Raw genomic sequence first — 57,006 nt, 5'->3', positions numbered from 1 at the left:
TCACCCACCCGAACCATCTGGCAACGCTCGCTGCGGTCTACGGCATGCAGCCGGCTCCGGTCGAGCGCTGCCGGGTCCTGGAGCTCGGCTGCGGCGTTGGCGGCAATCTGTTGCCGATGGCTTTTCAATATCCGGACAGCGAGTTCATCGGTATCGACCTGAGCGGCGTTACGATCGAACGCGGACAGCGGAACATCGCCGCATTGGGCTTGAGCAACGTCAGGCTTCTGCATTGCGACATCATGGATGTCGACGCTGCCTTCGGACAGTTCGACTACATCATCGCCCATGGCGTGTATTCATGGGTACCACCGATCGTGCGCGAGAAGATGATGTCCATCTTCAAACGGAATTTGGCGCCACAGGGGCTCTGCTACGTCAGTTATAACGCGCACCCGTTCTCGCATCTTCGCGACATGGTCCGCGACATGATGCGCTACCACACCCGGCGCATCACCGGGATGAAGGAGAAAGTGGGACAAGCTCGCGCCATCGTGAAATTTCTCAGCGAAGGATCGAAGTCCAGCTCGGTGCACGGTACAGTCATGCGCGACCAGTGCAACCGCGTGCTCAAGGCTCCGGACGAGTTGCTTTTTCACGACGATCTCGATTCTGGCGCGACGGCGTTCCTGCTGCACGAAGTCGTCGAAGACGCCGGCCGACATGGGCTGCAATATCTGAGCGACGCCGATTTCTCACGACGCTATCTTGCCGGTTACACCGAAGAGGTCCGCGCCACGCTGCAGCGCTTTCCCGAAAGCGAGTTCATGGCGCGCGATCAGTATCAGGACTTCATCGACGGCAACGGGTTTCGGCGTACGTTGCTCTGCCACGAAGGCATCTCCCTTGACCGCAAGGTCGATCTCGACTTCATCACCGCCTTCTATCTGCTGAGCACCACCAGCCCACGTCGCCCCGACGCCTGCCTGACCGACGATTCCGAGATGGAATTTGAAAATCAGGACGGCAGCCGAATCACCGTGACCAATCCGCTCCTGAAGGCCGCACATCTTTGTCTCGGCCGGGCCTGGCCGCGCGCACTCTCGTTCACTGAACTGCTCGATGGCGCCCGGACGCTGCTGGAAGGCCGGCAAACAGCCGATGACCAACGGATATTGACGGAAGCGCTCTATATCCTGGCCTGCAGCGGCGAGGTCTCCTTTCTGAAATCACGGCCGTTTCTCGTGAAAGAAGTCACGGATTGTCCGCAGGCGAGTCTCCTCGCCCGCAGACAGGCGCAGAGCGGCCCGCTGGTCACCAATCTGCTTCACCAAACCGTGCAGTTGGAGGACGACAGGACGCGCCACTTTCTGCAACTGCTCGACGGCTCCCGGACGATCGAGCAAATCACAGCCGAAATGACTGAAACCTTCGGACCGACCATCCAGGTCAAGCAATTGGATGATGCCGGGCAGCCCGCCGAGCCGTTGCTGCTGTCAACCCGACAAAGCGTTGACCGTTCGCTGGCGACGGTCGGCAAACTGGGTTTGCTGGTGGCCTGAGGACGGGCGGCAAGGAGCCGGCCCGTCATTTTGTGGAGCGGACGCCCCACGTCCCATCAGCCGTCGTGGGTGTATTGTTGGCCGAGCAGCCACCCGGTGAGAATGCCGCCGGGTCCGCTGGCATAGACCGCGCTAAGGCCGACACCGGCGCGCAGCATCTGCCATTCATGCTCGCCGACCCAGGGAATGCCGGGATCACCCTTTTGATATTGCGACAGCAACGTTCGGGCGACTTCCGCGGCATTGGCGTAGATCGGGCCGTTCGCCCAGCGGGGTCGCGGCAGGCCCGTCATGCGGCAGTAGAGCGCGGTACAGACATAGGCGGACGCCTCCTCCGCATTGCCGTCAAGGCCAGTACGCAGCAGATCGTAAGCCGCATGCAAGGCCTCGTGGACGATATAGGCTTCGTCCATTCGCCCCGTCGCCGACACGACCTCCAGCGTATTCGCCGCGACGACCGTACCGTCCGCCCGGGTCCGCGCGACGTCGTTATATTGTGCCGCAACATTTGCCGCGAGGTCCGTCGGAACTCTGACGCTGACCTGTCCCAACCGGATCGCGCGAGCGACGTGATGGAACGTTTGCGGTGCAATCGTCACGTGGCTGCCACGGATCGGAAACCGGAAGCGAATGCGTGCGACCGCCGGGCCATTGAGTACGTCTAGCACCCTGCTCCGAAGTGACATCGGATCGTCCTTGCTGTTGACACTGCTCCACGAATGGTGGTCGGCGTTTCCGGTTGGGAGGTTCAGTTGAACCCGGCCCCGGCCGGATCAGACAAATCGGGGACTGGCTTTCACTCGGAGGGCAGCCCCGTGACGACCACCGACCCGACCACGACCGACACTTACCGCAAGATCGCGGCGCGGCTGACCATGCTCCGGCCGCAGATCGATCTGTCGAAATATTTCGCGGGGCCGAATCCCAATGTCCGCCTCTATGACGAGAAGGCCTATATCCGACGCCAATTGGAGAAGTATGGCGTCGCGGCCGCGACGAGCACGCTCGACGGCGTCACGTTCCTGCCCAAGGACTGGGAAGACCTGATCAAGACGCTGCGCATTGCCAAGACGTCGGACGGATTCGACGCCTTCGCCGAAGGCAAAAGCCCGGAGAAGCCGTCGCATTGGGCCCTCGATCTGTCGATGGCAGCCACAATCGGCAAGGGATTCCGGGAGATCTGGCGCCCAAAGCTATCCGACCGGCCGCTCTCGACGCGAGACCTTCCGGGCCGGCACGGCTTCGGGCTCGGGCGCGGCCGAGGGCAATGGAGCGACGACTATAGCGCGCAGTTCGGCAAGGACCCGCAGCCGCAGGACATCACGTCGCTGCATTTCGCGGTAGCGCCGGACCGGGTCAATGTTCACATCGACGAGACCGGCTTCGTGTTTGAGGGCGCAGACGGCGCCCTCACGGTCGGACCGAATTTCGGCCACCACGCCGTCAATGAACTGTTCTGGAAGAGCAATCCTCACCTGCCGCGCTGGGCGATCGATCACATCGACCTGATCCTGCCGAACAGCGCCAACGATTTTTCGCGATTTGGCGTTTCGGTCGACCTGTATCAACGCAAGGACTTGCGCGTCACCGTCACCGGCTCCTGCGGCATTTTCGGAGGATTCGAGTGCTCGGGAACGTTAAGCGTCAGTGGAACGCATGATCTGCTTGGCTCCAAGCCGAAAGGCGCGCGCTGACGATCGCATGTCTGCGATCGAGGGTGCGGCAGAGCCGCTTGAACCGGCGCTTCAGCAGACGCGACTGAGGGATAGGCTCGCCGACGCAAAATGCGTCCTACAGTTTATGCCAATGGTGTTGTTGCAATGGCGCCCTTAAAGCCCCCCGTCTGGCTCGATACCAATATTCTTATAGACATACAGAACGGGCAAAGAGCTGCGGCGAGCACCGCCGAGAAAGCGCTCAGCCGACGCTTCGAGAATGAAATTCTCAATCTGGCCAAGGACGGTCACGAGGTTCTGATCTCACCGCGGGTCAAGTTTGAATTTCTAAAGGGAGCGCGTGCTCAGTCCGGCGAAAAATTGCTCACTGACTTGCGGATCGTCGAAGACAAAATGATGACCCAGGTGCCCCGCGCGCAAGTTTGGAAGTGGGGCAATGAGGGTTTGAATCACGGGCTTTCCGCGTTCGATTCCGATGTTGTTGCCCAGGTCAGGGCAGGCGGAGTGGCTCGCGGCATCAAGAATCCGGTGTTGCTGACCAGGGACAGCGGAGGAACGCTCATTGCGATGCGCAGGAGAGGCGTTCAAGCGCTCGACTTCCGGGCACCGGAGGTGAGACTGAAGGTCCCGCGGAACACACCGACCCCGCCAGAGGTCCCGCCGCCGCCGGCAGGCTCCGTCGCTGGCGAACGATTTTGGAGCGCGGCCAAGGCCGGCTTCAAGGCGGGTTTAAAGGAGGCTTTCAAGGCCGAGAACATCGCTGCGATGATCCCCGATCTGGTCCTTATGGTGGCTGACAAGGTCGCGGCCCGAGAGGCACTCAAGAACATTCAAGTCAAGTTCATCAAGGAGGGGTTCGCAAAGGGCGTTGCAGCGGGCGTCATGGGTTGGTCCGAGGAGGAAGTTGCATCAAATCTGATGAACCGCATCACCGCGTTCAGAGTTCAAGGTCTGGAAGACCCTGCTGGCATCCTGACGCGCGCGACCATTCTGCAAGTGGCCGAAGCGTACGAAAACTATGCGGTGGTGATTGGATTTCAGTTCAGCTCTGCCAAGGACCTGAAATGGAAGCGCGAGATGGTCGCCAAGGGCTCCAAGATTCTGCATCAGTATGGATATTATTTCGGAACCGATCCGCAGGCGCTATTTGAGTACGAGTTCATCGACAAGCTAGCGTGGACGCTTCAGCCGACCACCAATGCGATAGTTGAACCCGCAATCCGCCACTGAAAACGATCATATTGCTGGTGATTGCTCATGCCGCAATTGAAAGACAAAGTCGGTCGGTTTGCCGCGACGGGTCGCAGCTGCCAGAACTGGAAGCAAGACCAGGAGCTGGTCATCTCGCTCCTCAACAAGATCGCCATTTCCGACGGAGGAGCCGAGACCACGCTCAAACCGCAAATGGTCGTGACGGGTCACGCCAGCGACAGCCTCTACAACTCGATCCTGTATTTCCAGCAGAAGAACTTCCCGGGCACGCCGGACGGCTATATCCGGCCCGGCGGGCCAACATTCACTCGGCTGGTCGACCTCGCGACAAAGGCAGCCGCCAAGCCTCCTCCTCCCAAGGGTCAATGGGACGGGATCGCGACGCCATCCGTCGATGCCGCACTTCGCAAGGGTCTGCTCGACGATTCCAGGCTGGACTACGCGGAAGTCGTCGACATCATCAGGGCGACCGTCACGGACGGCATGGTCACCGCATTCGAGCTGGACGACCTGACCACCATTGCAAACACCTCCAGAACGCTTTCTCCGACTTCGAAGAAACTCATCACGCTCTTCGTCGGCGACGAAAAGAAGAAGTGGCTCGGGGTTGGACCGTACGACCTCAACTCGGATCAAAAGAAGCTTGCCGCGGAGATGGTCTGCGATTTCCTCAAGAACACGAGGACCACGTTCTTTCCGAAGCTCGACCCGCACCGCGTCGGGATAGGTATTCTCAGGCGAATTGCGAAGCCGAGCCTCATAGATCAGGATCAAGCGAGCATGTGCGGTCCGTCCGCGCTGATGTTCAGCTACGCATCCGACAAGCCGGGGCAATATGCGCGGTTCGCCATCGATCTGTATCAGAAGGGGCAGGCAAACCTCGGCCGCCTGCTGATCAAGCCGGGAAAGGACGTGAAAAACTACACGCCGCCCTACTCGCTGGACCACGTCGATTGGCTGACTTGCGCCTCCATTCGCGACTCCGAAAATTGGTTCCTCGATTTTGACGACACCGGCAGAGTAAGCGACGTCGCGGGGATCACCTTGCCGAGCGAAATGGAGCAATGGTTCCGCAAGGCCGGATACCAGGACGTGCGCGAGGAGACCAATCTGAAATTCAGCAAAGGCATCGACAGCGTCAACGAAGCCAACGCCCTGCTCGCCAGTGGATACCGCGTATGCCTGTTCATAAGCGCCAACATGATCGAATATGACGACCAGTCGGACGAAGGCTCGGTGTTGACGCGGCACTGGGTCGTCTTGCGTGACAGGATACAAGTGTCGAATGGAAACGTGACGACAACGATCTTCACATGGGGCAAGGGAGATTACGCGATCCCGCATCCGGGCAAGGGTGGCGCTCAGAAGCCTCTCTCGATTGGGGACTTCCTTATGAATTATTACGGGTACATTGCTGCCAAAGCGTGAGCGGAGAACGAGCGCTCTCACCACGCGTTGAGGTCGGTGACGAGTTGCTTGTCCAGGGACAGGCTTTCCATGCCGCTGGAAAGCAAGATGCCGCTTCGATTATGGTGCCCATTGCCGGGAATGTTCCGCTTGTGGTGCAGGAAGTGACCGACCTCGTGCGCCATGACGCCAATGAACGCCTCGCCATAGTCGAACACGGGTGGATTGCCCTGATCGACAACCACGAAGACCTGCTCGTCGGGCAGATATTCTCCAGCCGCCTCGTTATCCATTGCGTCATAGTCGCCGACGAGAAAACACGTGAGATCGGCGCCGCGTACCTTGAACGGGACGATCTCCTTGCGGAAAACATCCCGCGAGATTTTTGGCCCCAGGGCTTTCCGGACCGTCATCCAAGTCGCCTCTGCCGGGGTGAAGAAGATATTTGCCTGAGCCCCGAACGTCCAGTTCAGCTTGGTGAGGAACCAGGGCACGTCGTCCGGCGTCCATTTCGTGGCGTTGATCAGATTGCCGGATTGATCGAGGTACTTGAGGAATTTGAACGCGATCGTGAAATCCTTGCGCGGCAGAATGGCGACATCCAACTTGATGCTTGTGCTGCCGCGTACGGCTTTAAGCTCGGGAATGCCTTTATCCTTGGGCGAGACCTTGAGGCCGCGCGCAGGGCCGTCCGGCCGTGCAGTGGCATACAGCGCTGTACGCAGACGCAGCAACTGGTCGTCGCGCTCCTGGCCTTTTTGCTCCCTGAAGCGGGTCTTGATGTATTCCTGAGCGACACGTTCGACGTCATCGAGCCGCACATCCTCGACCAGTAATCGATTGCGATCATACGACAGGCCAACGTCCTTGCTGTCGCGGAGACAGACCAGGTTGAAGCCTTCCCGAGGAACGATCATGAAATTTTGCGCAGCGTACACACCCGAATTCTGCAGGAACTGAACGAAGCTCGGCATGGCTCCCCCCCCCCTCCTAATCCACGGACGGGATCTCGCACGGTCCATCGCGCCGGGCATATCCATCCGGGATCATCTTGTCCGGTTGAGCGAGCAAGATAGCGGAAATTGGCCTTGCGAGGCAGTTGATTTCGCTTGGTGTCGTGGAGCAGCAAGGGCGAATGCCGACTCAAGCCGAGCGCATTCGGCCTCGCGATCGCTCAGGGGAAAACGCACAATCACGTCCTGACGCGCGAGCTGGCCCCACAGCGCGTCCGACGACCATTTCTGCGGCTCGGGTCCGCGCGGACCGTCGACCCAGATGAAATACCATTCCGCCATGGACGCGACCAAAGCTCCCTTGCCGGAACATTGGTCCTTCGCCGGCCAATCCGCAACGCCTGATTTCGCGCCCGGCGCGGCTGGTGCGGCTATTCGTACGGCGTGCCGTCCTTGTGCAGGAAGCGGCCGTCGGAGCTCGGGCTCATCATGTCGATGTCGGAGCAGGTGATGACGTCGCCGCGCGAGCGCGAGCCGACCTCGAGATGGGTTGCCGTCATCTGCGATCTGTTGATCAGATGATGCCCGTTGCCGGAGTTTTTTTTGGAAACGCCGCGCAATCGCCGGCGCGCAGCACCGTCTCGCCGCCGTCTTCCACCAGCACCACTTCGCCCGCGAGCACATAGACGAACTCGTCCTCGTCCGAATGCCAGTGGCGCTGGCTCGACCAGTTGCCGGGCGGCAGCCGCATCAGGTTGACGCCGAAGTCGGCGAGCCCGCCGGCATCGCCGAGACGCTGCCGCACCCGCTCGGCGCACGGCGCGGCGAACTCCGCCGGATAGCCGGTCTCCTTGCGTTCCGGCACTTTTGTCAGATCGATCCTGGGCATGGCATTTCCTCGGACGATGGCAGCAAGCGAATGCGCGACCATAAGCGTGGATCTGCGCCTATCGCAATGGCCCGCCCCGTCTCGCAAAGCTCATGGCCACCACCCAGCGACGCGGATCACGCGCCCGGACTACCCGGACCTTAGCAGCGTCGCCGGATCCAAACGCGCAGCCCGTTCGGCGGGCAGAAGACCGAAGACAATACCGACGAGACTGGAGCAGGCGATCGCGATCAACGCCATCTGTCCATTGAACTCGACAGGCCAGCCTAGAGCGGAGGGGATCACGCGTGCGCAGAGGTAACCGACAACGAGTCCCAACAGTCCGCCGATGGTACACAGGAGTACCCCTTCCAGCAAAAACTGTGCGCGGATGTCTTGTGGGCGGGCGCCGAACGCCAACCGGATTCCAATCTCGTTGATCCGTTCTGTGACCGATACGAGCATGATGTTCATCACGCCAATGCCGCCGACCAGCAGGGAGATTCCCGAAAGCGTGGACACCAGCAAGGTGAACTGGCGATAGGCCCGGTCGCTCGTCTGGGCGATCTGGATGAGGTTCTGGATGCGAAAATCGTTAGCCTTGCGCCCCACGATCTTGTGGCGCAGCCGCAGGACTTGCGCAATTGCCGCCTCCGCGGCTTGCATCGATTGAGCGGACTCCGTCTTCACGAGAATGCTATGCACGGCATCCGGGTTAGCCTGGCTGCGTCCAATCGTGAAGATTTTCGCGGACGACAACGGAATGAACATGACGTCGTCCTGGTCCCGACCGGTGAAGTCCTGGCCTTTCTCGGCGAGCACTCCGATCACGAGATAGGACGAACGATCAATACGGACGAAACGGCCAAGCGGGTCGCTGCCCTTGAACAGTTCACGGGCTAAAGTGCGGCCGAGAATTGCAACTTTTGCGGCCGATACAACGTGATCGTCGCTAAGCAGTTGGCCCTCCGCGAGCCTCCACCCCCGCGCTTCAAAAAAATTCGGCGTCACACCGGCTACGAGGGTCGACCAGTTCATGTCCCCTGATATTGTCGTCTTTTGCTCACCGACGAACGGTGCCGCAACGACAATATCGGGCACCTCGCGAGCGATCGCCAGCGCATCAGCCGTTGTGAGCGAGAGAATGGTGCCGGCCTGATGCCGGACGCCCTGCGCGAGTTGCGCACCGGGCTGCACAAGCATCAGATTTGAGCCAAGCGAATTTATCTGCTTCGAGATTTCAGCACGCGCGCCTTCCGCCACCGCAACGACGACCACGACGGCGGCAATGCCGATGACAATGCCGGTCACAGCGAGAATGGAGCGCAATATGTGCGCACGTACCGACCGAAACGCCAGAGCAACATAGCCGAACGATCGCATCGAAATCCCATGTGGATCGAGGCTCATGACGTGACGTGGCGTTCCGGTTCGCCGACGACCGCGCCGTCCCGTAACCTGATGATGCGCCGCGCGCACGCTGCGACCTCGGGGTCGTGCGTCACCAGCACTACCGTGAGTGCGGTGCGCTGCAACTGGCAGAGCAGCGCGAGAATGGCGTCACGCGTGCTCGTGTCCAGCGCGCCTGTCGGTTCATCCGCCAGCAGAAGGTCCGGGCCGTTGACGATGGCTCGTGCGATTGCAACGCGCTGCTGCTCTCCCCCCGACAGTTTTGAGGGCACGTGGTGCATCCGAAGGCCGAGCCCGACCCTTTCGAGCACGGCGCGCGCACGCGCCAGCGGATTGCGCAGCGGCTCGGTCCGGTAGAAGAGCGGCAGCGCGACATTCTCGAGCGCGGTGAGGCGCGGCAACAGGTTGAAGTTTTGAAAGACAATTCCAACGCGTCGATTGCGCAGCTCGCTCAGGCGGATCTTCGACTGCGCAAACACATTCTCGCCGTGGAGAAGGTAACGCCCGCGCGACGGCTGGTCGAGGCAGCCCAGGATCGAAAGCAAGGTCGACTTGCCCGATCCCGATGGACCCACGACGGCGACGAATTCTCCGCGATCGATCTCCAGACAGACGTCCGAAAGCGCCTGAACGGCTTGGTTGCCGAGCCGATGTTGCTTGTGGATATGATCGAGGATGACGAGCGGACTCATGCGCTAACCGCCGGGCGGCTCCACTAAGGTTTGCTCCGATAACCGATGGCGACCCGTTCGCCGATCTTTATATCTGGCGACAGAATCTGGGTCAGGGAATCGCCGCTGGCGCCCAGTGAAACGGCAGTGGACTTCAAAGCGCCCGATTTCATGCGAACCCAGATCACCCCTGTTCCGGGAGTGGGGTGGCTTGCGCCTTCCTGCCTTGGCCGAAAACTCAGCGCAGCATTGGGAACGACTATCGCGTCTTGCTGCTCCTGCACCACGATGCGGACGTCTGCAGTCATGCCGGGAAGCAACAAGCCTTCGGGATTGGGCGCTGAAATCATCACGGTGTAGGTCACCACGTTTTGCACCATCCGTGCCGCCTTTCGGGTCTCAAGCACGCGCCCTTCGAACGTGCGCCCGGGATACGAATCGACGCCGAATCGAGCGCGCTGCCCGGTTCGCACCGCACCGATGTCGGCCTCGCTCACCGATGCGTCGACCCGCATGTCCGAAAGATCGCGCGCGATCGTGAACAGCGTCGGCGCCTGCAGGCTCGCGGCCACGGTTTGACCGAGTTCCACGCTGCGCCGGATGACAACGCCATCGATCGGCGATTTGATGATGCTTCGCTCGAGATCGAGCTGAACCCGTTCGAGTGAAGCCCGCGCGGCCGTCACTCCGGCCGCGCGTATCTGCTCGCGCGCCTTGGCCGCGGACAATTCGGAGGCGAGCGACCGCGCCGCCATCTGGGCGCGCTCGGCGTCACGCTGGGAAACGCTGCCGTTTCTGCTGAGCGTGCTCTTGACCTGAAGATCACGCAGAGCGTCATCGTGACGTGCCTGTACGCCCTCGATCACCGTCTTGGCCTCCTCGTGCTGCGCCAATGCGACCTCAAGGGCAGCATCCGCCTCCTTGACCTGGACTTCAAAGGTCGCGCTGTCGAGCGCCGCAAGCGGCTCGCCGGCCCGGACGGGGGAATTGTGATCGGCCATCAACCTCGCGACCTGACCCGACAGCTGGGAGCTGACCTCGACCGTGTCGACCGCTTCGAGCGTTCCGGAAGCGGTGACATTCTGCACGACGTTGTCGCGGGCGATGCTGACATAGCGCAGGTCATCCTGACCGTCCCCGATCGCGGAGACCGGACTATCCGGAGCCCACAACGGATAGGTTGCGGCAACCGCAAGAACTCCCAGCGCTCCACGCACCAGAAGCTTTCGCGGGACGTTCGGTTGATCGACCTTACGAATGATGATCTCACCGCGCCGACCGATGCGGTCCTCCGTGCTGAGAGCAGGCGTAGCTGCCGCGCTTTCCGATGCCGCAGACGGCGCGACGAGACCCAGATAGCCTGGGACGTCGCCACGCCGCCGCGGCCGCGATCCGAAGTGATCGCCCTGGGCCGGATCAGGGCATGAAGACCGCTGTATGTGGACTGTTGGCTGAGGGCGCCGTCTTTCCGGCCGTGACCGGTGGAGGCGTCTTCAGGGTGCCGTTGCCGGGATTGGCATTGGTGTTGGGCTGAGTGAAGTGATGCGTGAGCAACGACTCTACTTCGGCCGCCGGGGTGGTGTGATCTGCGCCGGACAGCGGACTTCCCTGCCCCGGCACGATGTCGGCTGATCGACCATTGGTTTTGACGAACGGATTGCTGGAGGTCGTCAGGCCGCCCGCACCGACCGCCGTGAACAGATGGTCGGATGCCTGGCCGGGGTAAGTGCCCGCGAGCAATGATACGCCCGCCGCAAGGATTGCGAGTTTTCTCATCATCAACTCCTGTTTGGTTTGCGTCGCCGGGGCGCCAAGTTGGCTGACGGCGCCGAACGCTTGAATGCCGTTGACCCGCCGCGGTTCCTATTTCTCGCCGGAATCGAGCAATGTCCGAGATGACGAATGAGATAGTTTCTGACAGGGAAGTCAGAATCGTCGAAGTCGCGAACGGTCTCTTCTTCTGAAATCAAGAATTCGTTGAGCACTGCCTACGGACGTGACTCGTCCCGTCGACATTTGACAGGTCCTCCGTGAAATCGGGTGGCGTTACGGCCAGGGCCATCTCACGCCCGAAGGTCGTCTCACAAAGCTGTTCCGGAAGTTGGCGCAGGACCAGCAGTTGCGATCCGGGCGCTGAGCTGAGCCAGCCATCCGTCGAGATCGGTCTGTGTTTCGAGGAGATCAGCCAGCGAGCGCGGCGTCCAAAGCGCGCCAAATGCACATGACCGTACCGCAAGCGGATGTTGGAGCGGGTGAAGGGAATCGAACCCTCGTATTCAGCTTGGAAGTCTTCGAATTTCGCCAATACTTTCAATATTTATTCCGATACTTTACAGCCTTCCGGATGACTGAGATCACTACGGAATTTCTCTTTGTCGGAACGGCCGCACACACTGTAACCGAACGATGACGGCCTACCGCGATCACGTCGAACGAATCTTCGCGGAATGGCTCAACACCACACTCCACGAGCTCGCAACCGACCCAGCGGGGATGGCCAAGAAGCACGATGAAGTCACACGAGATAACGGGCCATACATGGCCAATGGCAGCATGCGGACCCTGCGGGCCATCTACAATCATGCCCGGAAGACGAACAGGTCGCTGCCGTCAGATAATCCAGCCGATGCGGTCGATTGGAATGTCGAGGAGCGCCGCAACACCGGGATGGGATCCGCTGACTTAAAGGGCTGGTTCGCATTCTCGGTGCACACAACGTGCACACAAAAGTCGAAGTGCACAGGCTAGCACCTACAACGAATACCCAATTGATCACGGCGCGTTCGTTGACCGAACTCGCGCCCTACCACCGAACAGCCGCGACACTGCCCCCGGCATACCAGGACTTTTGCAACACAATCCGCCAAGAGCTGACATGGTATGGTGACGCGGGGCGTATCGGGTTGCGCGCGTCACTTGATTGCTCCCATGGTAAAGCCAGCTACGAAGCGAGCGACGAAGAAATTATAGATGATGGCAATCGGCACGCTCGCAATCAGGCAGGCTGCCATCATCGATCCCCAGAAATAGACGTCGCCTCGCACAAGAAAGGTCGGCACTCCGACGCTCACCGTATAGCTCGACGACGCAGTGATAAAAGTGACGCCATAGACGAATTCCTGCGTTACCAGAGTAAAGGCGAAAATGACTGCCGTCAGTATTCCGGCGACCGAAATCGGCATCACCACTTTAATGAACGCGCCAAAGCGGCTCAGCCCGTCGATCATGGCCGCGTCCTCCAGATCGCGCGGGATCGTCTTGAAGAAGCCCATCAGAAGCCAGGTGCAGAACGGCACGGTGAAGCTCGGATAGACGAGAATGAGCGACCAGACCGAATCCTGCAATCCCAGTATCGCGATGATGCGCGAGAACGGGATAAACAGAATCGTCGGCGGTACCAGATAAGTGAGGAATATCGTGACACCCAGGGTTTGCGCCCATGCGCCGGCCATGCGCGCGAGCGCGTAGCCGGCCGGGACGGCGAGCGCGAGCGTGATGATCACGACGGCTACTCCGACGAAGCCGGTATTCAACAGCCATTGCAGGTATTGGGTGTCCTCAAACAGCACCGAAAGATGCCGCAGCGTCGGTGGATCGTTGAACAAATAGGGGTTGTTTTCGGTGTTGTGCAGATCCTGGGTGGTTTTGAACGTTGTGATCAGCATCCAGTAGAACGGGAATGCAAGAAAGGTCACAAAGAAAGTCAGAATGGCGGCGTGGCCGGTCTGCTTGGCGATCCGACGTCCGCTGGTTAATCGAGAGGTCATCTCACGTTACCTCGGTGCGCCGGGCGAACCACAGGAACAGGATGGCGACGCCCGCGAGAACAGGGAATAGGAACAGCGAGATGGCCGCGCCTCCCGCAAGATCACCTCCCTGAATGCCGGTGAAATAGGCCCAACTGGCGATGACTTGCGTGGTGTCGTAAGGACCGCCACGCGTTAGCACGAGCACGACGATCAGGTCAGTGAAGGTGAAGATGATGCCGAACAACAACGCCACTAGCGTAATCGGCAGAATCAACGGCGTTGTGATCTGGAAATGATGGCGCCAGAACCCGGCTCCATCCACTTCTGCCGCGTCATGGATGTCTTGCGGGATCGACGACAAGCCGGCCAGGATGATCACGGTCGCCAGCGGAAGAATGCGCCAGACGTTGACAGCGATGATCGACGCTTTTGCCAAGGTGGGTTCGCCGAGCCAGATCGGCCATTCGTTCGGTCCGAGCAGGCCAGCTGCGCGCGCCGTCCAGTTGATGACGCTGTAGATCGAATCGAAGATCCAAAGCCAACCGATGCTACCAAGCGAGATCGGCGCCACCCACGGCAGCAGAATCAACAGACGAACCAGCCATTTGCCGCGGAAATCGATGGAAAGCGCAGTCGCCAGAATGTTGGCGAGCACCATGACGAAAAGCTGGGAGACGATGGTGATGACGATTGTATTCTGAAGCGAAAGCCAGAAAGTGCGGCTGTCGACGATGCGTCGGAAATTTTCTAGCCCGACGAAATGCGCCTCCTGGCCGGCGACCGTCGCGCTGGAAAGGCTGTAATAGATCGAGAGCAGGAAGGGAAAGCCGACCAGCAGAATAATGTAGAGGATCGCGGGCGCCAGCATAGCGCGCCACAGCCAGCGATCGTTATCGGCAAGACGCGACAGGAAGCGGTCTTGCGCGCGGGTCCTGCGAGCCGTCCCCGCGAGGATTGACGTCACGTCGCACCTCCGTCAATGCGACACCCGCTCTCCTTGTCGAAGCGGGCGATGTCCAGGCGCCTTACAACAAAATCGTAGACCTCGCCGGCGTCAATATGGGTGCGGACGTTCGACGGGATCTTGGAGATCACGTGCGCCTCGGGCGTTCGGCCGTCGATCACGCCGTAAACCAAGCGGTCGGCGCCGAGATACTCGACGCGGGTGATGCGGAATGGAAAGTCGACGATGTTATCGTCCGGCTCAACCTCCTTCGGCAGGAATGCCTCCGGCCGGAATCCGATCCAAGTCTTGCCATCCTCGATCAGATTCATCGGCGGTGAACCGATGAACGTGGCGGCGAAGGTATCGGCCGGCAAGCCATAAATCTCGTGCGGAGTGCCGATCTGGTGGACACGACCTTGATTGAGAACAGCGATGCGGTCACCCAGGCCCATGGCCTCGGCCTGATCATGGGTGACGTAGATGGTGGTGGTGCCAAGGCTGCGGTGAAATTGCTTTAGCTCGTCGCGCGCGGAGTTGCGCAACTTTGCGTCGAGATTCGACAGAGGCTCGTCAAGAAGGAAGACGACCGGCTCACGCACCACCGCGCGCGCAAGGGCGACGCGCTGACGCTCTCCGCCCGACAACTGACGGGGCTTGCGGTCAAGGAGGCCTTGAATGCCGAATATCTGCGCCGCCCAGGTGACCTTCTTGCGGATCGCCTCTTTTGGCATGCCGACTGCACGCAGCGGAAACGAAATGTTCTTTGCGACGGTGAGGTGCGGATAGAGTGCGTAACTTTGGAACACCATGGCGACATTTCGTGCGCGCGGCGGGAGCCCGGTCACGATGTTTCCATCAATCACGATGTCGCCTGAGGTTGGCCGCTCAAGGCCGGCGATCAAACGCATCAACGTCGTCTTGCCGCACCCCGATGGACCGAGCAAAACCAGGAATTCTCCTTCCTTGGCGACGAGGTCAATGCCGTCGACAGCGCGGACCTCGTCGAAAAGCTTGGTGACACGTCGTGTTTCCACAATTGCCATGCGCCAATCCCGCTTGCCTTACCCTACGAAGCCGTTCATCTGAACGGCTTCGGTGCAGACATGGTCCGTTGCGCTCAGAACCCCTGCCCCCAAACGACAATGCGCGGCGAGACGACTAGATCATCTTCCGATCCTTCCATTTCGCCCAGATTGTCTTCATCTTGACCTCCGCGCGCTTGAGCGCGTCCTCAGGAGTCTCGGCGCCCGCGGCGGCCTCGGCGAACATCGTGTTGATCACCCAGGTATTGAAGGTCTCGTCGATCGCGGCATTGGAGTTGCCGGGATAGCCGACGTTGGTCGCCCAATCGAGCACGTCCGAAAGCACCGCGTACTTGTCCGGCGGCACCGCCTTGGAATCCCTGGCGATGAGCTGGGTCAGGTCGGGGACAGTGTTCGAGAAGCAGGGGAAGTTGTAAAATTCGCCGGCCATGAAGCCCTGTTTGAAGTTGTCGATGTAATCGACCAGGAAAGTCTTTGCGCCGTCGATGTTTTCGGAAAACTTCCAGGTCACATAGCAGTTCATCACGTGCTCGAGGCCGATCTGCCGGACCGGGCCTTTCGGCGGCCTGGCGAGCGCGATCTTTTCGTGGATCGGCATCTTGTCGTTTTCGCCCGCGCGCGTGATCGAAATCGCGTTGAGCACGAGGGACGACCTGCCAGCGAGCATCTGCCGGTTGTTCGACGATGGATCCCAGGCGAACACCTCTGACGTCTCAGTCTCCTGGAACAGAGCTTTGACGAATTTGAGCGCTTCGAGGGTTTCCTTGGAATTGATAGCGAGGTTGCCCTCGGCGTCCTGCTCGTGCGCGCCGAACGAATACATGATCGCACGCATGGCCATCGCGGTGTCGAGTTCGGCGGAGAGGCCGATACCGACCGGAATGCCGGTCTTGTCTTTGATCTTCTTGCCGCCGACGCGGACGTTATCCCAGGTGTCTGGCTTCATGCCAATGTCGCCCCAGAGATCCGATCGATAGTTGACGGGATCGGGGACGAAGCTGTCGGAGAAAGCGAAGTATTTCTGGGTCTTCGGATTATAGGTGCTCCTGACCGCCAGATCGATCGGCTTGCCGTGCTGCTTCTCGCATGCGGCATAGACGTCGCTCATGTCAACAACCTGTTCCTCATAGACCGATGGCGGCGCAAGGAACATCATCAGGTCATGGCCCTTCTGCGCCGAGACCTCCGCGGCTGCGCGCGAAGGGATCAGGCCGAGGTTGATGTTGTCGACGATGACCTCGGTGCCGTTCTTGGCGCCCCATTCCTTGGTGTAGGTGTTGTTGAACCACTTGTCGTAGCCGGGGACGAAGTGACTCCATTGCAGTATCTTCAGTGTCTTGGCGGCGCGAGCCGGCGCAACGTGGAAGTATGGTCCGGCGGCTGCGGCTGCACCCACAGCGGTCCTCATGACGTCGCGGCGCGAAAGCCCGGAGCGACGAGATGCACGGGATGACATGTTTCCCTCCCATTGCTTGATCGTCCAGCGGGAGGTTATGTGCCGGTCAACCGCAGAGACGAGCTCCCGCTGACATTAGCTGGCAATAATTATCCCACGGGCAGGAAATGTTGACAACGCAGCAACGGTGCTCTCATCCAAGAAGAACTCTGTTGCCGGACTGCAGGCCTGGCTAGTCGCACATGATCCTCGGACCGTGGTGGCGCGCTTGATGTTCGCGCCGGCGCCCGGGTCCGTGCCGCGTCGCAATCTTGCCAAAGGATGGATATCGTCAGAAGCAGACCTAATCCCGCGCAACCGAATCCTAAAATTGTTTATATATTTCAACATTATATAGCGGGCCATTCCTGTTCGGAGTGTCGTTCCAGACGCGGCTTCAAGGGCACCTCTGGCCGGACCAGTCGAGGGCTTCCGCGGGGAGACGGTGGATCGCCTGCAACCCAACGCGGGCGCCGCCGGCGACAGATCGGCCCGGGCGGCCTCTGCCAGCCTTTAGCTGCGCATGGCGGCGCGGAAGCCGACGAAGCTCAACGCGCCCGCCACGGTGGCGGCAATCCAGCTCGCCCAGAACGGCACATCGACTCCATTCAAGGTGACGGACCACCCCATCACAGTCCGGATCAACTGCAGAAGCGCGATCAGGGCAAAGATGGCGGCGGCAAGCGTGCAAAAGGTTCTCATAGTCATTGCCCGTCTCCGATGGCACACGAGGACGTGCTCATCCCCCCGCAGCTAAAATGGGGAGGGGCCGGCACGGCGGCCACTCCCCAAGCAAGGAAGCGGCTTAACAGAGCCATTCTCGATGTGTTGCACAATCATCGTTTCGCGACGCCGCGAGTCGGGATCAATTCCGCCTTTGTGCAGGTTTGAGACATGCCGGCTCGTCTGCTCATCAGGGATCAACGGAAGTGGCTGGCCCGGGCTCAAAACGGCGCATTTGATCCCTCTCGGACATCCAGTGGCTGACTGCGGGCGGATGTCGCGCTAAACCGTCAGCGCGGATTAGCCGAGCAGCCTCCTTCACCCGCAATTCGACAGCATCTTCTGGAGTATCGCCTCGACCGACTGCGGCAAAATCCCAAGTTCAGCAAATCCAGGCAACTCCGGCGATGACACGGTGTCGATTTGCATCAGTTCCACTTGATTGCGCGTGAGGAGCGGGCTTCCGAACATTTCGGAGACCCACGCGAGTGCATTCCAGGCGGCAAACGGGATTGGAACCAGTCGGGGCGCAAGTCCAGCCTGGCGCGCAACGGCTCCAAGAAACTCCTCGTAAGAGTAGACGCGCGGGCCACCGAACTCGAAGATTGTTGAACGCATCTCCGCTTGCCGCATGACCCGGCCAATTGCCTCCGCAACATCCTCCACATGGGCCGGCTGCAATCTGGTCAGGCCGCGGCCGAACATCGGATAGATCGGAAGTCGGCGGAGGAGCCCAAGGATGGTAGTGAGAAACGCATCGTCTGGTCCGAACATCACTGCCGGGCGGACGAACAGTGCATCGCCGAAGGCGGACCGGACCGCCAGTTCGCCTTCGCCGCGCTTTCGGATGTAGCGCGATCGTGAGCCGGCATCGGCGCCAATTCCTGAAATGTGAATGAGCCGATCGACACCGGCACGACGAGCTTGAGCCGCGACCCGTTCCGCAGACTCGACGTGAACGGAATGAAAAGTCTCCTGTCCGCGCTCGGCGTAAAGGCTAACCGCGTTTACAACGCCACAGGCGGCGGCAAGCGCATCCGCGACTGACCGCTTGTCGTGAATGTTGGCCCACACTGATTGAAGCTGCGGATCATCGGGACCAAACAGTCTGTGCCCCCGGTCCGGATGCCTTGACGCGGCCCGAACTGGAAATCCGTGAGAGCGCAGATGCCGAACGATCCGGCGGCCGAGAAAACCGGTTCCGCCGAACACGGTGACGGTGCGATCGTTCGTTGCCACCATGATTCAAATTCGCCAACTTATGCGAACGGCCGTCCGCATGCTGTGGGCGGCCCGCCTTCAATTATTGTTTCTTTTCCGGTCCGCCCGGAAGCACAGCTGCCACACCTTCCGGATTGATGTTGAAGACCAAAAATACCAACGGCTCGTTGCCCGGGTTTCCCCATCGGTGCACGAGCGCGTACGGTTCATAGATCAAGGAACCTGGTCCCCTTGCTTCCGTCTTGCCGTCGATCGTGTTCGCTCCGGTGCCGGAAATAATATAGTACAGAGCCGCTCCTGAGCGATGGTGGGGCGGGTTGGAGGGCGTCTGCGCCGGAAATGTAACTCGCGTGAGATTGAGATCATAACCCCCTGGCTGCAGGTCGGGGATTGGAGTCGCAGTCCGATATAGCTCTGTCACGGCCGCAGGTGCCGTCTCGACAGGCCGACCCAAGTCCGCAGCGGGAGCAAGGAAAAAATGGAGGAAAGTAGATGGCTCTCCGCCGCCCGCCGTTAGCGCCGCGGTTTTTCCGCCAGCGATGAATAACCCCTCGCCGGCGTTGAGCGCTTTAGCCTCGCCATCGAGCGCGACCTCGGTCGATCCTGATAGCTGGTAGAGGATGCCGACGGCCGCCGAGACGCCGCACTTCTCGTCCGCTCGAAGGGTGATGCTCACCGCCTTGAAATGCAGCGGCACATCCGTGACGGTCTGCAGTTTGGTTGCAGCGACCACCGTTCGTGTAATTGCCGGCGGAGCGGGCGCGGTTTGTGCGGTCCCGGAGACGGGAAGCGCCATCGCGCCGAGCAACAGTAGTCCGGTTGTCCTGAACTGCATGACTGCCTCCAGGTTCAGCGGGTAATCGGAGTACCATACGCTCTCGCAGTACCTCTTGGAATGGCTGGCCGCTTCGAGCGGCTTACCGCGCCATTCCAGCCGGCGATCCTCGTATCGGCTCTAGAGAGGTTCTTCGAGTCTAGGATAGCTGCTGCCCTAGAATTGCAAGAGAGTTTTCAAGAGTGTCTGCCGAAAGCGGTACCGGGGAGGCTGACGGGTTAAGTCGTTGCCCTCCGCCCGATAAGTGCAAGCTGCCGTTCGGAATCGAAAATGACTCTTGTTCCGAGCTGCTGACATTCCCCATCCAGTGTCTTCCGGATCCATTCAATGTCCTGCGGCGATCGAATGGAGAGACGAAGTTTCTTGATCTGCAAGGGAACCAGTTTGAGCGCATGGAGGTTTCCGTTGGCCGGATCCAGGTCGGCGAAATACATCAACGCCAGGTCGTCACGGTAGCGCTCGTAACCACGGATCCCTTCATAGTCGTTCAGAAAATCTCCGCAGCCATAGAGAATGAGACGATCTCGATAGATTTCGATTGCTCTCGGATGATGCGAAGAATGCCCGTGAACGATCGACACGCCGGCCTGATCGATGAGCGCCCGTGCAAAGACCTTCTGCTCGTCCGGAATGTGATATCCCCAGTTTGATCCCCAATGGATCGAAACGACGATGAGATCGCCCGGCCTCCTGAGTGCCATGACCTGGCTAGCGACCTGCAACGCGCTCACCTCGCATAGGTCGGGCAGCAAGTTGACGCCTGGAGCGTCGGGCGTCGCAGCCCACCCGAACGGGATGCCGCTCGATGTCGATCCGAACGAGAAGATCAGGAGCCTTGCTTTGGCAAGGTTCAGCATTGCGGGCGCGCGCGCTTCGTGATCGTTACGTCCTGCTCCCGTCGCTTTGACGTTGAGTTTCTGCAGAACAGTCAGCGTCTCCAGCAGGCCGGCGCGGCCCCAATCGAGCACATGGTTGTTGGCCAATACACAGCAGTCGATCTTGGCAGCCACGAGACATTCTGCATTCTCGGGGCTCACGCGGTAGTTGATGCCCCTGTTCGCCCGGTCATTGCTGCGGGTCACAGCCGTTTCGAGATTGATGATCCGCGCGTCCGGCTGCATGCACTCCAATTGGTCCAGTGCAGCGCCCCAGACGTAGGACGACCCGTTGCGCCGCGAAATAGGCCCGTTCGCCTGCTCGGCGAGCAGCACGTAAGTCTCCGCCGTTCGCACGTGGCGTTCGTAACTCTCGGAGCTGCAGGGATGCGCCAGCACCTGGTCGATGCCGCGGCCGCACATGACATCTCCGCATAGAAAGAGCCGCACCGATTTCCGATGCCCAGCTGTCAGATGTCGTTCCTCGGCCATCAATTACCGCCTGGTGCGGTGGATTTCACATTCGCTACCTTGGCTCAGCGAGCAGTCATGGCGAATTTCAAATCCAAACCGCACTAGAAGTGATATTGGACACTAGTCTTCGCGTCAGGCGTGAGATCCTCTGAACGCCGTCATCACCTCGGCCAGCACCCGCACCTCGCCTCCCGCATAGCGCGGAGAGAAGTGAAACGGCTCGACGCGGCGCGGGAGGCAGCGTCGGGGTTCGAGTCAGGGGAGCGCTACGAACGGTCACCCACCGAAGGAGAACGTTTGTTCTCACAGACTTATCGAACGTCCTAAGTCAGAGTTACATTTGCCTACATCGATCAAACCCGACCGGTGGGGTAACAGAGGCACTACTCGACCGCCTTTAGTGCGAGCAACAGTGTTCAGGAACATAATGCCATCGTCATTTGAAGTGACCGCTCGAAGGGCCATGACATTCGAACAGTTCGAGGATTCCCTTTCCTTTCAGCTCCACGAGGCCGCAGCTACGGCCTGTGCAGCAATGACGAACCTGGGCCCAGGCCTTGGCACTCATGAGGATCGATCCTCCGTCCGCATGAGCGGTGATGCGGGCCGCGGTGTTGACCGTGTCTCCCCACAAATCGAACATATACTGATGCCGTCCCATGATGCCGGCGATGACCGGTCCGCTGTGAATTCCGACGCGGATGGTCCAGCCGGGCTCGAGCCTCCGCGCGGTTTCGATCATCGCCCTCGCACAGTGCACGGACGCTAGCACCCCGTCCTGCATCGGTTTGAGCAGCCCGGCGGTGGCAAAGAATGCATCACCGATGGTCTTGATCTTCTCCATTGCGTGCGCTTCAACGATGTCCTCAAACGCATCAACAAGTCCCCGAAGCTCGGAGACCACCTGCTCCGCGGGATGGCTGTCGCAATAGTGCGTAAATCCAACGATATCGCTAAACAGGACCGTCACATCGTCAACGCGACGAGGCTTGACCTCGTTCGTCGCCTTCAACTCGGCCAGTGCACTTGCCGGCAGAATGGCCTCCAGCATCTCGTCGGCGCGGCGCCTCTCATATTGGATCTCTTCCAGGTGGTGGGCTTCCCGGTCACGCAGGCGCTTCTTCTCAAGGCACGCGCCGACGCGTGCGCCGAGAATCACGGGGTTGAAGGGCTTGAGAAGATAGTCATCGGCGCCGAGTTCGATGCTGTGGACGACACTGTCAACGTTGTCCACGGCAGAAATCACGATAACGCGAACCTCTCGCAACACCGGGTGCGCCTTGAGTTGCTGCAATACCGCATGCCCATTCATCCCTGGCATCATGACATCAAGGAGCATGAGGTCCACCGGATGTGCGGAAAGCATTGCCATGGCCTCGACGCCATCCGCGGCAGTCAGTACGGTCTCATAGCCCAATCGTCGCAATCGACGTACGAGCAGATAACGATTGTCTTCGTTATCATCGACGACGAGGATCGTGGGCGACGCCTCATTCATCCGTCAGGCACTCCTTTCACCAGAGCCTCGATCCGATCAAGCAGGTGCGGGAAGTTGGTCGGCTTCGTAACGAAGTCATCGCAGCCTGATGCGAGCGCGCGCTCCCGATCCTCCGGCATGGCGTGGGCAGACAGGGCAACGATAGGAACGGTCGCGGTTTCTGGCGCGGCCCGCAACCGCCGGGTAACCTCCCAGCCGTCGATCACCGGCAGCCCGAGATCCATCAGAATCAGATCCGGGAGCTGGCTCTTGGCCCGCGCCAACCCTTCCGCGCCGTCGCGTGCAACGACGACCTCGTAGCCTTTTCGGCGCAATCGGCGCGACACCATATAGATGTTGTCTTCGTTATCCTCGATGTAAAGGATCTTAACCATGGCTTTCGGCCCGCCGATGCCGTTCATTGATGGGAAGTTTATGCTCAAGGAAGTCCCGAATCCTCGTCAACAGCTCATCGCGAGTGCACCCCGCCTTTGAGACAAACTCAATAATTCCGTTATTGAGACGCTGCCGGTCTGCCTCGCTCAAGTCGGTGGCCGTCATCACGACGACAGGGATATTTTCGAAAGCCGCATTCCCGCGGAGTGCCTCGAGGAACTCGAACCCGTCCATCTCCGGCATCATGAGATCCAGCAGTATCAGGCTCGGTCTGTTTTGGGCCAGCTGCTTAAGGCCTTCGCGACCGTTCTCTGCGTCAATGATTCGCCATCCCTCAGCGGCAAGTCTTGACGCCAACAGCCGCCGTGTCTGCGCTTCGTTCTCGATGAGAAGGATGTCCTTTCTCGATGACCCCCCACTCAGATGGTGAAGGACGGCTCGGAGCCGCGTCCAATCGATCGGCTTGGTGATGTACTCGCCAGCGCCCAACGCATAGCCCTTGCTGCGCTCATCCACGATCGTCAGCATGATGACGGGAATCGCAGCCAATTCCGGTATCGATTTGAGTTCTTTGAGCACGTGCCAACCGTCGAGCTCGGGCATCAACACATCCAGCGTGATCAGCGAAGGACGAAGCTCTCGCGCAAGCTTGAGCCCTTCTTGTCCTCCTCGCGCGGTCAGGACATCAAAGCCCTCCTTGCCGAGGAAGCGGCGCATGACATCCAGGGCATCAGGATCGTCGTCGATGACAAGCACACGCGAGATGGGGTCCATCTTTCGACCGGTCGGGCTCTGCGCGACCCGAGGTACCTCGGCGCGTTGTGCTGCGGCATGAGCAGCTTGGTCGGGCAAGCGTACTGTGAACTCGGCTCCGCGACCGTGTATGCTCGCAACGGTGATCTCTCCGCCCATGGCGCGGCATAAACGCTGGCTGATCGCCAGACCGAGCCCCGAACCACCGTACTTGCGGGTCGTTGAGCTGTCGGCTTGAGAGAACTCCTGAAAGAGACGTCCAAGCTGATCCGCCGTCATCCCGATGCCGGTGTCGGCCACGACGAAGACCATCCATCCGGCTGGTCCGTCAGCTTCACGCGCGGCTGTGAGGCGGATCTCGCCATCCTCCGTGAACTTGCACGCATTGCCGAGCAAATTCAGAAGCACCTGACGAACACGGGTCTGGTCTGCCTGCATCGCGCCGATATCCACAGGACAGTCGACGATGAGACGGTTACGGTTCTTGTTGACGATCGATTGGGTCGTCCTTACGACCTCGCTGACGAGTGCACCAACGTCGAACTCCTCCAGGTACAGATCGAGCTTCCCCGCCTCGATCTTGGACAAGTCCAGAATATCGTTGATCAACGTCAGAAGATGCTTGCCGGCCTGAACGATGCGCCCGACCGGCTCGAGAAACGTATGATCAGGCTCCTCCTGTGCCTCCTCGTGAAGCATCTCGGCGAGCCCGATGATCGCGTTGAGCGGCGTCCGGAGCTCGTGGCTCATGTTTGCCAGGAACTGACTCTTTGTCCTGTTTGCCACCTCGGCCTCTTCGCGCGCCCGCTCCAACTCGATCTGCCGTCGCTTCAGCTCGGTGATGTCGGTGTAGACCATGACCGTGCCGCCATCATGGGTCCTGCGCTGGGTCACTCGCACCCAGAGATCGTTGCGGTACGAAAGCTCAGCGACGCTGAAGGGCTCAGAATGCTGCCTCTGGCGTTCCTCGATCCATGCCTTGGGTGTGCGTCCACTCAAATCGGCTACCGAGCGTGTAACTGCTGCTTCGAGGATTTCGCGAAAGCTTGTGCCGGGCTTGAAGAGGTCTGCCCGTTGAGGATAAATCTCGCGAACGCGCTCGTTGCACGCGACGATGCGGTCGTCCGCATCGTAGAGCACGAATCCATCGGAAATGGTTGCGATCGCTGCGGCGAGCGTCTTGCGCTCATGCTCGCGTTCGGCAGTTAGCCGGTCCCGCTCCGTGAGGGTATCGCGGAATATCGCGAGCGTCCGGGCCATCGCGCCGATCTCGTCACGGCCGGCAGCGGGAATCGGAACTGCCACGTTTCCGGCGTTAAGGCCGTCGATCGCCACCACGAGTCGCCGGAGCGGCAGCGTGATCGAGCGCAGCAGGAAGAAGGTCAGGAGTGCAGCCGAAATTACGACAGCAACCGCGATCGCTTGCGTGATCCGGGTCGCAGCGAGGACATCCGCAACCGCTCGATCGCGGTCGGCCGCTACCTCATCGGTAAATTCAGTTACGATGGATCCCAGGAGCTCGTCGACCACGTTACTGTGTTGTCGCGCCTGCGCAAGGAGAGAATTGCCCATCACGCGCCGATCGGCCGTGTACTCCTCGACGGCCGCGGCTGCGAACTTCTGAAACTGAGCAAGCTCAGCACGAACGGCAGCAATGCGATCGGATTTCCGCACCGCCACCTGATCGAGCAGACGCTCCATCCGGCTCTGCGCTTCCGCTGCGTTCCTTTCCGAGAGCGTCAGCATGCTGACGGCGAGGTCCGTCATCCAATAGCGCAACTCTCCGAACGCGACGCGCGCGCCGTTCGCCGCTTCGATGACGCCGATCAGATCGGCAACCTCGGCAACGACTGCCGAATTGTTTGCAAGCTTTCGCGTGAGATAGATATTCGTCCCCAGGATGACGACGAGCAGCACGCTCGACAAAAGAATCACTCGGGTTCGAATATTCAGCCGCGCCATCGTCGCGAGCCCCTCGATACTGGGCTATCGGTAGAGGATGATGCTGATCACGCCGCCCAGCTCATCCAATTTCGCGCCTTCCTTCGGATAACCCGTAATGTCGACTTCGCCTTTTGGCATACCATGGCAGGTCAAGCAGGTTTTGTCGTAATATTGCGGCACCATCACTCGAAATGCCGCACGCCCGCCGGTTTCGACCGCGGTCGAATAGGCCTTGTCGCGCGGCCAATCCGGCGCGAGCATTTTTGACTTGATGACCTCGGTCTCCCACGCGTCCGGACGTGCCTTTCGGTTGCGGATACGATCGGGCGGTCCCGTGACCTTCACTTCAGCCTCGCCCTTTGCCCTGCGCGCAAAGGCTTCATTGACGAGCCGCGCGAACACCGCCGGGATGAACCCCTTGAACCCGGTCCCCTTGGCATTGATCGTCGCCTGATTTGCATCCATCACCTCGACGATCGCGTCCATCTGGACGCGCAGCAATCGGCCTTGTCGAGAGGCGGGATCGACTGAGATCGGATCGATACCCGTCGTTGCGCGATAGATTTCGCGAGCCTGTTCGATCAGCGCCTCGCCGCTGAGGCCCTTGTCGCCAAGCTTCGGATCATCGATCTTCTCCTGCGCGCGGGAGACGACAGCTTCGCCGGCGAGCAGCATGTCTGCGAGGCTCTTGCCTATCAATCGGTCCTCACCCTGATCCTCGCTGGCTGAGGTCGGGGAAATCACCGATGCCGGAACCGTACCCATCAACAGAAGGGCGATCGCCGCCATCAACCGCGAAAGTCTCGACCGGGTCATCGCCTCATCTCACAACTCCCGAGAGGGACGCCGCTCGGAGCCCTCAATTGCAGCCAGGACCTTCGCTGGGGTAAACGGGACCGAGCGCAACCGTACGCCAAGAGCATCGAAGACCGCGTTGGAGATCGCAGACGGCACGACCGCGGCTGCCGCCTCGCCTGCGCCCGATGGCTTCTCGGTCGGACGGTCGAAAAGTTCGATGACGACGTCGGGCACCTCCGGAAACGTCAGTATCGGATAGGTTGCCCAATGGAGGCTCGTCACGGCCGAACGATCGAAGAGAAGTTCCTCCTTCAAGGTGCGGCTGAGCGTTTGGATGATGTTTCCCTCAATCTGGTTCCTGACGCCGTCGGGGTTTATGACCTGCCCGCAATCGTGCACTACAAAGAAGCGCTGCACGCGGATTTCTCCGGTTCTCCGGTCGACCTCGATGTCGGCCACTGCACCGACATAGGTGGGTGACGGCAAGTCTTTGGCGTAGCTGATGCCTCGCCCGGCCACGACATCGACTTGCGGATTCCCTTGGGGCGAGGACCGCTTCTCCCACCGGGAGAGAGAGGCCAGACGCGTCAAAAGCTCGACAGCGCGCGGATCCTCGAGATGAGCAAGGCGGAAATCGAGCGGGTCGACACCGATCAAGGCAGCAATCTCATCGACGAAACATTCGTTGGCGAACGTGTTCTGCAATCGACCTGGCGACCGGATCCACGCCCAGCGAAATGGCGCCTCGGCGAGGAGATGCGCAACGGTCTTGACGTTCGGGAATGCGTAGGGAATCGCCGAGTTGGCGGTGAGATAATTGGGGTTGCTGAAGCGGTATGGCTCCGGGATCGGAGCGGTCGGCATGCCGGCGAGTGTGGCGGCGACGAGCGGCACTGGCGCTAAGCCCCCCTCGGGAATGAAGAGCTCCGATTCCCAGCCGACGATCCTGCCTGCATCATCGATGCCTGCGCGGAGGTCGATCAGTATCGGCGGACCTTTGGGATCCCAGCCATGCTCGTCAGCGCGCATCCATTGGACCCGCACGGGTTTCCCATCTACCGCGCGCGAGAGAAGCGCGGCGTCACCGGCCGCATCTTCGTGCCCATTGCGCCCGTAACAACCCGAACCTTCGACATAGAGACAGTGCACATGGTCCAGTGGCACATCCATCATCACCGCCAGCTGTCGTCTCAACCGGTGCGTTGCCTGAGAGGCGCTCCAGCACGTGATTTTTCGGTCGACGATCTCGACCGCGGCGCAAGACGGGCCGATCGAGCCATGCGTGTGAATGGCGAAGTCGTACGTTGCGGAAATGTGCCTCGACGTCTCGCTCGACGCCTTGGCGGCGTCACCAATATTGGATACGACAGCATCGCCATTCACCTTGATGCTGCGCACGTAGTCCCAGAGACGCGCCTGCTCTGGCAGCCCTTCCCAATTCGACCAGGTAGCCTTCAGCTTACGTGCAGCCTGGATGGCGCCCCATTCGGTTGCCGCAACAACGCCAAGGAAATTGCCTTCGCGCACAACCTTGATGAGACCCGGAATGCCGTTCACCGAGGTTTCGTCGACACTCTCCAGGCGGGCACCAATTGCCAGCGGGCGGATCACGCGGCCGTGCAGCATGCCTGCGACACGGAAGTCCTGCATGTACATGAAGCGTCCCGTCGCCTTTGACGGAATGTCGAGACGTGGCACAGACGTGCCTACAATCGCGTACGATGCTGGGTCTTTCACCGGCGCGTCCTTGTCGACCTTCAGCGAGAAAGTGCTGCCGCCGACAAGCTTGGCATATGAAATGCTCTTGTCGCTCGCCTTGACAATACCGTCCTCGATCCGCAGTTCTGTCCCCGGCACGCCAAACCGCGCAGCGGCCATTTCAACAAGCGCCTTGCGCGCAGTCGCCGCAGCCTGACGAATCCGCATCCCGCCGATCTGGATCGAAAGACTGGCCCAGGTGACGCCCTGGTCGGGCGTCAGCTCAGTGTCACCCTGGATGAGCGTTACTCGGTCGAGCGACACATCGAGCTCTTCGGCCGCGATCTGCGCCAATGCAGTGCGTAGTCCGGTGCCGAGATCCACCTTGCCGGAGTAGACAGTAACCTTTCCGTCGGCATCAATGGATAGAAATCCGTCCACTTCGTCGGCTTCGACAGTCTTCCTTCGGGAACCGCTCTGCGCCAAAGCAGGGAGCGCCGCTTCCGCAAACGTGAAGGCGACGAGGAGCACGCCGCCAGTCTTCAACACGTCGCGACGGGTGGAGACAACGTCCAGCATCTCTGTCTCCTTTATCTCACGCCTTTCGCGCCGCCCGCTGCACTGCTCGAACGATGCGAAGGTGCGTGCCGCAACGACAAAGGTCGTCGGCGAGCGCCTTCTTGATCTGAGGCACGGTCGGGTTGCCGGCTTTCGCGAGGAGCGCGGTCGCGTGTATGATCATGCCGTTAAGACAGTAACCGCACTGTGCCGCCTGTTCGTCTATGAAGGCTTGTTGAACAGGCGACGGCTCCTCCGGACTGCCAAGTCCCTCAAGCGTCACCACCTTTTTATTTGCGACCTTGGTGAGCGGTACTTCGCATGAGAGCACGGGCTCATCATCCAACAGCACGGCACAGGTGCCGCACTGGCCCAATCCGCAGCCAAAGCGCGGTCCCTTCAATTGAAGATTATCTCGCAAGGCATACAGAAGCGGCATGCCCGGGTCATCGACTTCAATCGTGACCAAGCGGCCGTTTACATCGAGCGAAACCGACGTGGGCATGAGCGCCTCCCACCATCGTTCCTGCGTATAAAAAAATTACGTATACTCTCCTCAGCGGACATTTTGAATGCCCCGAGGGGCCTCTTGCTCGGTAGGTAAGCCACAATGAGTAGACGCACTGCACCATTTTCGCACCAGAAACGACCTCGCCAAAACACAACGAACGCGATCAACTGCTAGCGAAAGTACTGCAAAATCAATGGTGTTAGTCCTTAATCTCCCGCTCATAACGGTCTGGTTGCAGGTTCGAGTCCTGCCGGGCCCACCAAGAAGATCAATGTCTTACTAGGTCCTCGTTGCCGGTAGCGCGACGACCGCACCAGATACGGACACTTTTTGTTCGCGCACGGGTTGGCGCTCCGCAATCATTCGACTTCGTCAGACGACACAATTGGAAGCGCAACGAGCGGCGTTCGATCGTCGCCAGTTGGAGAGGATCCGACGAGCCTTTTTGCTTTGGGATCATCAAACCGAGATACAGCCGTACACTAGAGCGGAGCTATACGAGTAACGGCTGCTTTGAGTGCGACGCATTGATCGGGTAATTCTTCGAACACAATGCTTGGCATCATGAAGAAGCGAACAAGTCGTGGATCTAGTGAGGGACACGGATATAACTCCGATGCATCTCGTACTGGCGTTTGCCCATGACCGACCATTTCGAGCCAACTCGCACCGCTACGCTTCATCAGGGCTCAGTCGTCGCTCTTGCCGCAGCAGCCTTCTCTTTCGAATCGAACGGTTCTGTCCATCCGCCTCGCCGATACCATCCGCTGTACGATTCTTCGTAAACTCGACCATGCGCTTGGTCGACGGCCTCGACCTCAAGTATGGCAATTAAACTTGCCGCGTCGGACTCAAACCTTAGCTTGTGGTCGCCGCTCCGATCGGCACCCAAGTCGACCATATCGATCCACGATCGAATCTTCTGACTTGCGAACGAGGCATCCGGATCGTGTGCGAACTCGTTTCGTATCTTCCTGATAACGTGAAGCGCTGCGTATTCTCCTTCGGAAATCAGGTGCAGCACTCGGCAGAGGTCGATCTTGCTCGCGAACGATCCTAGCGGCGCCGCGCCACCCGAAAATAGCGCCTTCCGCGCTCTGCCCGGTGGAAGATAAGCGCAAAGGACCAATCCGAGAGCGCGGTCGAGCTCCGCGCCGACTAGAACCGCCATGCCACGCTCGCTTTCATCACCTAGCCTTCGGATCAGTTCGTAGCGCCGCCGCCATTCGGGATCGCTGTCGATCAGATTTTGAAAGGCATCGGACATTTTCAAGGTGATCCGGAGGACATCGAGGTGACTTTCCAACAGCTCTCGGAGGTTGCCAACAGAAAAAGCAGAGCGCTCCAGTTGACAAGCGAGGTCCGGGCTGAACGATGCACGTCGTTATTTTTGCCTATTGCCGAACAGCTTATCGCCAGACCCGAGAGCCACTTGAAGCCAACCCCGGCGAAGGATTAGCCGCCTAGGGAATAAAATGCCGAAAAACATCATTATCTTCTCCGACGGAACGGGCCAAGTTGGCGGGATCACGTTCGATGAAATCCGAACCAACGTCTACAAACTCTACCGAGCTTGTCGCGTCGCACCCGACTCTTCGATCGATCCAGCAGAACAAGTTGCATTCTACGATCCCGGGCTCGGATCGAGCGCGGACGGCGGTCGCCTCCATGGCACCCTCAGCCGCAGGCTATACAATCTTGCAAGCCGGGCAACTGGCTTGGGAATTACCGCAAACATCATCGATTGTTACGCTGCCCTTATCCGCCTTTACCGGGACGAGGACCGCATCTTCCTGATCGGATTCAGCAGAGGTGCCTACACCGTCCGCTCATTGGCCGCCGTCATCGCCTGCTGTGGAATACCACGTCATCTTCCCGGGGGCGGCGCGCTTCCGATGGACGTCAAAGGTTCGACGAACCTGGCCGAAACGGCCGTCAAATCTGTCTATCAATTCTGCTCGTCGTACGACCGCAACGAGGTCGGATCCTATCTCCGCTTCATGATGGACACCCGGGACAAGGTCGCCCGGAAATTCCGTGACGAACATGGGTGTTCGAACCCGGCCGACGGAAATCTAGCGAACGTCTATCCCTATTTTATCGGGGTATTCGATACCGTCGCAGCGCTCGGCCACAAAGGTCTCGGGCTTCTGACCGTCATCGTCGTCCTAGCTCTGCCGTTCCTACTCAGCTTTTTGATTTCGCTCGTTTCGTTCGCCGACGGCTTTCCGTACATTGGTCGCTTCCTCCAGTTTCTGACGTTCTGGAACGTCTTCGACGTGCTGGGCCCTGCGACGGTTTTGACGGGTGTCTACGTCTACCTGAAGAACTACTTCAAAACCGCGTTCGGTCTCCCCGGATACGGCTTTTGGAAAAGCATCGCGACCATCCATTTCGCGCGCGGAAAGCACAAGTTCTACGACCAAACGTTGAACGCGAATGTCGGCTATGCGAAACACGCGATCTCAATCGACGAGAACAGGGCCGATTTCAAACCCGTCGAGTGGAAGCCCACTGCCTCCAAGGCGGGCCGCGACTCTGACAAGAACCTATTCTTTGAACAGGTCCACTTCCCGGGCGTACATGCGGACGTCGGGGGCGGCTACAACGACAATGAATCGCGGTTGTCCGACATCGCTCTGAAGTGGATGCTCGCAGCCGCATCTCTCGTTCCGAACGGACTCAAGCACGATCCGTCCGTCCTGCGGCTGCATCCCGACCCGTCGGGCTCCCAGCACGACGAACAAAAGGGCGGCTTCCTGCGGTTCGGGCTCCGAGTGATCAAGAACAACAAGGCGATCATGCACAAATCCGTCTATCGCCGGTTCGAGGCAGGGCCGGTCGTGCTCTTCGACCGGATCGGCCCCTACCGTCCCAGCCCGATGAGAAGCCACGTGGACTTCGTTCAGTATTTTGATCCCAAGGTCACGGATCCGAAACCGGCCGATCCCGAAACATCGCAAGTCGCCGACGACATCGAGTACAAATGGGAACGGAAACGCGCGGCGGAGACCGCAGCAGCCATGGCCGCCAACGCAGGTCGTGCTCCCTCCGCCGCCGACGGCAGTCATCAGGCCGATTCCGCGAAAGATCTTGCCGATGGGTTATCATGAAAATCAAAGCAGCGATGCGACGACAAGCGGAGCGCACCTCGACGAGGGGCCGCGCTCATGTCGTGACCAACTGAAGAGGCGGAGTGATGTCGGCTGGTAACTTTCTTTACGGATCGTCTTCCAAATTCGTCGTGGTCGCCTCGCTCGCCGTCCTTCTCGACCTTTGCGGTTCGCTCTCGACGATCGGATCCGCGCTCGCTCAAGCCGTGGCGAGCCCTTCCGGAACCGCCCCCGAAACGAAGACGAAGCCATCAATGCCAAATGAGCCGGCGGCCGAGTCGGCAAAGCTGAAGGATGCCGCCGCCGGTCTACGAATGTCGTCGGTGGACTGCGCCGGAGGTGAAGACCTTCGTAGACTTTCCGCCTCGCCCAACAGTCCCTCCATCGTATACAACGCGAAATTCGTTCCCGCTTGGAACACGGTCGACTTCGGGTTGCCCGGCGTCTCCGATGCGGCGGGCTATTATTTCGCCCTGTTGATCGAAGACAACGAGATTCCCAAGGACGACAGTCGCCACCGCGCGCGCGTGCGCAAAGCCGCTCCCAACGACGATCTCGTCACGAAGCAACTCCTCTCGCCCGGAGAGACCATCGTTTCTCTCGACGTCACAATGAACGTCGCGCCCTGGTGGTGGTGGGCGAAGCGCAATCTCTACATCTATCAGTGCAGCACCGGCAGACGTCCGGTCAACGTCAGTTACTCGCCGGTCTACATAAGCCCGTTCTCGGTCAGTTGGATGGCGGCGATCGCCGTCGTCATCAGTCTCTATTGGCTTGTGTCGCGCACCTTCCTTTTCGTCAGCGACAAGAAACTGAATGGTTGGCACGCGGTGAACCCCATCCGGATCACGGCAGGTCCCGACAATCGCGGGAGCTTGTCCGCGTTTCAGGTCTTCTTTTTCACCATGATCGTGTTTTCGATGCTGGTCGTCCTCCTCCTGCGGACAGGTGTATTATCCGACCTGTCGACGACCATTCTGGAACTCCTGGGAATTTCGGGCATAGGTGCAGCCGCGGCGAAAGGTACCGACAACTCCAAAAGTAGCCTTACTCCCGCGAACCTGACGTGGCTGCACAACAAGGGCTGGTACGACAGCCCGTCCGTGATCGTCCAGCCGGAACCGAGCTTCTATGACCTCATTTCAAGCGACGGGAGCTTCGATGTCTATCGCTTTCAGAGCTTCGTGTTCACCGTCGCCGTAGGCGTTGCTTTGTTGATCGGCGGGATCGCACAACTCGCTTCGTTTACGATTCCACAAAACATCCTCGGAATCTTGGGCCTGAGCCAAATCGTCTACATCGCCGGCAAAGTGGTCAGCGCCACCGACGCCGAACGTCTGGATGCGGCCGTGACCGATCTGCGAGAAGCCGAGGCGGAATTCCGAAAGGCCGCGCTTACGCCGGGGGCGCCGCTCGGCGATTTGCAAGCCTTGATCGGCCGAGCGCCCACAGCCTACGCCGATTACCTTGAAAAGGCGACCGGTACGGCCAAACTCTTCAAACAGATCGTCGGCAGAACGCCCGATCAGAGCAACCTCGCGCCCTCGATCGGAAGCAATCCGTGACCGCATTTGGTATCTCAGGACGCGGTCAGAAGACTTGGCGTTGCCACGAACGATCAAGCTCTGCGCCAACTCGGCGATCCGTTCGGGAAACCGCGCATCGGACGTGTCCAGGATGGCCTGCTGCACGCGCCGATCGCTGATGGTAGCGACTGTGACCATCACAACCTCGGCGCAAGCGGATCTAGCGACAAGCGCCCTCCCCACCGCGCTCCGACCTCGCCCGTGCCGCCGATGATCAGGACACGAAACGTCACGCCTAGGCCGACTTCCGCTGCGGTTTGGCCACCGGCTTCTTCGCGACAGCTTCCTTCACGGGCTTTTTGCCGGCGATCGACATGAGATCTCCTTCTGGCCTGCAGATGTTTTCTTCGCCTTCTTCGCGGGCTTCGCTGCGGTCGCACCTCTAGTTTGAATTTATGGTGGGCTCGGAGGGCGGAATCATTTGCTGTGATTTCAATTGGTTACAGAGGCAAGGAACGAGTTGGGGTGCATTTCGCGCTCACACGTCCTTTTTTGGCCGAACCGAAAAAAGAAGCCCTACCCTATACGAAGTCAGGCTAGTCACGTGAATCTAAAGTTCGCCACATAAAGTCTGCTGGGCTTTGTGACAGAAGCGTTTGACGGACGCCAAAATCTGGTCAGCGGACTTGGTCCATTTGAATGGCTTCGGGTTTTTGTTGTGGAGTTCGATGAAGGTGCGGATGTCGGCCTCGAGCTGCCTGACGGAGGTATGAACACCTCGCTGGATCTGCTTTCTGGTGAGTTCGGCAAACCAGCGCTCAACCTGGTTGATCCAGGACGCGGAAGTCGGCGTGAAAGCCAGCGCCAGCGCGCTCGCGACATGGCCGGCAAAGCAATCGACAAAATAGCGGACAGCACCGCCAGTTCGGACGAGCAAGCCGACCGCAAGCGCCAGTTCGTCAAGGGACCCGGGGAATTCCAAAAGCTACGACGCGACCGAAACCGGAAATGAACCGCTTCAAGGCCATAAAATAGGTGGATGTACTCAAGACCGCGATTGGATGGTTTGAACTGCCACACTGGCTCATCGTGGCGGGCACGTTGTTCGTGATTGCCGGCCTAACTGGGAGCGCGATCAGTCACAGGCGACGGGAGAAGGTTCAAGACAATCCCGCGGTAGCTTCGAGTCCCGAGTCCCGTCCCCAACTGCCACTACTGCCGGATCTTCTTGACTCCCGGCCACGAAAGGATCGAGGTCCGCCGGCTGCTTGAAGATGGGCTGAGCGCGAAGAAATAGCGCCTGCGCCTTGCCCTTTCATCGCGAAGGATCGAAAGCCCTCTCCGCGCGTTGACCAATTGACCCCAAGTAGGGAGGTCAACAATGATCAACAGCCGAGAGCGACGGGCAACGACAGCTGCGGAGCGCGAAGCCCACAAGCTATTCAAAGCGGTCAGGGCGAAGGAAGCTATGACCGAATACGTCAAAGCGCAAAAAGCATTCCACGATAATCGAGAACGCCTGAAAGCAGAGCGGCTGGCGCGCGAAGCTGAAGCGGCCAGCCGCAAAAAAGCAGATTGAACGGCCCACTTGGATGATCACGGAGGACCAAGTTTGGCCCTCCCGGTGGAGGGTGACATGGCCCTGCACTTTAGCCGCGTCGACACTGGCTGAGAGCAGCAATGTGGGTCACCAACTGCGTTGAGACAAAGGCCTCCGAGATCGGTACGCACCTATTTTCGAGAAACCCACCGACCATTGAGGTGAAAGGTGGCTGGATCTCAGAGCGACAGGACGACGCGGGCAATTGGCTTCCCGTGAAGAAGCGATGCCGCGATGAACTCCTGCGGTGTTTTGGCTTTACCTGAAGTGACAATTGACCCAGCCCTCGGTGATCGTCGCCTTCCGCCGACCAATTCCTAGCGGCTTCATTCTGCACGCGATCGGCGCCGCAGGAAGGCTGTGCCTCGCCTCCCGGAATTTCCTGTCACCGCCCAGCAACACGCGCAATGTTCCATCTACTGGAACGGCAGTTTAGACTCCACTGCTCGAAATCCTTGCGGCAGCCTCGATCTTACCGGGCTGGAAGTATTATCATTGCACTGACAGGCAATTTTCCCGGACGGGCCGCGGTGCGCAGTGCACTGCGGCCTTTTTCGTTAGGGGTAAAGTTCTTGCGCGAAACACCAGTGCTTTTGATCATCGATGCAATGGCAGTCGGTGCTGTCGTGATCGGCGCAATTTTCGTCCTTGTCGACCGTCTAGGCCACCGGCCTAAGAAGCGACTCCGACGTTGAGCGATTCTTGAAGTGGTAATCGAAGCGCGTTGCTGCAAGCGCCCTGTGGCTGCATCGTAAGTTTTCCGGCCCCTTCACGCGCAGGCCCACCCTACTATCGGCCGAGCCGCAGATTCACATGACATGGGTCAGTTGACGAGCGCGCTCACCGGGGCGCTAATTAGGCGAACTGCACCAAGCGTTCCCGAGCGACCGTCCCCTATAGGGTTAGTCCGGAAGGAATGTCCGTAGATTTACTATGAGCCGAAATTCCGACTGCTCGGAACGTGAGCGTGCGCTAAGTTGAACAGCGAGGGGACGGCACCTTGAGGTAGGGAGGCCGCTATGGAGCGTCTGTACCTAGGCATTACTGTTACAAGCACGTACGCCCTGGTCACTCTTGCGCTGATCTTGGCTTTCCTGCACTGACCGACCGACTCTGATCTTCGTCCGCGGGGCGTCGGCGAGGCAATGTGTCAATTGGTCTAATCGGGTTCGCAAAGCCGGCCGGGAATACCTATCCTCCGGTAATGGCGATCACGCGAAAGCCGCTCGAGATCCCGCCCGAAATCGCCCGTCGGTTCGCTGAGAGCATGTGGGCGTTCCATGCGGAGTACGACCCGATCAAGCGCGACGAGATCGCGGCCGATACCCGGCACACCTTGTTGCAGCACCTACCCAGGGGGACAAAGCTGCGCCTGGCTGACATCCTCGAATTATTCGAGCTGATGCGATGAATCGAAGACTCGCAATATTCGCTGCGGTGCTGGGATCGTTATTCCTCGGCTTCGCCGCGCTCGATTACGCGCCATCGCTTCTCGGCTGCACTATCAAGGGAAACCTAAGCGCAGGCGGCGAGCGGATCTATCACCTTCAGGGACAGATGTACTATTCGCAGACACGGATCAATTGGCTTCGCGGTGAGCGCTGGTTTTGCTCGGAAGCAAGTGCGCTTGCAGCCGGATGGCGTAGGGCGCGGATCTAGCCGACACCCAACCCCGCTTGAGCAAGCGTCCACCACGCCTCTGTTGTCCTCATCGGCACCGACCGTATTCTTACGGGACCGCCTCTGGCAGACAACTTGCGACGCGTGCGTGAATAGTTCGGCCAACAGCTATTCGGTGTGCCGAACTCATACATTCGGAGCACGCAAATGAATATGCATCCTCGTTTTGAAACAGCCCGCGAAAGCACGGTACGAGAATTGACGATCAGCAAGATACTGGCTGATCTTGTCCGCACCCTCCAACTGATCGAAGCTGAGATCGCGGCCGAAGAAGACCGCGCGAAGATTTTCGACCGATCCAACGTGAGGTATCCGATTTTGGCAAAGTCGCTGAACGATCGGCGCGACAATCTCAAGGTGACCATTGCCGCACTTGAACAGCGTCTCACCGAGAGAGACTCAGCACCACACCGCGTCGCCGACAAGGACGAAACTCAGCGCCACATCGTAGGCGTGTTCAGGGCGTTGTGACCCGCTGCCTTCAAGTCATCTATTGAGAGTCGACCGTTTGCCGCGGCTTCGAGGATCTTGGAAGCAACGTGCGTCCTGGCGCCGGTTTCAAAGACGGAAATATTCTCGCAAACTTCCTCTAGCACCGCTCTTAGCAGCGCGGTCGTTTCGGCGTCGAACATGCGTTTCCCTCCAATTGGAGATTGATGCTGAACGCCGCGCGAGCGGAGTATGTTCGCTCGGCGGCGATCGCCACGCATTCCAGTCTGGGCCCTGAAATCCCAGCTCAGGGAGCTTGGCACTTGTCCGCCAAGGTTTTGTGACGCGCGCGTTCATCGTTGCGCTCCCAAGGCCGCTTCAATGCCCTTAAAAAACTACGCCGTCGGGCTCGAAATATCGTGTCCCGGCGGCGCCTGTCATTGGGCCCCTGAAATCCTCCAGCGAAACACGATCTAGCAGCCATTCACCCGCGCATTTGTGAACCAGATCACAATCGCCCCCCGTAGAACCACGGCCCGCCTTGAAACAAGGCTGGCCCAACCAACAAGCCGTTCAAATAATCTTCCCCTTTAATTGGGCTGCTTGTCCCTTGCTTGCGCTTCGCAGATGATGGCGGTCCACAACCTCAAAGGGAGAGCTCCGCCGGTGGCCAATCAGCAAGACGACGACGATCTCTTACCGAACGAGCTACGCTCCTGTCACTCACATTAAGGCCAGTGCCAGCACCGAAACTTTGGATTTCGTCCTCTCGTTTCGTACAGATGACGGTGCGATCTCGAGATTTCGTCTAGCGCCGCGCCAGGCGACCGACATAATGGGATGGCTGCCGTTTGTGGCGGTTCAACAAGCAAGAGACAATCCGAACGTGGCTAATGCGCCCGAGCAGCTTGTCGAAATAAGAAAGACGCGAATCTCAGGACAAGGAGCGCAAAACCCCGGAGAAGCTTGGCTTTACGTCGCTGCCGGGCAGCTAACTTTGGCAGTGAAGCTTGGCCCGCGGAATCTGCTGGACTTGAGAACATGGGCCGACGACATGCTCCGGTTCGTTGCTCCGACGGGGGAAGAACGTAAGCATTAATTGTCATTTGAGCCACCGCCCTCAGCTATAGCGCTCCGGTGGCGGCGGCGGGCTCGCATACTGATCGAGAATCGCCCGTGCGATTTTCATCGCCTCCTCAGGCAAGAAGGCCAAGTTGATCGGCTCACGATTGTCAAATTCCAGCATAAGGATGCTCGGCGGTGGATTGGTCCCTCTATCTGTAGCGACCCCAACTATCCATCTTTCGACAGGGATATACCCTTGAGGCGCTCGAAAGACAGGTCAGCGAATCCGATTTCGCGGTCGCCATCGCAGAACCCGACGATATTTCGGAATCGCGCGGCCGGCGGGCTCCCACCGTTCGCGACAACGTCCTATTCGAGCTCGGTCTGTTCATGGGGAAGTTGACCCGGTACCGGACGATTTTAGTTCATCCTAGGATCAAGGATCTGAAATTGCCGTCGGATTTGCCAGGCCTGACGCTCGTGCCCTACGATGCGGGGGACGAGGCCACCATCCCGTCGCGCATTTCCCCAGCCTGCGACTCGATCCGCGAACTCGTCAGAAGGTTGGGCGTCAGAACCTTCACGATCGAAAAAGATCGATAATCCGGCGTAGCCAGCCCTTTCGAGTCGCCCCCGTCTCGTCTTCCATAACCACGTCGACGTTTACCGGTGAAATACCTGGTCTGAATGCCAAGGCGGACAGCTCAAGCAACCCGCGCCGGCGAAGGGACACGATCAGCAGCACGGCAAAATGCGCGCCGACGTCAGGGCTCTCTACGATGTCCAGCATCGTTGCCAAATCCTGCCCGCTCGGCAACGCGCTAAATTGCGGATGTGAGTGCCATTCACCGAGATAGTTGAAACGCTGGTAGTCGTTTCCCGTTCGCGCAAAAAACTCCTTCAGAAACGCCGAACTTTGCTCCACGTCGCGCACGAAATGCGCCACCGAACCACCGCTCCGCTGCACGGAGAGATCAGCTACTCGGAACGTAGCGTTATGCATGTGCTCGCCCACGAGCACACCGCCGATTTCCCGGGTGCCCGCACTACGGAGTTCTTTTCTTAAGCAACTGACTACATCAGCCGGCAAAATCAATTTCATTTCGGAGAGAATATCTTCACGATTTCGACGACTTCCGAAGCGATCTCGTCGCGCGTCAGTTCGGGCTTGGGTTCCGGTGGCGGGGCGTCGCTCATTTCGATTGGATAGCTTTCGAAAGCTTGCGAGAACAGGCCCGCCTCCGGCGCCAGGCCGAGGACATAAGCCGAGAACGGAAAGTATGACGGATTTCGGCCAATCAACGTATCAATCGTTAGCCTTGTTGCCGCGGCGGCGATACTGGTGATATCTGCGTCGTCCGCAATAAGTACGGGCCCCTCCTCACCGGTGGCATAATCGCGGGACGCGCGCTTGGGCTTGTAGTCTCGGTCGTAAAACCAATTCTCGACCGCGAGTCGCATCAGCTGGGGACTAGGCTCAAGGTTCGGCCGACATCGAGCGATCAATCCTCCAAATCCGCCGCCGAAAACCTCAGCCCATATCATCGGCCGTTTGGCCGTCTCCGCGACGGCCGACAACAGATTGAAGACTTCCGGATTGGCTGTCGCGTCAACGAACAGATCACGCTTTACCAACGATGTAAGGGCGGCGTCTGCAGTCCCGCTCGCCTCTTGGCCCGCGAGGCGAATCTGCCGAAAGAAGACCTTCGCTGCTGGATTGACATTCCGGATGCGTTGCGCGACGGCATCCGCCTTGTGAGTACCGACGTCGCGCCAGTCGAGTTCGTTGCGCACGAGATTATCAGGCTGCAAGAGATCATCGTCGATCAAATAGAAATCGCTGACGCCTGCCCTCGCGAGCATCGCTGCGATCTTGCCGCCCATCGAGCCGCACCCCACGATCGCAACGCTCTTATCGCGAAGAGCCGCGTGAGCGTCATCCAGTCGTTGTGCTTTGAACTCCGGCGCAATAGTCACCATTGAGATCACGGATTGGTCCAGTGCGGAAAATCCATAGATCGCCTGGCCTTTCAGGATGACCAGTGTCGTTTCATCGGCATCAAGGCCAAGAGCAATCGCTGCTTCCTTGAACTCATCGACGTTTGACGCCGGAGGCAAGCTTTGGCTCTCCTCCAATCGGAGTACGGTGGTTGGTCTCTCGAATGTTTCATTACCGAGCGTTGGCGACACATCTTCGTTGTGCCAAACCGTACCATCGGGAAGCGTAACCTTGTCGATCACATAGACGTTGCTCCTACCGCGAAGCAGAATCAGCATATTGGCTTTTAATTTGACGCCCGTCTGGACAGTTCCGAGAAATCGCTCAAGTGACCGCGTGACGAGCAAACGGAAGACCGTCGAGCGCAAGGTCTGACCGAGCGACGCAACGTGCCTGGAGGGAACGTCTCCTCGCTCGCCTGCCTCCGGATTCTCGGTCGACAACAGGCGATGGGCACTTTCGAGCAATTGCGCGCCCGTTATATCGCTTGTCCAGTTGTCAGGTCCGTATTCGAGGCAAAGTTCATCGCCAGCCCCGAACTGGTGGCTTGACCAGCGCGATTTGTCACCTCGCGGGAAGACCGAGGGTGGCGTGTACGGGAAACTCTCCGGATAGAGGAGATAAACCGGAAATGTTCGCACACCGATGACGATGTCGGCATCATAGATCAACCGCTTCGCATCGTCGGTTCGCCAACCCACAGGTGCCAGCCAAGTAGCATCGCTGGCCAACGTATCGAGGCCAATCCTCTCAGTTCTGAACCGCGCCAGATCGGAGAGATACCACCACATCAGGCAAATCCATCGGGCTTGGCAGGACCCGTCGGACGGTTCGGAAAGCTGAAGGGCTGAGCTGCGGCCGACGCCGGCTGAAGGAGGCTTGATGCGGCCATGGCCTTCGATGCGCGGGCGGACTTATCATCCTTGCCGGCCATTTCATTGACGGCAGTCTCATAGTCGAGGTCGGTGTAGACGCGCGAATCACCAAAAAGAGCGTGAACACCATGCGTGCACTTTGCATAGGCCACCTTTCCGATAGCCGTTTGCCTACCTGTGCACCGTGATTGTTCGCTTTCTGCGGCCAGAACACCCCGGCTGACAGAACAGCGAATGAGGTCGCCCTTCATTCCCAACCGAGTGATGTTCATCGGTCCATACTCAAACCCGATTGCCAGGCCGAGACTTGACGCATCGGTTCCTTTTTCCTTCAGCCGCTTTAATGCCAGATTGAAGCTGCTGCGCATCGCACCGGCACATAGGGTCATATTGCTGATGGTTTCGTGGGTATCCGTCGTCTGCGCTGTCCCCTCGACCAAGAGACCGTGAATACAGTCACCAATGAAACGCACCTTGCGACCTTGGAAGTCCTCGTGCAGGACCGCATCCAGTTCAGCCCGCAGGAGGTGAAGCGTGCGCACGACGTGTTTGGCGCCGTCATCAGTCGTGATGTTCGCACCGACGTATTTTGTAAACCCGTCCAGGTCGCCATAGATCGTTGCAGCTTCCTGCCGACGCGAATTTTTGGCCGAGAGGCTTTCAATATCCAGCGTGGCGTATGGCGGGGTGTGGCCCGAGAACTCGAACGCTCCGATAGGATTGTTCCTCAGATCCTCCCGCCACTCCTTAACGATGTCGGCTGCTGTGACCTCCAGCTTCGCCTCGTTCTGACTCTTTTCGATCTCGGTTGCCGTGAGGGGCGAGTTATCGACGTTAGTCAATTCCGCGAGGCCGATTGCCTTGCGCGCCGTGTTGGTGAGGAAAATGCCGGTTGCGGTCCCGCCCCCTGCCCGCTTGGCCGCATGGTTTGCAGGTTCGCCGAGAAACAAAGGTTCGCGGTGACCGCGGCGGCCATTGTTGACCGCAAGAGCCTTTCCAGTATCGATCCCAATCCGAACCTTCGCCGCCGGGTGATCCGCGTCTTCGCCAGTCTGCGCCAACACATCGATGATCAGCTGACCGGTCGCCACCGCGCGGTGAACCCGCTTGGCCTCGCTATCATATGGTTTCGCTACCACCGAATGCAGGCGCTGATTGTGGAAGTCGACTAGGATGGTATCGACCCGGGCAATGATCCGGTACGCCGCCCTGTAGTGCAAATTCAGGAACCTGAGCGTCCGCTTGTGGCACGTCTCGCCTTCAATCTCTGTGACAGCCAACATGTCCTTCATATTGAGAATGTCGGCATAGAGATGGACGCCATCCACGCGGTAGGCGACCGTGCTCGATAGGTTGGCGAGATTAGTGTCCCGGACATACTCCTTGATTTCAATGTCCTTGAGCGGCAGCGCGTCGATCTTGGCGTCAATACGTTTTGTCGCCCGATCCTTGTTCCAATTGCGGCCTGCCATCGTCTAAAGCCCTGTTCGAGCGCCAAGCGCTATGTGGGTGAAAACGTCGGACGCAACCGCAAATGGTGCGCCATGGAAGTTCCGCCAGCCCCGAACGGGAACCATCCACAGGTTTAAGCTTAGTTTATAGAACATATAGAGAACTTATGAAAGACTCGGCGGGTAGTCAGAGCGTCAACATTTGGGATAACGCGACAAAAAGAGCTTATCTAGATCATTCTCGTCAATTTTTGACGAGAGTATTGTCGATGACGAGAAAGCGATCCATAATCTCTTCACAGGATGCAGAGATTATGCCGTACATTCACAACAGCCCAATTTGGCCGAATTTCAACTGGAACGTTCAGAGCATCACTGATCGGCTCGCGGCCGTCCGTCACAAGCAGGGCCGCCTCATAGGTCGGATGGAACGTTTGGGCTTCCCGATCAAGGCCGAAGCAACACTCCAAAGCCTGACTGAAGAAGTCGTGAAGTCCAGTGAGATCGAAGGAGAAGTCCTCGATCGCAACCAAGTGCGTTCGTCAATTGCCCGCCGGCTGGGTGTGGACATTGGTGCGCTTACGCCGGCTGACCGGATGGTCGAGGGCGTCGTCGAAATGATGCTCGACGCTACACAAAAGTATGCCGACGAACTAACGGCCGATCGCCTCTACGCTTGGCATGCGGCGCTTTTCCCCACCGGACGAAGCGGTATGACCAAAATCGTGGCCGGCGCATGGCGCACCGATGAGTCCGGACCCATGCAAGTCATCTCGGGGCCTATAGGGCGTGAGCATGTGCACTACGAGGCTCCCGCCGCCGGACGGCTCGAAAATGAAATGCAGGCTTTTCTGGCTTGGTTTAACAGCCGCGCTGACATGGACCTCGTCCTCAGAGCCGCGATTGCCCATCTTTGGTTTGTGAGCATCCATCCCTTCGAGGATGGAAATGGGCGCATCGCGCGAGCCATCACCGATCTTGCGCTGGCGCGTTCCGAGAACAGCAGTCACCGCTTCTACAGCATGTCGGCGCAGATCCGTCGTGAAAGGAATGACTACTACGCCGTTCTCGAAAGAACCCAAAAAGGCGACCTGGACATCACCGACTGGCTTAAGTGGTTCCTAAATTGTTTGGATCGCGCCTTCGACGGGGCTTCGATTGTGCTCGCCAGCGTTCTGCGGAAAGCCAACTTCTGGGACGAACATGCGGAGAAACAACTCAATGAGCGTCAACGGACCGTTCTCAATCGGCTTCTAGACGGCTTTCAGGGCAAGTTGAGCTCATCCAAGTGGGCGAAGCTGACCAAGATATCCCAGGCGACGGCGTCGAGAGACATTGATGAACTCGTCGCGCTCGGCATCCTGAAGAAGGATGCGGCCGGCGGCAGGAGTACCAGCTATTCCCTGGTAGAACCGAAGACTTAGGAAAGCCCATGAAGGATGATCAAGAAGAGGCCTTCGAGAAGATTCTCTCCACACAACTCGGCAGAACTATCGATTTCGTCAAGTTTGCGGAAACCAAGAACGCCGCTCTTCTTACGTTCTCGTCGGCTTGGATTCTCGGTGCGATCAATCTGTTGACGGGAAAGGCCAGCCTGTCTCCAGGTTACAACATCGCATTCTGCGTTGCGCTTCCGCTCTTCGCCATTGGTGGTCTGGTCTGTATTCTGTCATTTGTCCCGCAGGTGTTGGCGCGGTTTTTCCAATCGGACGACGACTCCGTTAGCTTGTTGTACTGGGGGCACATCGCGCAGATTCCTGTAGCCCGCTATCACGACCGCGTCACGGAGCGCTACAAGCCCAACGAGGGACATAGCGTCACCGCGCGATACCTCGACGATTTGTGCGTCCAGATCTCAGTGAACGCCCGCATCGCGACCCGCAAATTCACTATGTTCAACATTGCCGCAGGCTTCGTGTTCGCAGCGATTTTCATCCTCACGCTTCCATCGCTGTGGTGGGGCGTCCGCCTCATTTTCCGGTGAGGAGCGCGCTGGGCCAGCGTCCCGGCCTTCGGTCACGATTTCTTGCGCTGATCGCTTGCCGAATCAACCCGAAGGCGGCTTACGCCGATAAGCGGCTTCAGACCACGCCTAACGCTTATTGAGTTTCCGTACGACCTCGGCCGGGTCAAAGCCAATGGCTCGCCCTAACTCGATGAGTTCGACAACGTCTATTCGACGCTGCCCGGATTCCAGGTGGGTTACCCAAGACTGGTAGACCCCGAGCTTACTGGCAAGATCAACCTGACGCAGACCCGCCCCCTTTCTCAGCTCAACCAACATTGCGGCGAGCTTCTTTTGAATGGGAGAGGTAACCGTCTTAGGCATCTGGCCTCCAGAAGGGGGCCAGACACATAGAACGACTTTTCAGATACCGATAAATTAGGTATTGCGGAGAGGCTGGGCTATTTGGGTGACGGAGTTCACGGTATTGGCTCTTTCCGCTCGAACAATTGAACCCTTTGTCGAACGCGTTTGTCTGCAAAAGACGCGTGCATCAGACGATCTGTATCGATTTGGATACCGGGTTGTTGGGACCGACACTGTTGTTGCGGCGATTGAGATTCCCGCTAGGCTACTAGAAGAAGCAATTTCATCTAATTTGACGTTGTCGTGCAGGCTTACCCCGGACGGCAACGTGATTCCCGAGTCATCGCTTGAACACGGTAGGGCTTTTCCGACCGGAATATGGGCCGACTCAATGCCGCTTGATCAGCTCATACGGGCGACCTTAACTCCTCAAAACCTTCACTTAGAGGAGGCAACAATCGCAAATCTGACCACGCTCCTTCAACGGCTTGAAGATTCAGCCAAAGTCGTAAGAGATGCGCTGGCTCGTTGTGCTCAGGGAGCGAAACGTCACGGTATGGAAAACTGAGCTTCGAAGTGCGACTTGACGAAAATCAGGCCATGACAGTGCCGCTTCGCGGTCACCGACGGCAGTCCGGAGGGGAATGTCGAGTTCGCACGCTTAGTAATTGGCGCCGACGCCGCGCTCCGCCCACCGACACCGGTTCATCGAGCCGAATTATCACGCTGTTCTACGGATGCATGGCACGCCTCCACGCCGATTTGGATGATCTTACGCTGCCCGTTGCGTGGCAACGCTTCCAGTCTGAGGAGTCTTAAGGGAAAATGCTTCCTCGTACTCTAAATGGATAACCACCGCGGAGGGACGAATGCTTGTCGACTTGATGACTAAGCGACCGATTACGTCGGTCCCTTACGAAGCGGAGTATCGAGCCTACACGTCAAGAATGACGCCGGCAGAAGTCGATGCCATCAAAGCCGCTCTCAACGCGATGATTGACGCCGATGAAATCCATACGGCCGGTTGGATGCCGGGCAACGATTGGAGCGGCACGCCCTTCCAAGCGATCTACGAGAAGGCGGCGCGGCACAGTTACAGTGCCGCAGCCAAATGTTTCGGCCTGATGGTTTGGGAAGTGTTTATGGAGCGTCCGGAGACATGGACGTCGGGCCGCTTTGAAAATGACGGCACGGAAATTGGCAGCCGGTCCTATTTCCGAATCCGATAATGACCGACCGCCGAAGGCAAGCGCGAAGGATCGTTACCCCTCGGGCTGAGACCCGCATTGCGGGGCTTGGTGACAGCCGCGAAATGGCTGGTGTAGAGTTCTGCCCGGCGAAGCCGGGCGCGCCCTTGTCCAGGATGAGGTGTCCGCGAAGCTGATCAAAGGCCGCGATCGGCAGTCCCCGGTACAGGTCGACCGCTCTCGGTAAGCTCTGGAAATAGCGGACTGTGTTTCCGTATCCCGAAGGGACGTCCCACAAGGCGTGCTGCCAGATATGCGTCCCTCCGGCGCCCCACTTTGAAATGATGCTTCTGGCTTCTTGTCTGCCAGCGTGCTGTGGGCGGTCGTCGTTCCAGCCATTCTATGCCAGCCCCCTTGGGGGCTCCGTGAGACGTTGAAGTTCTAGGCGGAGCTCTGGGTTGCCAGTTGACATCGGGCTATCGGTCGGAACGAGGTACGCGCAATCCTGAGGCGCGTGGATCGCCGTCCGCGCCTGCGGGCACTTTTGTTTAACCTACCGTCCTGCCGGTCTCAACGCCGTTGCCTTCGCGACCGGATCGGCAAGCGTCCGCGCCAGCCGGTGCATGAAGCGGTGGCAGTTCGGGCACACGAGGCAGAAATCGGCCTCGGTAGTGTAGCGAATGCCTTCTTCCAGCGGGTTCATGTGGTGAACGTCGAGCAGAGATCGGGCCGTCACGGAGGTGCCGCCGATCTGGCTGCTGGGGTCGAAACTACAGTTGTCGCAATAGAGTTGGCCGGCCTTTGCACGGCGCCGGATAAACCTATCTGCGATCCACGCCGCCCGTCTGCGGATTTTCGCCTTTTGCTCTTCGGTCATGCCTTCGAGCGCGGCGGCGAGATCGCCGCTGATCAGCCTGACAGTCTCGGGATTGATCTGGCTTTGCTCGGCCATCTTCGCTTCATCTTCGATCCCGATCCATGCGTTGACAGTACGTCGGGGCTCGATCTCCAGTTCGGCGATCTGGCTCCTCTCGTCGTCATTCAGCGGCCGCAGCGTGCCCGACGGATGACCGAAGACCCGTGCCATTGCTTCCGGGGATAAAACCTCGTTGGCATAGCGATGCGGCACCAGCGAGTAGCTTTCGATGATCGGGAAGGCGACGGACCAGCGATAGCGCTTCTCCCCGTCGGCCCACATGTTCGTGCGTTCGTTGAGCCGTTCGTTGGCGTAAACCCGATCCAGTGCGTGCCAGGAAGCCAGTCGGCTTTGGCCGCGGTGACGGGAGCAGGCAGGTCATTGATACGCATGGGAATCGATAGGAGCTCGTTGGGAGGGCGCAGCAGTCTCGCGACTCAGATGCGGTCTGTCAAAGTTTCGGTCTTCGTCGAGGCGGTAGCGGCCAGTAAGCGGCATCCCCTCCTCCGCGCCAACGCGGTGCGTCGTCTTTCATCCGGCGGTTTTCGCGCCGATCATCGGCTGACTGCCGCAAGTGCGAGCGCTGCTCCTCTGACGTTCCACTCGCACGCGACGCGTGCCTTGATCACGATACGACGTAAGCCCTTAGCTCTCGCGCGCGCTGCCAGCACTGTGCCTTGCGCGTATCGGCGGCCGATCCGGCCGCCGTAGAAGCTCGAGGCGCGACGCCCAACGGTGCCGACCTCCTTCTCCGCGGCCGAGCGTAGGGGCCGACGCACCCGCCTGGCTTTGCGATTGTCGATCCGCCTAAGTCTCACCTCGAATTCGTCATCGGCGATGCCGCGCATGAGCGGGGCTCTCCGTCTGCAAGACCCGCGGATATGTGAAACTACCGCGCGGCTGACAAGACGTAGACGAGATCGGCGAGCGAAACGATCGACTTGTGGCGGACTTGGCGACATCATCTAGCTCGGTGTCAACAAAACTGGGATGTGCAGACAATCACTTAGCCACCCTACGGCGACAGTGCTTTTATCTTGCGATCACGCCCCCTGCTCTCAGTTACTGTTTCACGCTTCCTCACTTTGCCGCATCGAGGTCCTCTGCTGACGCACAAACGCTCCACGCACGGGCCATTTACCTGCGAAGAAGGGGCGATCCTGGCGCTGAAAGTGCTAGCCATTGCGCGCGGAAGTGAGCTTGTTTGCCGACGCATTTGCGAGGGCGGCGCCTGACGCAAACACAAAAAATACGGACGCGCAGCGTGTTCGGAACTCGCTAATCGACGCAAATTCTTGCGCCGATGATCCGATCTTTTGCATCCAATGGAGGGAGAAACCGATGAGCAATTCTTGAGTTCGCGGCAATAATTCCGCTCAGTGCGAATAACTTTCTGCGACCGACAATGAGGTGTTTCGGCGCCTATTCGACCATGCCCGTGCCCCCGCGGCGCGGCTCGGCTATCGGAAATTCATTCCATCGGAGAAGCGTCGGCATGGGTGGAACGAGCAAACGGCAGCTGGCTGGATCGGCGGCGGGCCGCTCTTGCGTCGGCCATTTGAACCTTCGACAGCCGGCCGAGAGTGCCGTCTCGGCCGGCTTTCGTCAGGTGCATGTCCGAGTTTCATCGCTCGTTCGACGAGCAGAACAGGCCTCGCATCCTCTCGAGCTCGGGCGAACGAAGGCAGCCGCGGATTTGCCAGGTGAGCAGTCAATCCTTGGACCCAGAACGCTCAATCTCGGCGAACAAATCCGCCTGAATCGGACGTTCGTTGAACCGAATTCCTACCCTTGCCTTCGCCGCAACCTCGGCAATGACGGCGTCCTGCCGCTCGAGCGGGACGCCGTTTCCGGTCCATAGAGCGCGTAGTTCGGCCTCCGGATCGGTTGGCGATCGCGGCTTGTTGCGTGGCATGTCTTCGAAGTTGGCGCAGACGATTTCCACGTTTGGAGCCACCCCCTTCCACGCGCCGCGATGGTAAGAGCAATCGACGCCGCAGCCAGCTTCCAGATGAATACCGGTCTGTTCCGCGAACTTCAGATAATCGGCGTTCTTGCGTTCGCGGTAGCATTGCACGCCGCTGTATTCGAACGGCGCGAACATCTGCGGAATGATAAATGCGCCATAATCGGCAATGTCCGAGGCAAGATCGATCACATGAAACTCGAACAACCGCCCAGTGTAGCGCGGTCCATTTCCGGCCCTCGGGGTGGCTCCAAAGGGAGGATTTGCGATCGCGCAACCGAAGTGCCCGAGACCTTTGAGATCGAAATTGAACACGTCGGCACAGATCCATTGAGCCTCTGGCAGCACCTTGCGACCGACCTCGACATAAGCAGGATTGTGCTCGATGCAGACGATTTCCCTCTCGGGTTCGCCCTGGCTGCGCCCGTAATACCCTCGCCAAAAGACGTGAAACGCGAGCGCGCCAATCCCCGCGCAAAGGTCGATGGTTCGACCGCCGCAAGCATCGATTGCGAAGTCTGCGGCAAGGCCTGTCGGGGTAAAGAATGCACCCGCCGACCCGTTGATGTGGTTTGCCGCCTCGTGCCAGTTGTCCAGCACGAACACCTTTTCATCGTAGGTGAGAACGTCTTTCTTGAGCAGTTCGACAGCCTCGGCATGTGCCTTGGCCTCGACCTTCGTCAGCTTAGCCATCGTGAAATCTCGCTCATGGGCCCCGAAAGGCCGTTTGACAATCGGCGCGGCGCGCATGGCCTTCGCCATGCCGCCTGCCCGTCGGCGAGACCGGGGTTTCGGGGGGCAAGAGCTTGTTTTGGCGCCCCGCGAGGGGCGCGAATCCGATGGTGCGCAACGCGGTTGCACCGAGCGGCGAAGCTGCGACGTGCGACCGACTTGCTGCACCGGAGGACAAAAGAAGCTCTTGCAGGGGGTGAGGGGCAGCGCCCTTCAAGTCCCCCACACGGACAAAAACTCCTGGAGAGCATCTTCAAATTGGAGCCCGTTGACGCGCCCTAAGATCGCTCTGAAGCGGACGGATTGAGGGCCATCTGGCCGATGATGGCCTGCGCGCCGAACGCGCGATCGCGCAGAAAAACTCGCCCGGACTACAAGCGATTGCGATCCAAAGCTCGGGTCCTGGAGACAAAAAAAGGCTCCCGCGCGTTGCGCGGGAGCCCAAGATTTCGATCTAGTCTCCAGGATTCCAGAGCAGGAAGAAGCCGCCTTCATCGCCCAAGCCGACGGCTCGGCCAAGGTTGGCGTAAAGCTTGTGGGACCCCAGCTCGGGTGCAGCGAGTGACAGACTGACGTAGTCCCTGCCGCTGCTTTCTCCCCGTCGGATCCAGCCGGCGCCGATCTCGACACCGTGGGCGATGATACGGAAATCCGGCTGGGTGTCGGCCGACTTGTCGCGGTTGGGCACGATGTCGATACCGGTACGGACGGACAAAGTCTTGAGCTCGCCCCTGAAGCCGCCGTTGTCCGTGCGGGTGACGAATCCGATTGCAGTCATGGTCTGTTTCCTTCGTTGCCGCAGGGCCGATCCCGTGCGATGGCGAGACCGTTATGGCGGCCGGTCCGCCGCTGAACCCTTGGGGCGAAGCGCAGCGGCGCACCCGAGCTCGCGCCTTTTTTGCAGCAAAGCGGCCGCGAGGAGCCGGCTTGCCGGCGGGGAAAAAAGCAAGCGTGCGAGGGTTTCGGACTGCGGGGCGGCTGCCATAGGTCGTACCGCCATGAGCAGGGAATCGTCCCGGTGAGCAGACGAAGCACAGCCCCTGCAGCAGACGCGACTCTCCTCGGAAATCAGCGCAATCGAGACAAAGCGAAGGCGGAAGCACAGACCGCGTTGTCAGCCCAATCCATCACGGGGAAATTTGAGCTAGCTGCATTCATGTTACGGCAACAAGGTCCAACGTCAGCATCCTCACAGCGGTGATTTCAATAAAAAATGATCGCTAGCTTCTAGTGTGATCCGCCTGCATTACTCCAATCCTAGAGCCTTTCAGATATCCCAAGAATGCACCAGGCTTCCTCTATGTTCGGTAGAGTGATCGCGCAAAGTCATATTGAATGACTCGGCAAATGCTCTTCGTCTCCGTATTCGCCGGCTTCGATGTCGAAAGTCCGATTCACTGAAGCAGACGTTAAGCGTGCCGTTAGAGGCGTTCTCGACAGCGGCGGAAAAGTCGCGCGCGTCGAGATTTGGCCTGACGGGCGCATTTCTGTGTTGATGCGGCAAGAAAGATCGATTCCAATAGATCCCGAGGACGACCCGGAGGTGTCCAGGAGCTTGCTGTGATGAGAGTGAGACGTTCGGCGCTGCCGCTGCCTCGCTACACAAGGCGCAAACGCCTTCAAGAAGGGAGCCTCGCGTATTTTTTCGACGTGCCGACGTGGGCGCGCAAAAAGGGTTGTCCGGTCAAGAACGAGCCGCTCGGTACCGATTACGAGCTGGCCGTGCAGCGCGCAGAGAAGATCTTGCTGCCTGCGTTCGACAGCTGGGTGACGGGCGGCGATGATGCCAACCCCGCGGGCATCGGCGTGGTGATCGGAACGCTCGACTGGATGTTTCACGAGTATCGTCGAACGTGGAAACAGAAGACTGCAAAGCGGTTACAGCCTTTGAGCCCAGGTCAATGTCGCGTGCACGAAACCGGCATCAAGATGATCTGCGAATACATATTGAAGGACGGAAGGCGCCTGGGCACGCGGCGCGTTGCGAGTATCGATACGGCGTTTGCAGACGACCTGTTCGGGAAGCTGCTCTACAAGAACGTCGACGGCGAGAAGGTTGAACGCCGCACGACCGTGAACCACGCGATGAAGACGGCTCGCGGCGCATGGAACACGATCTCTCGGGCACACCCTCACCTGTTTCCGGCGAAGAACCCATTTGAGAAGATGGGCCTGCAATCGACCTCGCGCGAAACACCGCATGCTAATTTTGACGAGCTGGCAGCATTCCGGGAGAAAGCGAGCGAGTTGGGCTATCCGTCATTGGCAACGGGTGTCTTGATCGGTTGGGAATGGCTGCAGCGCAAGGCTCATATCTTCATCCGGTTCATGGCGGAGCACTATCGGCCGGAGAGCCGCCCGAACCACGTCTACGTCATCAATTACAAGACGAGCACAGGCTCATGGGAGCCGCTCTTCGACAAGAAGGGTAAGTCGCTCTATCCGCTGCTGATGGCGGAGCTCGACGCCATGAAAGCGTTGCGGCCAACGGGCGGCCTGATGCTGCGTCGGGACGGCAGTAGTTTGCCCTGGAGCGGCAAAGGAGAAATGCTGACTCAAGTCGAGCGCATCTCGAAGAAGATCATTCTTGCCGCGGGCTTGCGTCCTGAGCTGACCTTCACCTCGTTTGGTCGGCACGGCGGGACTACCGAGGCGAGCACATCCGGCCTCACTGAAACGCAACTGATGAAGAAGGGCCAATGGTCGTCGACCAAGGCAATGGCGCACTACCTTCATCACGACGATGAGGCCAAGCAGGACGCACAAATCAAGCGCATCAAGCGGCGCAAGCAATCGGCCAGAAAGTGAACGTTTGTCGGAATGGATTCAGCGGTCTTTGTCGGAATGGAAATCGCGAAGTCCGATAAGTGCTTGAAAATATTGGAGCGGGTGAAGGGAATCGAACCCTCGTATTCAGCTTGGAAGGCTGCTGCTCTACCATTGAGCTACACCCGCATCTCGGGTTCACCTAACACGGCCGGGCGGCGGCCTCAACTGCCCCGGCGTGCGTTGTGTTCTCCGGTAAACGAAACCATTTCGCCGCAATCCGGCCGGTTTCCCGGCGCGGCTGGGCCGGAGGCGGCCTTAACAGCGGCGGATTCGGCACCTATATTCGAAGTCCCATCAACAAAGAAAGGAGGTGATCTAGTGTCTTGTCTCAAGCGCTGTCACCTCGCTGGGATCGCCCGCTAGGCCCTGAGCAATCAGCCTGGCATCGGGGCGCTCTCAGCCCTGGACCAGCGAGACATCAAAATCGGGGGCGCGGCGGAAGCTCATCCGCCGCGCCTTTTTGCTGTTTTGGCCTGCGCGATTCGCCGCTGCCATGCCGGACGGCGGGATACCTTGTCGCACCCCAGAGACCGTCCGATCCGCTACAGATGAAATGTCGGCTCGGATCGCCGCGAGACGTCCTTGGGCCAGTCGCATCAGAAACAAGGAGCACATCAGATGCTTTATGCCATCCTGGCCTATCACGTCGAAGCCGAGGTCAAATCGTGGAACGCCGAGGAGGACGCTGCCGTGATGACGGGTCTGCGCGAGGTCCATCAACGGCTGAAGGGCAAGCTCGGCCCGGCTGCGCGGCTCGGCGATACCCGCAATGCCAGCACGCTGCGTGGGCCCGGCCACGGCATGGTGATCGACGGGCCGTTCTCCGAAACCAAGGAGCAATTGCTCGGCTTCTACGTGATCGATTGCGCCGATGAGGCGGAGGCGATCGCCGCGGCGCGCGACCTGCGCAGCGTCAACCCGTCGGCGGTCTACGAGATTCGCGCGCTGAAGCTCTACATCCCCGGCGCGCCGTTTCCGGAGACCGCGGGCCCGCGCGACGCGTAGCGCGTGATCCCCGCGCAAACGGCTTTGGCGCTTGTCGCGAGGGAAAACCGCTTCGCACGTTTCCGGATCATGCCTTAGCGGCCGGAGCGTTTCGGCAGCTTCGGGAGTTTGCTGGGGTCGAACTTCGGCAGCGGCAGATCCGGCGGCGGCTCGGGTGCCACCTCCTGGCTCGGAATCAGCGTCACCTCGAAGGCGAGATCGGGCACGGCATCCGCCCTGCCCGTGCAGGTCGCGATCGCGCCGGTCCAGATGCCCTCGAGCCGCACCACGAGGTCGTCGGTGCCGAACACGGTCGTGCCGTCCCTGGAGTGCCGCTGCGTGGTGAGCACGGCGGAGAAGCGCTCGCCGTCGACCTCATAGGTGCCGCTGTAGAGCATGACCGCGTCGCCGCCCCACAGCCTGCCATCGGCGACGTGCACGATGCCGGTACCGTCCGCAAGCGACGTTCGAAACCACGCCGCGTAGGTGCCGTTCTTGAGCATGGAGCCGGTCTCCATCTGCTCCCGTTTCACAGCGCACGATCTGGGCATCGTTGCATTAACAGGCGATGAAGGAACTCGCGCCTGCGCTCATTGGCCGTCGATCTGCCGTCCCATGATGGCGATCGCCTTCTGGTAGACGCCTGCCGCGTTCCACGCCTCGATCGCGGCGAAGTTGGGTTCCCCGGGCTGATAGCCGGCGCCGGCGCGCCAGCCATGGGCGCGCAGGAAGTTCGCCGTCGAGCTCAGCGCGTTGGCCGCGACGTCGAGATTGCCGGTGCCGTAGGCGAGGACGTTCTTCGGCATGAACTGGGTCTGGCCGATCTCGCCATGCATCGATCCGCGCGTGCTCCCGGACAACGTGCCGCGGTCGACGAGCTTCAGCGCCGCATAGAGCTGATCGGTGAAGAACTCCGGACGGCGGCAGTCATAGGCAAGCGTTGCGATCGAGGACAGCATGTTCTGATTGCCGCGCTGGCTGCCAAAGCCGCTCTCCATGCCCCAGATCGCGATCAACGGTCCCGGCGGCACGCCATAGCGCTGCTGGATCGAGGCGAACAGCGCGGCTTGCGACTGCTTCAGCGATCGGCCGCGCGCCACGATGGTCGCAGATCCCCGCTTGGCCATGAACTGCTCGAGCGACAGGCCGAAGCTGCGCTGGCCGCGATCCGCGGCAATCGTCGCACTGGCATAATGGGTCTGCATCAGTGCGGCGATCGCGGTGGCGCCGATGCCCTTGGCGCTCGCCTCGCCCGAGAACTGCTGCTTCCAGGCTTCGAACCCGCCGGGCCCGTTGCCGCACTGCGCCGCGTTCGCCTCAGCCCCCAGCGTTGCAACCATCACGACGATGGCGAGCGCCGACGTCGCAACCTGCCAGCCCCTGATCATCCGAAACCTCCTCCGCAAATATGCCGCCGCCCTCGCGGGCGCGGCGCTGACGATGGCCGGATGGACATGACCCGGCGATGAACGGCCCGCCTCAGATTCGGCCTCGGACCGTCACGATATGTCGCTGGCAGCGGATTGGCCATCCCGCCCGCCTCAGGCAGGCCGGGACATTTGGCCCCTGCGCCCGGAAGGCGTCACGCGCCGGGCATGACGACGAACACAGCGTGCGTGACGATGCGGATCGCGCATGAGACCCGCGAAATCCGGTGGTGAACGGCGTGCGATGTAGTAGGTTCTCGGCGGGGACGGCGGCCCCGCTGTCCTCCAACTTGGGAGGCGATGGCTATGATGAAGACCCTGTCACTTCTAGCGGTCCTGCCCTTTATCGGCGTCCTGTCGATGTCGACGGGCCACGCCGCATCCACATGCTCGACCAGCAATTTCGGCATCTCTGCGGTACCGTGCGGAAAGCGGTACGCGGTCAGCTACGAAGCCTGCCGGAAGTACGTGATCGAGCATGGCGCATCGCCCGCCGAATCCTGGTGGTACTGCAGCAGTCAAGGCTACACGAAATAGTCGGCACTTCCTGCGAGAGGCCTTTCGCCGCCGCGGACAGCACGTTGAGCTACCGCGACGTCGAATGCGTATGCCTGCCGGTCAGCGTGTTAGGGCACGTCGCCTCGCCTCACCGGGCCGACGGTCTGCGGCCGGTTGAGGAAGAACTCGCGGTTGCCGAGCGCGGCCTCGGCATACTGGTCGATCGCCACGATGATCGCTTGCACGTGGTGAAAGCACCAGCCTTCCCGCGTCGCCATGTGCCGGACCTCGGCCAGCGCCTTGATCCAGGGCGCGTGATCATCGCTGTCGTGGAAATACCGAAGCGGCTCTCTCATCTTTTCCTCCGGCACATCACGTCTTGCAGCTCGGCGCGCAGCCGCCGCGTCCCGAGCACTCGGTCATGCACGCGCTTCGCCGGCGGCCAGCTCTCGCTTCGCCGGGCGAATGAAGGCTGACGTCGCGGCGCGACGGCGCGGTGCAACGCTCGCATGCACGATGATCGGATCGCGGTCGCCCAGGACCTCCCGCTCCTCGACCAGGCGGCTCATGACCAGCCGCATCTTCAGGAGATCCCCGGCGACGAAGGCGCAGTCCTCATCGCGGTTGATCTGCTGGCGCATGATGGCTTCGGCCTCGAGCATGCTGACGCGCAGCGCCCTGATCTGCCTGCGAATTTCGCTGATGCGGTTGTCCATGGCGTCCTCCAATTCCCGGTGGAGGCAATTAGAACAAAACAAGAACATTGAGTCAAGCAGTGAAAGCTGCCCGCCATGGGTATCGTTATCACGACGCAACCGGGTGAGTTGCAGTCACCGGCCGTAACAGCTTTCACGAATTCAACGTGAGGTACCGGACATCAAGCGAGATCAAGGAAGCCACGGCCGATCGCGCGCAGCGAAGATCGCAGCCGTCAAAGACAAACAGCCGACATACGACTGTGGAACAATGTGGCATCGAACTTGTCTACACAAATAGACAAGTTAAAATGGGTCGATTCTATTTCGATCATTGCGCAGCAAATGCCCAAGTACTCCAATGCCCAAGTCCTCCAAGCTGGTAGCCGCGAAGCGCGGCAAGGTTCTTCTGGTTAGACGCCGATCTGACGGGCTGTGGATGTTTCCCGGCGGGCGCAGGCGCGCGCGAGAAACCGGGAAGGATTGCCTCAAGCGCGAGATCAAGGAGGAGCTGCCGAAGCTCAAGCTCGGCAGGCTGAGCCTGTGGAAGGAAGTGACGGCCAGGAACAAGCGTTCCGGCCGCAGGAT

53 protein-coding genes, 1 tRNA gene and 3 pseudogenes (2 of these 57 only partly in view) are annotated in these 57,006 nt (G+C 59.5%); 19 read left to right on the top strand and 38 right to left on the bottom strand.

What is annotated here, in order from left to right:
* Positions 1-1,502: the 3' portion of a class I SAM-dependent methyltransferase gene (locus J2R78_RS32495; RefSeq protein WP_253608156.1), read on the top strand. The gene continues 85 nt to the left of window position 1, outside the view; the window shows 1,502 of its 1,587 coding nt (coding positions 86-1,587); the start codon falls outside the window, past its left edge; it ends in the stop codon at positions 1,500-1,502.
* Between the two features lie 56 nt (positions 1,503-1,558).
* Here the strand turns inward: J2R78_RS32495 and J2R78_RS32490 are convergent, their stop codons facing one another.
* Positions 1,559-2,188: a hypothetical protein gene (locus J2R78_RS32490; protein WP_141339674.1), complete on the bottom strand. Its 630-nt coding sequence runs from the start codon at positions 2,186-2,188 to the stop codon at positions 1,559-1,561.
* Positions 2,189-2,317: 129 nt separating this feature from the next.
* On the opposite strand from J2R78_RS32490, the gene J2R78_RS32485 reads away from it, so the two are divergent.
* The 3 genes from J2R78_RS32485 to J2R78_RS32475 all read left to right on the top strand — a co-directional run bounded on the left by J2R78_RS32485 (position 2,318) and on the right by J2R78_RS32475 (position 5,818).
* The gene (locus tag J2R78_RS32485; protein ID WP_057019602.1) at positions 2,318-3,196 is read left to right on the top strand and encodes a hypothetical protein; all 879 of its coding nucleotides are present in this window, start codon (positions 2,318-2,320) and stop codon (positions 3,194-3,196) included.
* 126 nt (positions 3,197-3,322) lie between these two features.
* A complete protein-coding gene (locus J2R78_RS32480) occupies positions 3,323-4,408 on the top strand; it encodes a type II toxin-antitoxin system VapC family toxin (protein ID WP_253608154.1) in 1,086 nt (361 codons plus the stop codon).
* Between the two features lie 27 nt (positions 4,409-4,435).
* On the top strand, positions 4,436-5,818 hold the full coding sequence (locus J2R78_RS32475) for a hypothetical protein (RefSeq protein ID WP_253608153.1): 1,383 nt from the start codon (positions 4,436-4,438) through the stop codon (positions 5,816-5,818).
* A gap of 17 nt (positions 5,819-5,835) precedes the next feature.
* Here the strand turns inward: J2R78_RS32475 and J2R78_RS32470 are convergent, their stop codons facing one another.
* The 6 genes and pseudogenes from J2R78_RS32470 to J2R78_RS32445 all read right to left on the bottom strand — a co-directional run bounded on the left by J2R78_RS32470 (position 5,836) and on the right by J2R78_RS32445 (position 11,475).
* Positions 5,836-6,771, bottom strand: coding sequence for a hypothetical protein (locus tag J2R78_RS32470; RefSeq protein ID WP_253608151.1), 936 nt, complete (start codon positions 6,769-6,771; stop codon positions 5,836-5,838).
* Between the two features lie 410 nt (positions 6,772-7,181).
* Positions 7,182-7,639, bottom strand: a pseudogene (locus J2R78_RS32465) (cupin domain-containing protein).
* A gap of 129 nt (positions 7,640-7,768) precedes the next feature.
* A complete protein-coding gene (locus J2R78_RS32460; RefSeq protein ID WP_253608150.1) occupies positions 7,769-9,028 on the bottom strand; it encodes an ABC transporter permease in 1,260 nt (419 codons plus the stop codon).
* Positions 9,025-9,720, bottom strand: a complete 696-nt coding sequence (locus J2R78_RS32455) for an ABC transporter ATP-binding protein (RefSeq protein WP_253608149.1) — start codon at positions 9,718-9,720, stop codon at positions 9,025-9,027. The genes J2R78_RS32460 and J2R78_RS32455 overlap by 4 nt, the downstream gene beginning before the upstream one ends.
* Positions 9,721-9,743: 23 nt before the next feature.
* The gene (locus tag J2R78_RS32450; protein ID WP_253608148.1) at positions 9,744-10,916 is read right to left on the bottom strand and encodes an efflux RND transporter periplasmic adaptor subunit; all 1,173 of its coding nucleotides are present in this window, start codon (positions 10,914-10,916) and stop codon (positions 9,744-9,746) included.
* A gap of 199 nt (positions 10,917-11,115) precedes the next feature.
* Positions 11,116-11,475, bottom strand: coding sequence for a hypothetical protein (locus J2R78_RS32445; RefSeq protein ID WP_253636031.1), 360 nt, complete (start codon positions 11,473-11,475; stop codon positions 11,116-11,118).
* 594 nt (positions 11,476-12,069) lie between these two features.
* Between J2R78_RS32445 and J2R78_RS32440 the strand changes: the two are divergent.
* A pseudogene (locus J2R78_RS32440) lies at positions 12,070-12,396 on the top strand (integrase); the annotation flags it as partial.
* 215 nt (positions 12,397-12,611) lie between these two features.
* On the opposite strand, the gene J2R78_RS32435 reads toward J2R78_RS32440, so the two are convergent.
* From J2R78_RS32435 to J2R78_RS32365, 15 genes are all read right to left on the bottom strand, one after another.
* On the bottom strand, positions 12,612-13,466 hold the full coding sequence (locus J2R78_RS32435; protein WP_253608144.1) for a carbohydrate ABC transporter permease: 855 nt from the start codon (positions 13,464-13,466) through the stop codon (positions 12,612-12,614).
* A 1-nt stretch (position 13,467) separates the two neighbouring features.
* On the bottom strand, positions 13,468-14,316 hold the full coding sequence (locus J2R78_RS32430; RefSeq protein WP_253608143.1) for a carbohydrate ABC transporter permease: 849 nt from the start codon (positions 14,314-14,316) through the stop codon (positions 13,468-13,470).
* A gap of 92 nt (positions 14,317-14,408) precedes the next feature.
* On the bottom strand, positions 14,409-15,437 hold the full coding sequence (locus J2R78_RS32425; protein WP_253608141.1) for an ABC transporter ATP-binding protein: 1,029 nt from the start codon (positions 15,435-15,437) through the stop codon (positions 14,409-14,411).
* Positions 15,438-15,552: 115 nt separating this feature from the next.
* Positions 15,553-16,833: an extracellular solute-binding protein gene (locus tag J2R78_RS32420; RefSeq protein ID WP_253608140.1), complete on the bottom strand. Its 1,281-nt coding sequence runs from the start codon at positions 16,831-16,833 to the stop codon at positions 15,553-15,555.
* A 552-nt stretch (positions 16,834-17,385) separates the two neighbouring features.
* Positions 17,386-17,580, bottom strand: coding sequence for a hypothetical protein (locus J2R78_RS32415; protein WP_253608138.1), 195 nt, complete (start codon positions 17,578-17,580; stop codon positions 17,386-17,388).
* A gap of 333 nt (positions 17,581-17,913) precedes the next feature.
* Positions 17,914-18,837 carry a complex I NDUFA9 subunit family protein gene (locus J2R78_RS32410; RefSeq protein WP_253608137.1) on the bottom strand — a complete coding sequence of 308 codons (924 nt, stop codon included), beginning with the start codon at positions 18,835-18,837 and terminating at the stop codon, positions 17,914-17,916.
* 61 nt (positions 18,838-18,898) lie between these two features.
* Positions 18,899-19,651 carry a cupin domain-containing protein gene (locus J2R78_RS32405; RefSeq protein ID WP_253608136.1) on the bottom strand — a complete coding sequence of 251 codons (753 nt, stop codon included), beginning with the start codon at positions 19,649-19,651 and terminating at the stop codon, positions 18,899-18,901.
* Positions 19,652-19,869: 218 nt separating this feature from the next.
* Positions 19,870-21,018 carry a CapA family protein gene (locus tag J2R78_RS32400; protein ID WP_253608134.1) on the bottom strand — a complete coding sequence of 383 codons (1,149 nt, stop codon included), beginning with the start codon at positions 21,016-21,018 and terminating at the stop codon, positions 19,870-19,872.
* 418 nt (positions 21,019-21,436) lie between these two features.
* On the bottom strand, positions 21,437-22,498 hold the full coding sequence (locus tag J2R78_RS32395) for an adenylate/guanylate cyclase domain-containing protein (RefSeq protein ID WP_253608133.1): 1,062 nt from the start codon (positions 22,496-22,498) through the stop codon (positions 21,437-21,439).
* The gene (locus tag J2R78_RS32390) at positions 22,495-22,872 is read right to left on the bottom strand and encodes a response regulator (RefSeq protein WP_253609988.1); all 378 of its coding nucleotides are present in this window, start codon (positions 22,870-22,872) and stop codon (positions 22,495-22,497) included. Before J2R78_RS32390 ends, J2R78_RS32395 begins: the two co-directional genes overlap by 4 nt.
* Positions 22,865-25,588 carry a response regulator gene (locus J2R78_RS32385; RefSeq protein ID WP_253608132.1) on the bottom strand — a complete coding sequence of 908 codons (2,724 nt, stop codon included), beginning with the start codon at positions 25,586-25,588 and terminating at the stop codon, positions 22,865-22,867. Before J2R78_RS32385 ends, J2R78_RS32390 begins: the two co-directional genes overlap by 8 nt.
* 24 nt (positions 25,589-25,612) lie before the next feature.
* Positions 25,613-26,359, bottom strand: coding sequence for a DUF3365 domain-containing protein (locus J2R78_RS32380; RefSeq protein ID WP_253608131.1), 747 nt, complete (start codon positions 26,357-26,359; stop codon positions 25,613-25,615).
* 36 nt (positions 26,360-26,395) lie between these two features.
* Entirely contained in the window at positions 26,396-28,645 is a 2,250-nt protein-coding gene (locus J2R78_RS32375; protein ID WP_253608129.1) for a molybdopterin cofactor-binding domain-containing protein, read from the bottom strand.
* Between the two features lie 16 nt (positions 28,646-28,661).
* Positions 28,662-29,129, bottom strand: a complete 468-nt coding sequence (locus J2R78_RS32370; RefSeq protein ID WP_253608128.1) for a (2Fe-2S)-binding protein — start codon at positions 29,127-29,129, stop codon at positions 28,662-28,664.
* Between the two features lie 688 nt (positions 29,130-29,817).
* Complete coding sequence (locus tag J2R78_RS32365; RefSeq protein WP_253608127.1) at positions 29,818-30,441, bottom strand: hypothetical protein; 624 nt, start codon at positions 30,439-30,441, stop codon at positions 29,818-29,820.
* A gap of 169 nt (positions 30,442-30,610) precedes the next feature.
* Here J2R78_RS32365 and J2R78_RS32360 point away from each other — a divergent pair, with 169 nt between their 5' ends.
* The gene (locus tag J2R78_RS32360; RefSeq protein ID WP_253608126.1) at positions 30,611-32,248 is read left to right on the top strand and encodes a DUF2235 domain-containing protein; all 1,638 of its coding nucleotides are present in this window, start codon (positions 30,611-30,613) and stop codon (positions 32,246-32,248) included.
* An 86-nt stretch (positions 32,249-32,334) separates the two neighbouring features.
* Complete coding sequence (locus J2R78_RS32355; RefSeq protein ID WP_253608125.1) at positions 32,335-33,813, top strand: hypothetical protein; 1,479 nt, start codon at positions 32,335-32,337, stop codon at positions 33,811-33,813.
* Positions 33,814-34,384: 571 nt separating this feature from the next.
* Here J2R78_RS32355 and J2R78_RS32345 read toward each other — a convergent pair.
* Positions 34,385-34,630, bottom strand: a pseudogene (locus J2R78_RS32345) (IS630 family transposase); the annotation flags it as partial.
* Between the two features lie 525 nt (positions 34,631-35,155).
* Between J2R78_RS32345 and J2R78_RS32340 the strand changes: the two are divergent.
* The 3 genes from J2R78_RS32340 to J2R78_RS32330 all read left to right on the top strand — a co-directional run bounded on the left by J2R78_RS32340 (position 35,156) and on the right by J2R78_RS32330 (position 37,525).
* Positions 35,156-35,353, top strand: a complete 198-nt coding sequence (locus J2R78_RS32340) for a hypothetical protein (protein WP_253608124.1) — start codon at positions 35,156-35,158, stop codon at positions 35,351-35,353.
* Between the two features lie 1,225 nt (positions 35,354-36,578).
* Positions 36,579-36,785, top strand: a complete 207-nt coding sequence (locus tag J2R78_RS32335; protein ID WP_253608123.1) for a hypothetical protein — start codon at positions 36,579-36,581, stop codon at positions 36,783-36,785.
* A 416-nt stretch (positions 36,786-37,201) separates the two neighbouring features.
* Entirely contained in the window at positions 37,202-37,525 is a 324-nt protein-coding gene (locus J2R78_RS32330; protein ID WP_253608122.1) for a hypothetical protein, read from the top strand.
* Here J2R78_RS32330 and J2R78_RS32325 read toward each other — a convergent pair.
* Positions 37,489-37,686, bottom strand: a complete 198-nt coding sequence (locus J2R78_RS32325) for a hypothetical protein (protein ID WP_253608121.1) — start codon at positions 37,684-37,686, stop codon at positions 37,489-37,491. The two genes, J2R78_RS32330 and J2R78_RS32325, sit on opposite strands and share 37 nt — an antisense overlap.
* A 917-nt stretch (positions 37,687-38,603) precedes the next feature.
* On the bottom strand, positions 38,604-38,729 hold the full coding sequence (locus J2R78_RS44830; RefSeq protein WP_256558700.1) for a hypothetical protein: 126 nt from the start codon (positions 38,727-38,729) through the stop codon (positions 38,604-38,606).
* Positions 38,730-38,782: 53 nt separating this feature from the next.
* On the opposite strand from J2R78_RS44830, the gene J2R78_RS45450 reads away from it, so the two are divergent.
* Entirely contained in the window at positions 38,783-39,151 is a 369-nt protein-coding gene (locus J2R78_RS45450; RefSeq protein WP_375167142.1) for a TIR domain-containing protein, read from the top strand.
* On the opposite strand, the gene J2R78_RS32320 is transcribed toward J2R78_RS45450, so the two are convergent.
* Genes J2R78_RS32320 through J2R78_RS32310 form a run of 3 tightly spaced genes read right to left on the bottom strand, consistent with a single transcriptional unit; the run spans position 39,129 to position 42,894 of the window.
* Positions 39,129-39,650, bottom strand: coding sequence for a Mov34/MPN/PAD-1 family protein (locus tag J2R78_RS32320; protein ID WP_253608120.1), 522 nt, complete (start codon positions 39,648-39,650; stop codon positions 39,129-39,131). The two genes, J2R78_RS45450 and J2R78_RS32320, sit on opposite strands and share 23 nt — an antisense overlap.
* Entirely contained in the window at positions 39,647-41,338 is a 1,692-nt protein-coding gene (locus J2R78_RS32315) for a ThiF family adenylyltransferase (protein ID WP_253608119.1), read from the bottom strand. The genes J2R78_RS32320 and J2R78_RS32315 overlap by 4 nt, the downstream gene beginning before the upstream one ends.
* A complete protein-coding gene (locus J2R78_RS32310; RefSeq protein WP_253608118.1) occupies positions 41,338-42,894 on the bottom strand; it encodes a transcriptional regulator in 1,557 nt (518 codons plus the stop codon). The genes J2R78_RS32315 and J2R78_RS32310 overlap by 1 nt, the downstream gene beginning before the upstream one ends.
* A gap of 293 nt (positions 42,895-43,187) precedes the next feature.
* On the opposite strand from J2R78_RS32310, the gene J2R78_RS32305 reads away from it, so the two are divergent.
* Entirely contained in the window at positions 43,188-44,297 is a 1,110-nt protein-coding gene (locus J2R78_RS32305) for a Fic family protein (protein WP_253608117.1), read from the top strand.
* Between the two features lie 8 nt (positions 44,298-44,305).
* Positions 44,306-44,857 (top strand): Pycsar system effector family protein, encoded by a 552-nt coding sequence (locus J2R78_RS32300; RefSeq protein ID WP_253608116.1) that lies wholly within the window; start codon positions 44,306-44,308, stop codon positions 44,855-44,857.
* Between the two features lie 108 nt (positions 44,858-44,965).
* Here J2R78_RS32300 and J2R78_RS32295 read toward each other — a convergent pair whose 3' ends face one another.
* Positions 44,966-45,202 carry a helix-turn-helix domain-containing protein gene (locus tag J2R78_RS32295; RefSeq protein WP_253608115.1) on the bottom strand — a complete coding sequence of 79 codons (237 nt, stop codon included), beginning with the start codon at positions 45,200-45,202 and terminating at the stop codon, positions 44,966-44,968.
* Between the two features lie 85 nt (positions 45,203-45,287).
* Between J2R78_RS32295 and J2R78_RS32290 the strand changes: the two genes are divergently transcribed.
* Positions 45,288-45,752 (top strand): hypothetical protein, encoded by a 465-nt coding sequence (locus tag J2R78_RS32290; RefSeq protein ID WP_253608114.1) that lies wholly within the window; start codon positions 45,288-45,290, stop codon positions 45,750-45,752.
* A 301-nt stretch (positions 45,753-46,053) separates the two neighbouring features.
* Positions 46,054-46,413, top strand: a complete 360-nt coding sequence (locus J2R78_RS32285; RefSeq protein WP_253608113.1) for a hypothetical protein — start codon at positions 46,054-46,056, stop codon at positions 46,411-46,413.
* A gap of 511 nt (positions 46,414-46,924) precedes the next feature.
* Here the strand turns inward: J2R78_RS32285 and J2R78_RS32280 are convergent.
* From J2R78_RS32280 to J2R78_RS32265, 4 genes are all read right to left on the bottom strand, one after another.
* Entirely contained in the window at positions 46,925-47,500 is a 576-nt protein-coding gene (locus tag J2R78_RS32280; RefSeq protein WP_253636030.1) for a hypothetical protein, read from the bottom strand.
* A gap of 341 nt (positions 47,501-47,841) precedes the next feature.
* Positions 47,842-48,135 (bottom strand): hypothetical protein, encoded by a 294-nt coding sequence (locus tag J2R78_RS32275; protein WP_253608110.1) that lies wholly within the window; start codon positions 48,133-48,135, stop codon positions 47,842-47,844.
* An 863-nt stretch (positions 48,136-48,998) separates the two neighbouring features.
* Positions 48,999-50,015, bottom strand: a complete 1,017-nt coding sequence (locus J2R78_RS32270) for a methyltransferase (protein ID WP_253608109.1) — start codon at positions 50,013-50,015, stop codon at positions 48,999-49,001.
* A gap of 424 nt (positions 50,016-50,439) precedes the next feature.
* The gene (locus J2R78_RS32265) at positions 50,440-50,763 is read right to left on the bottom strand and encodes a DUF736 family protein (protein ID WP_253608108.1); all 324 of its coding nucleotides are present in this window, start codon (positions 50,761-50,763) and stop codon (positions 50,440-50,442) included.
* 785 nt (positions 50,764-51,548) lie between these two features.
* Between J2R78_RS32265 and J2R78_RS32260 the strand changes: the two genes are divergently transcribed.
* Positions 51,549-52,793 (top strand): hypothetical protein, encoded by a 1,245-nt coding sequence (locus tag J2R78_RS32260; RefSeq protein WP_253608107.1) that lies wholly within the window; start codon positions 51,549-51,551, stop codon positions 52,791-52,793.
* Between the two features lie 73 nt (positions 52,794-52,866).
* On the opposite strand, the gene J2R78_RS32255 is transcribed toward J2R78_RS32260, so the two are convergent.
* A tRNA-Gly gene (locus J2R78_RS32255) sits at positions 52,867-52,940 on the bottom strand.
* A 492-nt stretch (positions 52,941-53,432) separates the two neighbouring features.
* Here J2R78_RS32255 and J2R78_RS32250 point away from each other — a divergent pair.
* Complete coding sequence (locus tag J2R78_RS32250; protein WP_028335390.1) at positions 53,433-53,819, top strand: YciI family protein; 387 nt, start codon at positions 53,433-53,435, stop codon at positions 53,817-53,819.
* Positions 53,820-53,893: 74 nt separating this feature from the next.
* Here the strand turns inward: J2R78_RS32250 and J2R78_RS32245 are convergent, their stop codons facing one another.
* Both J2R78_RS32245 and J2R78_RS32240 read right to left on the bottom strand, forming a co-directional pair.
* Entirely contained in the window at positions 53,894-54,301 is a 408-nt protein-coding gene (locus J2R78_RS32245) for a hypothetical protein (RefSeq protein ID WP_253636029.1), read from the bottom strand.
* Between the two features lie 87 nt (positions 54,302-54,388).
* A complete protein-coding gene (locus J2R78_RS32240) occupies positions 54,389-55,186 on the bottom strand; it encodes a lytic transglycosylase domain-containing protein (protein ID WP_038383190.1) in 798 nt (265 codons plus the stop codon).
* A 345-nt stretch (positions 55,187-55,531) separates the two neighbouring features.
* Here J2R78_RS32240 and J2R78_RS32235 point away from each other — a divergent pair, with 345 nt between their 5' ends.
* A complete protein-coding gene (locus tag J2R78_RS32235; RefSeq protein ID WP_225160192.1) occupies positions 55,532-55,762 on the top strand; it encodes a hypothetical protein in 231 nt (76 codons plus the stop codon).
* 89 nt (positions 55,763-55,851) lie between these two features.
* Here J2R78_RS32235 and J2R78_RS32230 read toward each other — a convergent pair whose 3' ends face one another.
* Both J2R78_RS32230 and J2R78_RS32225 read right to left on the bottom strand, forming a co-directional pair.
* Positions 55,852-56,079 (bottom strand): hypothetical protein, encoded by a 228-nt coding sequence (locus tag J2R78_RS32230; protein ID WP_016843397.1) that lies wholly within the window; start codon positions 56,077-56,079, stop codon positions 55,852-55,854.
* Positions 56,080-56,142: 63 nt separating this feature from the next.
* A complete protein-coding gene (locus tag J2R78_RS32225) occupies positions 56,143-56,439 on the bottom strand; it encodes a hypothetical protein (RefSeq protein WP_076831506.1) in 297 nt (98 codons plus the stop codon).
* A 340-nt stretch (positions 56,440-56,779) separates the two neighbouring features.
* Here J2R78_RS32225 and J2R78_RS32220 point away from each other — a divergent pair, with 340 nt between their 5' ends.
* Positions 56,780-57,006, top strand: the 5' portion of a protein-coding gene (locus J2R78_RS32220) for an NUDIX hydrolase (RefSeq protein WP_076831509.1). 169 nt of this gene lie beyond the right edge of the window; the window shows 227 of its 396 coding nt (coding positions 1-227); the start codon lies at positions 56,780-56,782; its stop codon lies beyond the right edge, outside the window.

Origin of the sequence: Bradyrhizobium sp. USDA 4538 (assembly GCF_024171045.1) — a bacterium.
Lineage (GTDB): Bacteria > Pseudomonadota > Alphaproteobacteria > Rhizobiales > Xanthobacteraceae > Bradyrhizobium > Bradyrhizobium australafricanum.
The sequence above is the reverse complement of the archived record's forward strand: the minus strand, read 5'-3'. Positions and strand labels throughout refer to the sequence as shown.

Coding starts and splice junctions, on each gene's coding strand:
- J2R78_RS32490 (WP_141339674.1), bottom strand. CDS start 2,188: ATGTCACTTCGGAGCAGGGTGCTAGACGTACTCAATGGCCCGGCGGTC.
- J2R78_RS32480 (WP_253608154.1), top strand. CDS start 3,323: ATGGCGCCCTTAAAGCCCCCCGTCTGGCTCGATACCAATATTCTTATA.
- J2R78_RS32475 (WP_253608153.1), top strand. CDS start 4,436: ATGCCGCAATTGAAAGACAAAGTCGGTCGGTTTGCCGCGACGGGTCGC.
- J2R78_RS32470 (WP_253608151.1), bottom strand. CDS start 6,771: ATGCCGAGCTTCGTTCAGTTCCTGCAGAATTCGGGTGTGTACGCTGCG.
- J2R78_RS32460 (WP_253608150.1), bottom strand. CDS start 9,028: ATGAGCCTCGATCCACATGGGATTTCGATGCGATCGTTCGGCTATGTT.
- J2R78_RS32455 (WP_253608149.1), bottom strand. CDS start 9,720: ATGAGTCCGCTCGTCATCCTCGATCATATCCACAAGCAACATCGGCTC.
- J2R78_RS32445 (WP_253636031.1), bottom strand. CDS start 11,475: ATGAGAAAACTCGCAATCCTTGCGGCGGGCGTATCATTGCTCGCGGGC.
- J2R78_RS32435 (WP_253608144.1), bottom strand. CDS start 13,466: ATGACCTCTCGATTAACCAGCGGACGTCGGATCGCCAAGCAGACCGGC.
- J2R78_RS32430 (WP_253608143.1), bottom strand. CDS start 14,316: ATGCTGGCGCCCGCGATCCTCTACATTATTCTGCTGGTCGGCTTTCCC.
- J2R78_RS32425 (WP_253608141.1), bottom strand. CDS start 15,437: ATGGCAATTGTGGAAACACGACGTGTCACCAAGCTTTTCGACGAGGTC.
- J2R78_RS32415 (WP_253608138.1), bottom strand. CDS start 17,580: ATGACTATGAGAACCTTTTGCACGCTTGCCGCCGCCATCTTTGCCCTG.
- J2R78_RS32410 (WP_253608137.1), bottom strand. CDS start 18,837: ATGGTGGCAACGAACGATCGCACCGTCACCGTGTTCGGCGGAACCGGT.
- J2R78_RS32405 (WP_253608136.1), bottom strand. CDS start 19,651: ATGCAGTTCAGGACAACCGGACTACTGTTGCTCGGCGCGATGGCGCTT.
- J2R78_RS32400 (WP_253608134.1), bottom strand. CDS start 21,018: ATGGCCGAGGAACGACATCTGACAGCTGGGCATCGGAAATCGGTGCGG.
- J2R78_RS32395 (WP_253608133.1), bottom strand. CDS start 22,498: ATGAATGAGGCGTCGCCCACGATCCTCGTCGTCGATGATAACGAAGAC.
- J2R78_RS32390 (WP_253609988.1), bottom strand. CDS start 22,872: ATGGTTAAGATCCTTTACATCGAGGATAACGAAGACAACATCTATATG.
- J2R78_RS32385 (WP_253608132.1), bottom strand. CDS start 25,588: ATGGCGCGGCTGAATATTCGAACCCGAGTGATTCTTTTGTCGAGCGTG.
- J2R78_RS32380 (WP_253608131.1), bottom strand. CDS start 26,359: ATGGCGGCGATCGCCCTTCTGTTGATGGGTACGGTTCCGGCATCGGTG.
- J2R78_RS32375 (WP_253608129.1), bottom strand. CDS start 28,645: ATGCTGGACGTTGTCTCCACCCGTCGCGACGTGTTGAAGACTGGCGGC.
- J2R78_RS32370 (WP_253608128.1), bottom strand. CDS start 29,129: ATGCCCACGTCGGTTTCGCTCGATGTAAACGGCCGCTTGGTCACGATT.
- J2R78_RS32360 (WP_253608126.1), top strand. CDS start 30,611: ATGCCGAAAAACATCATTATCTTCTCCGACGGAACGGGCCAAGTTGGC.
- J2R78_RS32355 (WP_253608125.1), top strand. CDS start 32,335: ATGTCGGCTGGTAACTTTCTTTACGGATCGTCTTCCAAATTCGTCGTG.
- J2R78_RS32340 (WP_253608124.1), top strand. CDS start 35,156: ATGATCAACAGCCGAGAGCGACGGGCAACGACAGCTGCGGAGCGCGAA.
- J2R78_RS32335 (WP_253608123.1), top strand. CDS start 36,579: ATGGCGATCACGCGAAAGCCGCTCGAGATCCCGCCCGAAATCGCCCGT.
- J2R78_RS32330 (WP_253608122.1), top strand. CDS start 37,202: ATGAATATGCATCCTCGTTTTGAAACAGCCCGCGAAAGCACGGTACGA.
- J2R78_RS32325 (WP_253608121.1), bottom strand. CDS start 37,686: ATGTTCGACGCCGAAACGACCGCGCTGCTAAGAGCGGTGCTAGAGGAA.
- J2R78_RS44830 (WP_256558700.1), bottom strand. CDS start 38,729: ATGCTGGAATTTGACAATCGTGAGCCGATCAACTTGGCCTTCTTGCCT.
- J2R78_RS32320 (WP_253608120.1), bottom strand. CDS start 39,650: ATGAAATTGATTTTGCCGGCTGATGTAGTCAGTTGCTTAAGAAAAGAA.
- J2R78_RS32315 (WP_253608119.1), bottom strand. CDS start 41,338: ATGTGGTGGTATCTCTCCGATCTGGCGCGGTTCAGAACTGAGAGGATT.
- J2R78_RS32310 (WP_253608118.1), bottom strand. CDS start 42,894: ATGGCAGGCCGCAATTGGAACAAGGATCGGGCGACAAAACGTATTGAC.
- J2R78_RS32305 (WP_253608117.1), top strand. CDS start 43,188: ATGCCGTACATTCACAACAGCCCAATTTGGCCGAATTTCAACTGGAAC.
- J2R78_RS32300 (WP_253608116.1), top strand. CDS start 44,306: ATGAAGGATGATCAAGAAGAGGCCTTCGAGAAGATTCTCTCCACACAA.
- J2R78_RS32295 (WP_253608115.1), bottom strand. CDS start 45,202: ATGCCTAAGACGGTTACCTCTCCCATTCAAAAGAAGCTCGCCGCAATG.
- J2R78_RS32285 (WP_253608113.1), top strand. CDS start 46,054: ATGCTTGTCGACTTGATGACTAAGCGACCGATTACGTCGGTCCCTTAC.
- J2R78_RS32275 (WP_253608110.1), bottom strand. CDS start 48,135: ATGCGCGGCATCGCCGATGACGAATTCGAGGTGAGACTTAGGCGGATC.
- J2R78_RS32270 (WP_253608109.1), bottom strand. CDS start 50,015: ATGGCGAAGGCCATGCGCGCCGCGCCGATTGTCAAACGGCCTTTCGGG.
- J2R78_RS32265 (WP_253608108.1), bottom strand. CDS start 50,763: ATGACTGCAATCGGATTCGTCACCCGCACGGACAACGGCGGCTTCAGG.
- J2R78_RS32260 (WP_253608107.1), top strand. CDS start 51,549: ATGAGAGTGAGACGTTCGGCGCTGCCGCTGCCTCGCTACACAAGGCGC.
- J2R78_RS32250 (WP_028335390.1), top strand. CDS start 53,433: ATGCTTTATGCCATCCTGGCCTATCACGTCGAAGCCGAGGTCAAATCG.
- J2R78_RS32245 (WP_253636029.1), bottom strand. CDS start 54,301: ATGCTCAAGAACGGCACCTACGCGGCGTGGTTTCGAACGTCGCTTGCG.
- J2R78_RS32240 (WP_038383190.1), bottom strand. CDS start 55,186: ATGATCAGGGGCTGGCAGGTTGCGACGTCGGCGCTCGCCATCGTCGTG.
- J2R78_RS32235 (WP_225160192.1), top strand. CDS start 55,532: ATGATGAAGACCCTGTCACTTCTAGCGGTCCTGCCCTTTATCGGCGTC.
- J2R78_RS32230 (WP_016843397.1), bottom strand. CDS start 56,079: ATGAGAGAGCCGCTTCGGTATTTCCACGACAGCGATGATCACGCGCCC.
- J2R78_RS32225 (WP_076831506.1), bottom strand. CDS start 56,439: ATGGACAACCGCATCAGCGAAATTCGCAGGCAGATCAGGGCGCTGCGC.